The sequence below is a fragment of the Cobetia sp. 3AK genome (assembly GCF_029846335.1).
Taxonomy (GTDB): domain Bacteria; phylum Pseudomonadota; class Gammaproteobacteria; order Pseudomonadales; family Halomonadaceae; genus Cobetia; species Cobetia marina.
Genome location: NZ_JARWKR010000011.1, coordinates 1 through 57,447 on the forward strand (window position 1 = coordinate 1; position 57,447 = coordinate 57,447).

51 protein-coding genes, 2 tRNA genes and 1 riboswitch (1 of these 54 only partly in view) are annotated in these 57,447 nt (G+C 63.3%); of the genes, 21 read left to right on the top strand and 32 right to left on the bottom strand.

Annotated features, from left to right (window positions below):
* Positions 1-14: 14 nt before the first annotated feature.
* From QD228_RS14425 to QD228_RS14465, 9 genes are all read right to left on the bottom strand, one after another.
* The gene (locus tag QD228_RS14425) at positions 15-1,190 is read right to left on the bottom strand and encodes an NAD-dependent epimerase/dehydratase family protein (protein ID WP_347882135.1); all 1,176 of its coding nucleotides are present in this window, start codon (positions 1,188-1,190) and stop codon (positions 15-17) included.
* Entirely contained in the window at positions 1,187-3,142 is a 1,956-nt protein-coding gene (locus QD228_RS14430; protein WP_279875945.1) for a hypothetical protein, read from the bottom strand. Before QD228_RS14430 ends, QD228_RS14425 begins: the two co-directional genes overlap by 4 nt.
* Positions 3,139-4,932, bottom strand: a complete 1,794-nt coding sequence (locus QD228_RS14435) for a glycosyltransferase family 39 protein (RefSeq protein WP_279875946.1) — start codon at positions 4,930-4,932, stop codon at positions 3,139-3,141. The genes QD228_RS14430 and QD228_RS14435 overlap by 4 nt, the downstream gene beginning before the upstream one ends.
* Positions 4,929-5,402 carry a lipid-A-disaccharide synthase N-terminal domain-containing protein gene (locus QD228_RS14440; protein WP_279875947.1) on the bottom strand — a complete coding sequence of 158 codons (474 nt, stop codon included), beginning with the start codon at positions 5,400-5,402 and terminating at the stop codon, positions 4,929-4,931. Before QD228_RS14440 ends, QD228_RS14435 begins: the two co-directional genes overlap by 4 nt.
* The gene (locus QD228_RS14445) at positions 5,402-6,373 is read right to left on the bottom strand and encodes a glycosyltransferase family 2 protein (RefSeq protein WP_279875948.1); all 972 of its coding nucleotides are present in this window, start codon (positions 6,371-6,373) and stop codon (positions 5,402-5,404) included. The genes QD228_RS14440 and QD228_RS14445 overlap by 1 nt, the downstream gene beginning before the upstream one ends.
* Before the next feature lie 253 nt (positions 6,374-6,626).
* Positions 6,627-7,817 (bottom strand): 23S rRNA (adenine(1618)-N(6))-methyltransferase RlmF, encoded by a 1,191-nt coding sequence (gene rlmF, locus QD228_RS14450; RefSeq protein WP_279875949.1) that lies wholly within the window; start codon positions 7,815-7,817, stop codon positions 6,627-6,629.
* A 286-nt stretch (positions 7,818-8,103) separates the two neighbouring features.
* Positions 8,104-8,970, bottom strand: a complete 867-nt coding sequence (fhuF, locus tag QD228_RS14455) for a siderophore-iron reductase FhuF (protein WP_279875950.1) — start codon at positions 8,968-8,970, stop codon at positions 8,104-8,106.
* Positions 8,971-9,099: 129 nt separating this feature from the next.
* Positions 9,100-9,483 carry a DCC1-like thiol-disulfide oxidoreductase family protein gene (locus QD228_RS14460; protein WP_176493049.1) on the bottom strand — a complete coding sequence of 128 codons (384 nt, stop codon included), beginning with the start codon at positions 9,481-9,483 and terminating at the stop codon, positions 9,100-9,102.
* Positions 9,484-9,559: 76 nt separating this feature from the next.
* On the bottom strand, positions 9,560-10,189 hold the full coding sequence (locus QD228_RS14465) for a RimK/LysX family protein (RefSeq protein WP_279875951.1): 630 nt from the start codon (positions 10,187-10,189) through the stop codon (positions 9,560-9,562).
* 339 nt (positions 10,190-10,528) lie between these two features.
* On the opposite strand from QD228_RS14465, the gene QD228_RS14470 reads away from it, so the two are divergent.
* The gene (locus QD228_RS14470) at positions 10,529-11,215 is read left to right on the top strand and encodes a DUF4396 domain-containing protein (protein ID WP_279875952.1); all 687 of its coding nucleotides are present in this window, start codon (positions 10,529-10,531) and stop codon (positions 11,213-11,215) included.
* Positions 11,216-11,438: 223 nt separating this feature from the next.
* On the opposite strand, the gene QD228_RS14475 is transcribed toward QD228_RS14470, so the two are convergent.
* The 6 genes from QD228_RS14475 to QD228_RS14500 form a co-directional block, all read right to left on the bottom strand.
* Positions 11,439-12,167 carry a YebC/PmpR family DNA-binding transcriptional regulator gene (locus QD228_RS14475; protein ID WP_077372806.1) on the bottom strand — a complete coding sequence of 243 codons (729 nt, stop codon included), beginning with the start codon at positions 12,165-12,167 and terminating at the stop codon, positions 11,439-11,441.
* A gap of 210 nt (positions 12,168-12,377) precedes the next feature.
* Positions 12,378-12,731 (bottom strand): TusE/DsrC/DsvC family sulfur relay protein, encoded by a 354-nt coding sequence (locus QD228_RS14480; protein WP_077372803.1) that lies wholly within the window; start codon positions 12,729-12,731, stop codon positions 12,378-12,380.
* A gap of 78 nt (positions 12,732-12,809) precedes the next feature.
* Positions 12,810-13,100 (bottom strand): sulfurtransferase complex subunit TusB, encoded by a 291-nt coding sequence (tusB, locus tag QD228_RS14485; protein WP_084208989.1) that lies wholly within the window; start codon positions 13,098-13,100, stop codon positions 12,810-12,812.
* Positions 13,101-13,260: 160 nt separating this feature from the next.
* Positions 13,261-13,689 (bottom strand): sulfurtransferase complex subunit TusC, encoded by a 429-nt coding sequence (gene tusC, locus QD228_RS14490; RefSeq protein WP_279875953.1) that lies wholly within the window; start codon positions 13,687-13,689, stop codon positions 13,261-13,263.
* A gap of 10 nt (positions 13,690-13,699) precedes the next feature.
* Entirely contained in the window at positions 13,700-14,089 is a 390-nt protein-coding gene (gene tusD / locus QD228_RS14495) for a sulfurtransferase complex subunit TusD (RefSeq protein WP_077372797.1), read from the bottom strand.
* Positions 14,090-14,286: 197 nt separating this feature from the next.
* Entirely contained in the window at positions 14,287-14,955 is a 669-nt protein-coding gene (locus QD228_RS14500; RefSeq protein ID WP_065392578.1) for a Bax inhibitor-1/YccA family protein, read from the bottom strand.
* A 254-nt stretch (positions 14,956-15,209) separates the two neighbouring features.
* Here QD228_RS14500 and QD228_RS14505 point away from each other — a divergent pair.
* From QD228_RS14505 to QD228_RS14515, 3 genes are all read left to right on the top strand, one after another.
* Positions 15,210-15,300 (top strand) — tRNA-Ser (locus QD228_RS14505).
* Positions 15,301-15,497: 197 nt separating this feature from the next.
* Positions 15,498-15,588, top strand: a tRNA-Ser gene (locus QD228_RS14510).
* 174 nt (positions 15,589-15,762) lie between these two features.
* The gene (locus QD228_RS14515) at positions 15,763-16,974 is read left to right on the top strand and encodes a DEAD/DEAH box helicase (protein ID WP_279875954.1); all 1,212 of its coding nucleotides are present in this window, start codon (positions 15,763-15,765) and stop codon (positions 16,972-16,974) included.
* Between the two features lie 74 nt (positions 16,975-17,048).
* On the opposite strand, the gene QD228_RS14520 is transcribed toward QD228_RS14515, so the two are convergent.
* The 3 genes from QD228_RS14520 to QD228_RS14530 all read right to left on the bottom strand — a co-directional run bounded on the left by QD228_RS14520 (position 17,049) and on the right by QD228_RS14530 (position 21,168).
* Complete coding sequence (locus QD228_RS14520) at positions 17,049-18,179, bottom strand: GGDEF domain-containing protein (RefSeq protein ID WP_167593029.1); 1,131 nt, start codon at positions 18,177-18,179, stop codon at positions 17,049-17,051.
* Between the two features lie 198 nt (positions 18,180-18,377).
* A complete protein-coding gene (locus tag QD228_RS14525; RefSeq protein ID WP_271302007.1) occupies positions 18,378-20,087 on the bottom strand; it encodes a potassium/proton antiporter in 1,710 nt (569 codons plus the stop codon).
* A gap of 121 nt (positions 20,088-20,208) precedes the next feature.
* The gene (locus QD228_RS14530; protein ID WP_279875955.1) at positions 20,209-21,168 is read right to left on the bottom strand and encodes a hypothetical protein; all 960 of its coding nucleotides are present in this window, start codon (positions 21,166-21,168) and stop codon (positions 20,209-20,211) included.
* A 125-nt stretch (positions 21,169-21,293) separates the two neighbouring features.
* Positions 21,294-21,407: riboswitch (TPP riboswitch) on the top strand.
* A gap of 61 nt (positions 21,408-21,468) precedes the next feature.
* Between QD228_RS14530 and QD228_RS14535 the strand changes: the two genes are divergently transcribed.
* The 3 genes from QD228_RS14535 (at position 21,469) to QD228_RS14545 (ending at position 24,238) form a co-directional block, all read left to right on the top strand.
* On the top strand, positions 21,469-22,221 hold the full coding sequence (locus QD228_RS14535; protein WP_205700454.1) for an ABC transporter ATP-binding protein: 753 nt from the start codon (positions 21,469-21,471) through the stop codon (positions 22,219-22,221).
* Entirely contained in the window at positions 22,218-22,985 is a 768-nt protein-coding gene (locus QD228_RS14540) for an ABC transporter permease (protein ID WP_077372781.1), read from the top strand. The genes QD228_RS14535 and QD228_RS14540 overlap by 4 nt, the downstream gene beginning before the upstream one ends.
* A 65-nt stretch (positions 22,986-23,050) precedes the next feature.
* On the top strand, positions 23,051-24,238 hold the full coding sequence (locus tag QD228_RS14545; RefSeq protein ID WP_279875956.1) for an ABC transporter substrate-binding protein: 1,188 nt from the start codon (positions 23,051-23,053) through the stop codon (positions 24,236-24,238).
* 116 nt (positions 24,239-24,354) lie between these two features.
* On the opposite strand, the gene QD228_RS14550 is transcribed toward QD228_RS14545, so the two are convergent.
* The 3 genes from QD228_RS14550 to QD228_RS14560 form a co-directional block, all read right to left on the bottom strand.
* Complete coding sequence (locus QD228_RS14550) at positions 24,355-25,605, bottom strand: MFS transporter (RefSeq protein WP_176502674.1); 1,251 nt, start codon at positions 25,603-25,605, stop codon at positions 24,355-24,357.
* Positions 25,606-25,646: 41 nt separating this feature from the next.
* Entirely contained in the window at positions 25,647-26,483 is an 837-nt protein-coding gene (locus QD228_RS14555; RefSeq protein WP_279875957.1) for an alpha/beta fold hydrolase, read from the bottom strand.
* Positions 26,484-26,631: 148 nt separating this feature from the next.
* Entirely contained in the window at positions 26,632-27,540 is a 909-nt protein-coding gene (locus QD228_RS14560) for a LysR substrate-binding domain-containing protein (protein WP_077372772.1), read from the bottom strand.
* Between the two features lie 168 nt (positions 27,541-27,708).
* On the opposite strand from QD228_RS14560, the gene QD228_RS14565 reads away from it, so the two are divergent.
* The 3 genes from QD228_RS14565 to QD228_RS14575 all read left to right on the top strand — a co-directional run bounded on the left by QD228_RS14565 (position 27,709) and on the right by QD228_RS14575 (position 31,235).
* Positions 27,709-28,761, top strand: coding sequence for a YeiH family protein (locus QD228_RS14565; RefSeq protein ID WP_279875958.1), 1,053 nt, complete (start codon positions 27,709-27,711; stop codon positions 28,759-28,761).
* 178 nt (positions 28,762-28,939) lie between these two features.
* Positions 28,940-29,206, top strand: a complete 267-nt coding sequence (locus QD228_RS14570) for a GrxA family glutaredoxin (protein WP_077372769.1) — start codon at positions 28,940-28,942, stop codon at positions 29,204-29,206.
* A gap of 274 nt (positions 29,207-29,480) precedes the next feature.
* The gene (locus tag QD228_RS14575; RefSeq protein WP_077372766.1) at positions 29,481-31,235 is read left to right on the top strand and encodes a monovalent cation:proton antiporter-2 (CPA2) family protein; all 1,755 of its coding nucleotides are present in this window, start codon (positions 29,481-29,483) and stop codon (positions 31,233-31,235) included.
* Positions 31,236-31,327: 92 nt separating this feature from the next.
* Here the strand turns inward: QD228_RS14575 and QD228_RS14580 are convergent, their stop codons facing one another.
* Positions 31,328-32,227, bottom strand: a complete 900-nt coding sequence (locus tag QD228_RS14580; RefSeq protein WP_347882136.1) for a DMT family transporter — start codon at positions 32,225-32,227, stop codon at positions 31,328-31,330.
* A 116-nt stretch (positions 32,228-32,343) separates the two neighbouring features.
* On the opposite strand from QD228_RS14580, the gene QD228_RS14585 reads away from it, so the two are divergent.
* Positions 32,344-33,114: a DUF1338 family protein gene (locus QD228_RS14585; protein ID WP_077372760.1), complete on the top strand. Its 771-nt coding sequence runs from the start codon at positions 32,344-32,346 to the stop codon at positions 33,112-33,114.
* Between the two features lie 364 nt (positions 33,115-33,478).
* Here QD228_RS14585 and nhaD read toward each other — a convergent pair whose 3' ends face one another.
* Entirely contained in the window at positions 33,479-34,786 is a 1,308-nt protein-coding gene (gene nhaD / locus QD228_RS14590) for a sodium:proton antiporter NhaD (RefSeq protein ID WP_279875960.1), read from the bottom strand.
* A 274-nt stretch (positions 34,787-35,060) separates the two neighbouring features.
* Here nhaD and QD228_RS14595 point away from each other — a divergent pair, with 274 nt between their 5' ends.
* The 5 genes from QD228_RS14595 to QD228_RS14615 all read left to right on the top strand — a co-directional run bounded on the left by QD228_RS14595 (position 35,061) and on the right by QD228_RS14615 (position 39,756).
* Positions 35,061-35,963 (top strand): acyltransferase, encoded by a 903-nt coding sequence (locus tag QD228_RS14595; protein WP_176493044.1) that lies wholly within the window; start codon positions 35,061-35,063, stop codon positions 35,961-35,963.
* Positions 35,950-36,900 (top strand): LysM peptidoglycan-binding domain-containing protein, encoded by a 951-nt coding sequence (locus QD228_RS14600; protein ID WP_279875961.1) that lies wholly within the window; start codon positions 35,950-35,952, stop codon positions 36,898-36,900. Before QD228_RS14595 ends, QD228_RS14600 begins: the two co-directional genes overlap by 14 nt.
* 338 nt (positions 36,901-37,238) lie before the next feature.
* Positions 37,239-38,396, top strand: a complete 1,158-nt coding sequence (locus tag QD228_RS14605) for a glycosyltransferase family 1 protein (protein WP_084208998.1) — start codon at positions 37,239-37,241, stop codon at positions 38,394-38,396.
* Positions 38,368-38,919 (top strand): phosphatase PAP2 family protein, encoded by a 552-nt coding sequence (locus QD228_RS14610; protein WP_077372749.1) that lies wholly within the window; start codon positions 38,368-38,370, stop codon positions 38,917-38,919. The genes QD228_RS14605 and QD228_RS14610 overlap by 29 nt, the downstream gene beginning before the upstream one ends.
* A gap of 75 nt (positions 38,920-38,994) precedes the next feature.
* Positions 38,995-39,756 carry an alpha-ketoglutarate-dependent dioxygenase AlkB gene (locus QD228_RS14615; protein WP_084208999.1) on the top strand — a complete coding sequence of 254 codons (762 nt, stop codon included), beginning with the start codon at positions 38,995-38,997 and terminating at the stop codon, positions 39,754-39,756.
* Here the strand turns inward: QD228_RS14615 and QD228_RS14620 are convergent.
* The gene (locus QD228_RS14620; protein ID WP_279875962.1) at positions 39,748-40,671 is read right to left on the bottom strand and encodes a LysR family transcriptional regulator; all 924 of its coding nucleotides are present in this window, start codon (positions 40,669-40,671) and stop codon (positions 39,748-39,750) included. The genes QD228_RS14615 and QD228_RS14620 overlap by 9 nt on opposite strands.
* A 427-nt stretch (positions 40,672-41,098) precedes the next feature.
* Between QD228_RS14620 and QD228_RS14625 the strand changes: the two genes are divergently transcribed.
* From QD228_RS14625 to QD228_RS14635, 3 genes are all read left to right on the top strand, one after another.
* The gene (locus QD228_RS14625; RefSeq protein ID WP_136938129.1) at positions 41,099-41,800 is read left to right on the top strand and encodes a CoA transferase subunit A; all 702 of its coding nucleotides are present in this window, start codon (positions 41,099-41,101) and stop codon (positions 41,798-41,800) included.
* Between the two features lie 92 nt (positions 41,801-41,892).
* A complete protein-coding gene (locus QD228_RS14630) occupies positions 41,893-42,555 on the top strand; it encodes a 3-oxoacid CoA-transferase subunit B (RefSeq protein ID WP_084209001.1) in 663 nt (220 codons plus the stop codon).
* Positions 42,556-43,141: 586 nt separating this feature from the next.
* Positions 43,142-43,348 carry a cold-shock protein gene (locus tag QD228_RS14635; RefSeq protein ID WP_077372737.1) on the top strand — a complete coding sequence of 69 codons (207 nt, stop codon included), beginning with the start codon at positions 43,142-43,144 and terminating at the stop codon, positions 43,346-43,348.
* Between the two features lie 291 nt (positions 43,349-43,639).
* Here the strand turns inward: QD228_RS14635 and gcvT are convergent, their stop codons facing one another.
* Both gcvT and QD228_RS14645 read right to left on the bottom strand, forming a co-directional pair.
* On the bottom strand, positions 43,640-44,773 hold the full coding sequence (gcvT, locus tag QD228_RS14640; protein ID WP_077372734.1) for a glycine cleavage system aminomethyltransferase GcvT: 1,134 nt from the start codon (positions 44,771-44,773) through the stop codon (positions 43,640-43,642).
* A gap of 145 nt (positions 44,774-44,918) precedes the next feature.
* Entirely contained in the window at positions 44,919-46,286 is a 1,368-nt protein-coding gene (locus QD228_RS14645; protein WP_077372732.1) for a sodium:alanine symporter family protein, read from the bottom strand.
* Between the two features lie 867 nt (positions 46,287-47,153).
* Between QD228_RS14645 and gcvH the strand changes: the two genes are divergently transcribed.
* Positions 47,154-47,546: a glycine cleavage system protein GcvH gene (gcvH, locus tag QD228_RS14650; RefSeq protein WP_077372729.1), complete on the top strand. Its 393-nt coding sequence runs from the start codon at positions 47,154-47,156 to the stop codon at positions 47,544-47,546.
* Positions 47,547-47,754: 208 nt separating this feature from the next.
* Positions 47,755-50,649, top strand: a complete 2,895-nt coding sequence (gene gcvP, locus QD228_RS14655) for an aminomethyl-transferring glycine dehydrogenase (RefSeq protein WP_279875963.1) — start codon at positions 47,755-47,757, stop codon at positions 50,647-50,649.
* A gap of 156 nt (positions 50,650-50,805) precedes the next feature.
* On the opposite strand, the gene QD228_RS14660 is transcribed toward gcvP, so the two are convergent.
* The 6 genes from QD228_RS14660 to QD228_RS14685 form a co-directional block, all read right to left on the bottom strand.
* Entirely contained in the window at positions 50,806-52,458 is a 1,653-nt protein-coding gene (locus QD228_RS14660) for an ABC transporter substrate-binding protein (RefSeq protein WP_240499748.1), read from the bottom strand.
* Between the two features lie 317 nt (positions 52,459-52,775).
* Positions 52,776-54,797 (bottom strand): DUF4955 domain-containing protein, encoded by a 2,022-nt coding sequence (locus QD228_RS14665; RefSeq protein WP_279875964.1) that lies wholly within the window; start codon positions 54,795-54,797, stop codon positions 52,776-52,778.
* Positions 54,798-55,000: 203 nt separating this feature from the next.
* A complete protein-coding gene (locus QD228_RS14670; protein ID WP_043334560.1) occupies positions 55,001-55,273 on the bottom strand; it encodes a DUF2160 domain-containing protein in 273 nt (90 codons plus the stop codon).
* A 73-nt stretch (positions 55,274-55,346) separates the two neighbouring features.
* Positions 55,347-56,147 carry a carbohydrate ABC transporter permease gene (locus QD228_RS14675; RefSeq protein WP_077372718.1) on the bottom strand — a complete coding sequence of 267 codons (801 nt, stop codon included), beginning with the start codon at positions 56,145-56,147 and terminating at the stop codon, positions 55,347-55,349.
* A gap of 11 nt (positions 56,148-56,158) precedes the next feature.
* Positions 56,159-57,028, bottom strand: a complete 870-nt coding sequence (locus tag QD228_RS14680; protein ID WP_279875965.1) for a sugar ABC transporter permease — start codon at positions 57,026-57,028, stop codon at positions 56,159-56,161.
* Positions 57,028-57,447, bottom strand: partial view of an ABC transporter ATP-binding protein gene (locus QD228_RS14685; RefSeq protein WP_279875966.1) — the 3' end only. The gene runs 795 nt beyond the window's last position; 420 of the gene's 1,215 nt are visible here — the last part of the coding sequence; the start codon falls outside the window, past its right edge; it ends in the stop codon at positions 57,028-57,030. The genes QD228_RS14680 and QD228_RS14685 overlap by 1 nt, the downstream gene beginning before the upstream one ends.

Genomic DNA, 57,447 nt, shown 5'->3' on the forward strand with positions numbered 1-57,447 from the left:
GCGTTGGAAACCCGTCAAGCCTTGAAGGGCGCTTCTGCACTGAAGGCCAGCCCCGCCGATGCCGGCGGTCTGATGCTCGTCATGCCGCGCAAGGTGCTCAAGTGCTGCGCCGTCAGTCCCCTCGCGGCTTCCGACGCCTCGTGCTCTCGCTCATCCTGCGTCTCGCTCAGCAGCGACGGATAGTGCCGCGCCCACTCGGCCAGCTCCTCAAGCCCCGTGGCAAGACTGACCGTGGGCCGAAATCCGGTCAGCGCCTGGAGTGCCGAGGTGTCAGCCCAGGTGCGCTCGACATCGCCCGGCTGCATCGGCAGCAGACGTCTGCGGGCCGTGATGCACAGCGCCGCTTCCAGTCCGTTGATGAAGTCTCCCAGCGCGATGGGCTCGCCACGGCCGAGATTGAGCACCCGTGACGGTGCCGCGCTGGACACCTGAGCGGGTGGCAGCGGTATGAGACGCAAGATGCCCTCCACGATGTCACTGACATGGGTGAAGTCACGTGCCATCTGCCCCCGGTTGTAGACATCGATCACCTCACCGGCCAGCAGCTTGCGCGCGAATCGCAGCGGCGCCATGTCCGGTCGGCCGCGCGCGCCATAGACGGTGAAGAAACGCAGCCCCGTCACCGGCATGCCATAGAGGTGCGAGTAACTGTAGGCCATCAGCTCATTGGCTCGCTTGGTGGCGGCATACAGCGACAGCGGCCGCTCCCCTACCTGGGCTTCCTGCAGAGGCTGAGCGGCGTCATCCCCGTAGACGGAGCTGCTGGAGGCGTAGAGCAGATGACTCGGACGCGCGGCACGGCACGCCTCGAGAAGGTTGACGAAGCCGACCAGATTGCTGTCGACGTAATCGAAGGGCTGGCTGATGGAATGCCGCACCCCGGCCTGGGCGGCCAGGTTGACGACCACCTCGAAGCCCTCGTCCTTCATCAAGGCGAGCAACGCCTCGCGCTCGACCAGATCCAGCGGCACGAAGCGGAAACTGCCCGGCCGGCGGCCATCGCCGCACTCTCCCGCACACTGGCTGGCCAGCATCTCGAGGCGCGCCAGACGATGCCTCTTCAGCGCCAGCGGATAATAGGGATTGAGGTTGTCGAGTCCGACGACCTGCATGCCTTCCTGCAAAAGGCGCTCGCACAGCGCGGCGCCGATGAAGCCTGCGGCTCCCGTGACCAGAATCTTCATGCTCATTGTCTCTCCTGCGCGGACATGTCCCGCTTTGATGACGCGGACGGCAAGCCGCCCAACGCCGCTGCGGGAATCGTCATCACTCGATGGCGTCCCTGATGGAAGATCCGTGAGGTATCCGCCTTGCCATCCGCTGCCGCCTGACACCAGTCGCGCATGCCGGCCAGCGGGCCTTGCGTGCCTGGCAGACGCAGACACTTCTCCGCCTCGATCACCAGCCAGCCATCCGGATGCGCCGCCTGCCAGGCGCTAAGCGACCCCGCATCCCGCGTGAGCGTCTCCAGTGGCCGGGTCAGACGGCCGGTGAATTGCCAGGTCGCTTGATAGTCCCAGCCGACGACAGCCACCTGCTGGCCAGCCTGCTGTCGGCCATTGATCCATTGCGCGATGGCGGTCTGATCCAGATGCGGCCACAGCGGGCGCAATGTCAGGCTCAACAGACAGGTCACCAGCAATACGCTGCCCAGCACCAGACGGCGCTGCGCATTCAGGACGCCGTCGTGGCGGGTCTGCACACCCGACACCTGACGCGCACTGATTGCCCCAGACGTCGCGCTGGACGGCCACAGGCCTGACATCAATGCCAGCAAGCCCGCGCCAGCCAGGAAACTCGACAGGCTGGCACTGTTTGAGGCCACCAGTGCAGAGTCCGCCGACCATCGTGCAAGGCCTGTCGGCGCCAGTGACGGCATCACGATGACCGCCAGTGCCAGACTGGCAACGCCCAATCCACCGCTTGTCATCGCCAGCAACCGCAGCGCCCCATGAGCCGGTGGCTGACGAAGCGCCGCCCAGGCCAGCAACAGGCTCAGCGGCACCAGCAGCGGCATCAGGTAATGCACCTGCTTGCCGGAGATGAGCGAGAAGATCAGCAGGCCACTCAGCGCCCAGACGCGTCCCAGCCTCAGCAATGGCTGCTCGGCCGTCGGCCGCTGGGCAATCGAGGCCAGAAAGCCTTCCAGCAGCAGACGCGGGCGCAGGCTGAACGGGAAGATCAACACCACAAGCCATGGCAGATACCACCACAGTGGCCGCGCATGATCCTGCGCGGAGACTACCCGATGCGCCGTCTGCCCCCACAGCAGGTCCTCCACGTAGCTGGCCGGCCCGGTGATGACGGCGGGCAGCAACCACACGCACAGCACCACGAGCCCCAGCAGCAGACTCATTCCCCAGCCGCGCCACTCGCCGGCCCAGACCTGGTGGGCCTTCGCCTGAGTCCACCAGGGGCGCGAGCCGACCACCACAGCAAACCACAATAGCGCCACCGGCCCCTTGGCCAGCAGGGCAAGTCCCAGCCACAGCCCACTCTCCGCCACCGCCTTCCAAGGCAAGGGCTGAGCCCCCAGCGGCGAACACCAGGGCCGCAGCGCCCCCAGCAGACAGGTGGTCAGCAGTACATCGAACATCAAGGCCTGGCTGTAGAGCATCCACATCAGGCAACCGGCGAGCGTCCAGCGGGTCAGAGAGACCCACTGCTCACGCACCTGCCATTCATCGCCCTCCCCCGCGGCCACCGGCCACAGGGTGCGAGCGACACGTCCCAGCTGCCAGATCCCCAGCAGACTGACCAGCGGCATCAGCACTTTCGGCCAGACTTCATTGACCCCGAAGACCGCCCAGCCAGCGTGGATCAACCAGAACAACAGCACCGGCTTGTCCGCGTAGGGAGCGCCATTCATGCTCGAGACGAACCAGTGACCGGAATGCCACATCTCCCACGCCACCGAGACATAGCGGGTTTCATCGATGGGCAGATAGGGTCGCGCCAGCGCTCCTGCCATCAGCAAAGTCAGCCACAGTGCCCAGCACAGCCGCTCGCTGGCACACAGGTTGGCCCCTGAGCTGACGGCGCTTTCGGCCAGCGCCATCGCCTTGCGCCAGCGGCCAGCCCGGGTGGCGGGCTCCGTCTCGCTGCGCTTGATCACACGTGAGCGGGGTGTCTGACGTTTCATGGGCGGGCCTCCGTCATCACGTCATGGCGCCCGGGGAGACCGATCAACCGCGCCGCCTCCTCGGAGACCGAGGTCGGCGCCAGATACATCGGCGCGGCATCGGCATCGCCGCGACACGCCAGCGCCGCTCCTCCGGGTAGCAGGGCCCAATGTTCATCCGGTTCACTCAGCGTGATGGCCTGCGTTGCCTCCAGGCAGGCATGCCGCTTGAGCATCCTGGGAGTCATCAGGGCCCAGCGATGCTGCGGCGCCGCTTGCAGCCAGGCATACAGCCGCGAGAACTGGTCCGCCTCCGACGTCTTGTAGCCGAAGTGCCATAGCGGCTGGCGCGCCTGCAGGAGGTACTGCTCCCGGAAGTCAGGGATCGCCAGCGCCTGGTGATCACTTTGCTCGGCGACCTGAGCCATCAGTGCCGCCGGATTGCGCACCGGGTCCATCAGTCGCGCGCCCCAGGTCCCCCACAGGACCCAGAAGACCACCAGCCAGCTGCCCAGCGCGAGCAGGCCACCGCGCGGTTTCCACCCCGCGCACAGCGCCACGCCAGCCCCTCCCAGAAGCCCCCACCATCCCCAGGGCACCAGGCCTTCCTGCTCGGCAAGCCTCGTCAATGCCGGAAGTCCAGCGGCCCCCAGCAGTGCCGCGCCCAGAAAGATGCCGGCAAGTCCCGCGCACAGCGCGAAGGCCAGCCAGGCGACATGCCGCTTTCTGGACAGGCCGGGCAACAAGGGCGCCAGGCCGACCACCAGCAGCGGCAGCGCCGGCAGGAGGTAGACGCCCCGCTTGCCGGGGGACAGCGAGAAGAACACCACGATCAAGACCGCACCGCTCAACGGCAGCCAGACGCGTAGATCACGACGCCACAAGCGGGTGGCGAGTGCCTTCGGCCACCAGGGCAGCGTCAACAGCAGCGGCATCCACGCCCAGGGAATCACCTGGGTCAGGAAGTAGTGCCAGGGCTTGAGGTGGTGCCAGCTGTCGGCGTAGCGCTCGGCGGTCTGCTTGAGCAGGAGGTTGTCGCGATAGGCTGCCAGCTCCGGGTCGGCAGAGAGCAGCGACATCACCAGCATCGGCCCGACCCAGACCAGTGGTGCTGCCAGCAACCAGCAGAGCCCGATCAACAGCTCACGCCAGGACAGCTGACCGGCACGCTGGCCACCACTGCGCCAGCGCGACGCTCGGCGCATGGCCAGCAGCCAGAACGGCAACATCAGGAGCGGCAGGAAGCCGACTCCCTTGGTGATGATGCCCAGTCCCATCGCGAAACAGCCAAGATGGAAGTAGCGCACACCATCATCGAGCAGTGCATGGCGCAGCAGCCCCCAGCAGCCGAGCATGATGAAGGCGGTGACCAGCATGTCGATCTGCGCGGTACGTGCCTGCAGCACGAACTGCAGCGTGGCGATCAGCCACAGGCCGGCGATGAAGGCGACGCGCTTCCCGTGCAGGCGACGGATCAGATCCACGCTCAGCGCCAGCGTCACCACCCCGGCGACCAGCGACGGCAAGGCGAAGCCGATGCGAATGTCGCCACTCACGCCGGTGGCCAGGCCACTGAGCCACATGAAGATCGGCGGCTTGTCGGGATACAGCTCTCCCCCGCGATGCGGCAGCCACCAGTGGCCGGTGACCCACATCTCGAGACCGTTGAGCGCGAAGCGTGGCTCATCCGCCGGCCAGGGCATGCGCATGCCGAGCCCGATGGCCGACACCAGCAGATACAGCAGCGCAAGGCTCCACCAGGGGTGACGGGCGAGGCGTTGATAGAGACGGGCTTGAAGCATCGTCGTCATGCGCACGATGCCTTGTGCCGAGCACTTCGTGCCTCGAGTCGCGCCACCTCATGGGTGAGTCGGGCATTCTCCTCCGCGAGTCGAGCGTGTTCGGCCCGCAGCCGACTGTCGCCGGCCGCGAGGGGTGAGCCCTCCGGCTCGCGGGCCTTTGAGGAAGCGGTGGGCTTCTCGACGCTCGGTGCATCGTCACTGGCCGCCTGCTGGCGTGACGCGCGGTCCCGCTTGATCAGGCTCAGGTTGCGCAGATAGATGAGGAGTCCGGCCCCCTGGCCGGCGATGAACACCGGGTCCTGGCGATGGATGGCATACGCCAGCAAGGTCATGCCGCCTGCCAGCGAGAACCACCAGAAGGCGCGCGGCACGATGGAACGACGCGCCTTCTCGCTGGCCAGCCACTGGATGATGAAGCGCGCCGAGAACAGCGCCTGACCACCGAAGCCGAGGGCCACCCACCACGGATTGACATCCATCAGTGTGCTCCCCGCGCCACGCCGGCGTGAGGTGTGGCGATGCCAGAGAGATCGACCGCCCCAGTCGCCCTGCCGGTATCGATCCCCGACATGTCTCTGGCGGCATGTTCGCCGACTTCCGATACATCACGGCTTCTGCATGCGGGATGGAGCGCGTCCTCCAGCGGCGACAGCGTCTCACTGACGGCATTGCCGGAGAGATTCTGCAGCGGCGAGGGCAGGCGCGAGCGACGCACCAGCCACATCACGCCGATGATGTCGCTGATGCCGACCCACAATCGATCGAAGAAGCCGTACTTGGAAACCCCGGCGACACGCTCACGATGGCGTACCGGCAAGGACTGCACCTTGCCGCCCTGGGCCCGCACCAGCGCAGGCAGGAAACGGTGCATGTGATCGAAATACGGCAGACGCAGGAAGACGTCACGACGTATGACCTTGATGCCGCAGCCGGTATCCGGCGTATCGTCATGCAGCAGCGCCTGGCGGATGGCATTGGCCAGTCGGGAGGACACGCGCTTGACGGCGTCATCGCGGCGTTCGGTGCGATGCCCCGCCACCATGTCCAGTCCCTCGAGACTGGCCAGTGACAGCATGTCCGGCAGGTCTGCCGGGTCGTTCTGGCCATCACCATCCAGAGTCGCCAGCCATTCGCCACGCGCCAGGCGTGCGGCCTGCCACAAAGAGGTGCTCTGCCCGAAACTGGTGTCATGGTGATAGGGACGCAGCCGCGAATCTTCCAGGGCTGCCTGCGTGAGCCAGCGCCAGCTGTCATCGCTGGAGCCATCATCGACCACGATGATCTCGTAACGCCGACCGGCGAGTGCCGCATGCACCTCGGCGATCAGCTTCGGCAGGTTGTCTCGCTCATCACGCCCGGGTATCAGCACCGAAATTCCCTCGCTCGAGGAATCCTCCTGCGCTGACACATGCGGTGAGCTGGGGGTGGGCATTGCGATTGAGGACGGCATGGCACGGCTCCTGGCGAGGATGGGGCGGAGGACATGACGGCCAGTTGCCGGTGCCCCTGTTAATCTGGGCAGGCAGGCCGCGCGTTGCAGCAGAGACTGCGCGCGAACCATTAAGACAGCATTAAGTGAGGCTCAGATGACACCCGCCAATGCAGAAAGCCCCCGTCGCGCGGGGCGACGAGGGCTTCCTCAAGGGTCCATGATGCTGCCGGAGACGGTGCTGCAAAGGCCTCGGCGAGAGCCGGCGTCAAGGTCAGTCGTGATTCTGCCAGTGGTCCCGCCCCCACTGCCGGCGCTCGGCGGGCGTCAAGAATGACCAGACCACACAGCGACTGATCTTCTGTCCCTGGGACATCTCGATCACCCGCACCTCGCTGGCACCGCTTGCCGCCAATGCCTGCTTGATCCCCGGCAGACTGCTGGCATGCGCCACCAGCGAGCTGAACCACAGACAGCGCGACGCCACATCACGACTCTCGCTGACCATGCGCGTCACGAAGGCTTCCTCTCCTCCCGGGCACCAGAGTTCGGCCGCCTGACCTGCGAAATTCAGCGCGGGTGCCGACTGGGCGCTGTGTCGGCGAGACCTGTCGACCCTGGACCTGTCGTCACCAGCCCGCTCCTGGCGAGTCCTGCCCTTGCGCGAGGCATTGCCGCGCTGCTGTCGCGACTTGTCCAGCCCCCGCCATTTGCGCTGCGCCTCACGCGCCATATCAGCTTCGCTGGCATGGAATGGTGGATTGCACAGCACCAGATCGAAGCGTTCCGCCTGCCCCCAGAGCCCGGCGAAGAGGGCGCGCCGATCCCGTTGCAGACGCAGCTCGATCTGACCACGCAGCACCGCATTGGCCATCACGTTGCGGTGGGCCGATTCCAGCGCCGTGGCGCTGATGTCACTGCCGACCATCTGCCAGCCGAAGCTGCGATTGGCCAGCAACGGATAGATGACATTCGCACCGACACCGACATCCAGCGCCCTGACTCGCTCCCCCGGGGGCAACTGCCCCCGCCCGTTGGCCTCGACCAGCAGGTCCGCCAGATAGTGCAGATAGTCGGCCCGGCCGGGAATCGGCGGACACAGATAGCCCGCGGGAATGTCCCAGTCGCTCACCCCGTAGTGATGACGGAGCAAGGCGCGATTGAGGGCCTTGACGGCCAGCGGGTCCGAGAAATCGATCGAGGCGTTGCCGCCCGGTGTCGTGATGAGAAAGGCCGCCAGTTCCGGGCTGACCCGAGTCAGCGCCGACATGTCATAACGCCCCCGATGGGGATTGCGCGGGTGCAGCTCTCCCTTGCGGGCCGGCATCACCTTGACGGGCGCCGCGCTGGAGGTGGCGGGCTTCCCTCGGGAGGCCGGCTGCCGCCTGGCGGGCGAATCGTGTCGGGAAGAGGCATCGGACTTGGACGGGGAAGCACCGCGTGGGCGGCGCGAAGAGGAGGACATGACGACATACCAGGCAATGACGGGGCCCGCCATCTTACCAGAGGGCGCAGTGACAGGCGGCTACCCTCGGGCAACTTTGCCCACCGCAGACGTCCTGTGCTTGGAAAACGCCCATGGGAGGACGTTCACGGTGAGAATTCACCACCATCCGGCGGGAGCCGCGAGAGCTGCGAGAGCCACAAGTGCGATAAGCGAGGGCCCGCCAGACGAGACGCGGCTCAGCCAGGGGCTTTGCTCAACCAGGGTCACTGCTCAATCAAGGTCACGGCTCAACCAGGGTCACCGCTCAACCAAGGTCACTGCCGATCAGTGCCCCACGCGCGTTGGCACGCTGGTCGACTCGGCGCGCCTGGGCACGACGTGCCGTGGGACGCTCGATGGCCAGCGGGCAATTGCTGCAATAGCCAAGGCATTCGATACGGTAACGCACGCAGCATACCTTGCGGGGCACATGCCGTTCGCCATGGCGGTCCATCACCTCGCTGACCGGCTGATACAGCGGATTGCGCCGCCCGTCCGCCAGCACCCTGGTCGCCATCAGCTGGCGTGCCGGCGCGGCCTGCGCGACCCACCCCTGCTCCTCCAGCATGCCGACGATGTACACGAAGTAATGTGCCGCGTTGCTCCAGAAGACCTTGGGACCCAGCGGGGTATGCGGCACGAGGCGCTCAATGACGGCCTCGAGATGCGCCAGATAGCCCTGGAAGCGCACCTGCAGCCGCGCCTCCTCCTCTGCCGCCGCGATATCTGCCGTGAGGCTGACGCCCTGACCTGCCGCGTCATCGAGTATCAGCTGGGTGACCACACCATGCTCGCCAAGGCGCAGCGAGAGATGGCGCAGCTCCAGCGGCAGTTGATGGTCGAGCAGCAGATTGGCCGCCAGTGGCAGCGATACCATCGAGGACAACAGGTACTTGGACCACTGGGAAAGCAGTGCCCGCTCATCCGGTGCCTCCGCGCCCTGCTGCCCCTCGTACTGCATGCCATGTGCGGCGATGCAGGCCGAAAGCCAGCCGGGGCTGAGCACATCACGTGCCGGCACGACACGGTCCAGCGATGACTCGCCACCTGCCTGCGCCTGAGCGCTGGAAGTGATCAGGTCCCGATAGGCAACCATCGGACCGGCAAAGAGCGGGGAAAGCGCGTCGATCATCGGTAGGCTCGCAGACATGAGGAGACGGACGGTGCCTCACATACTAACGAAAACTATTAGCATTTGCATATCAAAAAAGCGTGATGGACCACAGGCGTGTCTTCCCTCTCTCGCCAAGCCTGCCGCCCGTCAGAGCCTGCCATCCCGGCATAGCCGACGCCTGACCCAGGCATCATAGAGACGGGTCAAGGTCGGCTCGACCAGCGGACGAGTGATCAACCACCCCAGCCAGGCAAGGCCGGGGAGACGGGCCAGCAGCAGACGGTACGCCGGCATGCCATCGCAGATCCGCTCATCGGCCGTCTCGACATGCAATGACAGCAGCGCGCGCTGCAGGGGAATGCCCCGCGCGGCGAGACGCTCGGCATGCTCCGTCGCATCCCACCACTCGACGCCAGCATCGTGGCGCGACAGTCGCTCATAGCGTGCACGCTCACGCCGACATACGGGACAGCGTGCATCGTAGTAGACCTTGAGGGCCGCTCGAGACGGCGGCCGGGCGGAATCCGACATGCTCTGGCTCTCCGGGGGATGAATGTCAGCGTCTGGCCATCAGGGCTGCTGATCAGAGCTGGCGCAGGGACACGGCTCAGGAAGCCGCGCCGATCCGCTCGGAATACTGCTTGTCTTCATAGCGATGCAGCGGCGCATCCTCGCCACAGTCCGGCGTGGTCTGGAAGGTCTTGCGCACGTCGAGCACGCCCAGGCTCTGGATGGTGCGACGCCCCAGCAGTACCGGGTAATTCATGCCATCACGATCCCGCAGACTGAACTGCTCCTCGTAACGTTCGCCCCCCATGCACAGGGTCATCAGGACCACCGGGCGCGTATCACGTCCGCCGGCACCGGAGACGGTCAGGTCACGATAGAGCGGGCGCTCGAAGGAATTCTCGACCATGTCGCCGCTGGCCTCATCCTCGACCTCCACGTCAAAGCGCACCCATTCCTCGTCGTCACGCGTGAACGTCTCGATATTCTCGGCGTGCATCGAGGACGTCAGCGCGCCGCTGTCCAGCTTGGCCTTGACCAGCACGCCCCAGGGCTCGATGGTCGCCTTCTCCACCCAGCCGAAGACCTTGTCCTCCTCGGCCTGAGCCGCCGTTGGCAATGCCAGCGAGGCGATCAGCCCGAGCCCGGCAGCCCCGGCAAATTGACGGGTGACGCGTGAAAGAGAGCGTGAAAGAGAACGTGAAAGAAGGGTAGTAGCGTGTCTCGACATCGTGACTCCGGATAAAGGTGGCGACATTGCCAGCGCAACGTCCAACATCTTTCACCATGGAGGTTTGCACCAAGGTTAACAAGCCATGAGAGCACCACATGACATGTCATCGCGCCGCTACGTTGCGCTTGTGCTCCCTTGATCTCGCGCGCCTTGTCCATCAGGTATCACTGAGTGCCCGGACATTGCCCCGCTGAGATCGCCTCGCTGAGGTCGCCTTGCTGAGATCGCCTTGCTGAGATCGCCTTGCTGAGATCAGCGCCATGTCATCACTGCAGGAACACCGGTGCCGGGCCATCGCGCCATCCCATCAGAATGCCCGATACGACAGGAGGTCCCATGCAATCCGCGCTACGTGATCTACTTTCCGACTGGAGCCTGTTTCTCGGCTGGTTACTGCTCATGCTGCCGTCACTGGTCTGGGTCCTGCGTGACCTGACGACCAGCAATGCCCATCTGGCGCCGATGATGAAGTGGGTCTGGGGGCTGACCACGCTGTACTCCGGAATAGTGGGCCTTCTCGTCTATCGCTTTGCCGGGCGCCGCCAGATCGCGGACAACCGTGATGCACGCAAGGGACTGAGAAGCGTCGCGCACTGCTATTCGGGCTGTGGACTCGGGGAGTTCGTGGGGGTTGTGCTGGCGGTGGGTCTGCTGGCACTGGGCAACTTCGCGACGGCGATCATCACCTTCTTCTTCGCCTACCTGTTCGGCTTCCTGCTGACCGTCGGCCCGATGCTTCAGGCCGGCAGCGATGACAAGCGCAAGGTCATCCAGGATGCGTTCAGAAGCGAGACCGCCTCGATCTTCGTCATGGAGCTGGTGGCCATCTCGGTCGACCTGTGGCTGGGAGGCAGATCAGGCATGCATGACGCCCTGTTCTGGAATTCGATGGTCATCTCGCTGAGCCTTGGCCTGCTCGCCGCCTGGCCCGTCAATGTCTGGCTGGTGAAGCGTGGCATCAAGGGAGGCATGGCCGACCCACGCGAGACGGACCCGCATGCCCAGCATCACGCGCACTGCTGAGCCAGTCGCCGTGATGGTGGCTTGGTCTGCACTGCCCTCACGCTTTCCTCGTGCTGCTCTTGCGACGATCTCGCCTCGCTTTCTTGAACGTACCGCTTCCTTGAACGTACCGCCTTCTTGAAAGAGCAGACATGAAAAGGCCCCGCCGGGGAAACCGGCGGGGCCTTGCGGGCTATCGTCTCAATGGCTCATGCCACGGGACCTGCCTTGATGCACAGCTCGATCAGACGAACTCGCCATTGTGATGGACCTGCTGCACGTCTTCGCAATCGTCCAGCATCTCGAGCATCTTGTTGAGCAGCTCGGCGTCGTCACCGCTGACCTCGGTGTGGATCTGCGGGATGAAGCTGATCTCGTCGACTTCGAAATCAAGGTCTTCCCCGAAGAGATCGGTCAGTGCGCCCTTGGCCTTGAAGTGCTCGGTGGTCGGCGTCAACACGGTGATGATGCCGTCATCCAGCTCGATGTCGCTGACATCGACGTCAGCTTCCATCAGTGCCTCGAGCACCTTCTCCTCGTCGTCTTCCGCACCCTTGAAGGACAGGATGGCGCGGTGATCGAACATGTGCGAGACCGACCCCTGGGCGCCCAGCTTGCCCTTGCCCTTGTTGAAGCAGGTACGCACTTCACCGAAGGTACGGTTGTTGTTGTCGGTCAGGCAATCGACGATGACCATGACATTGCCCGGACCGAAACCTTCATAGCGGGCCAGCGCGAAATCTTCACCGCCGGCGCCCTTGGCCTTGTCGATGGCCTTGTCGATGACGTGAGTCGGCACCTGATCCTTCTTGGCCTTCTCGATCAGACGACGCAGGCTCAGGTTACCGTTGGGGTCGACACCACCGCTCTTGGCCGAGACGTAGATCTCGCGTCCGTAGCGTGAATATACGCGCGCCTTGTTGAGTGAAGTACGCGCCATTGACTCTTTACGGTTCTGGAATGCTCTTCCCATGCAAGTCGACTCTTGTCCGCCTGAATTCAAATGCCCTTGCGATCGTGTCGCGGGACCTGATGCACCGCCGCCACCTGGCCGCGATGCATTGCTGCAGGGAATAGTAACGCAGACCGCGCTCTGCGTCGCCATCGCGCCGCCCTGCTCGGCGCGGACTTGAGGGTTGTGTGCATGTGCCCGGCGCGATTGTCGGCGCGTCAAGGCACTGCCTCACAGGCAGTTGGTCGGCTTGGGCAGTCCTGCCAGGCGCGCGCCCACCTTGGGAGGACTGTCAGGAAACAGGCGCATCAGATGCAGCGAGCGCCCCTTTTCCGGCCCGAAGCGCTGGGTCATCGCCTTGGTCAGCGGCCGCATGGCCGGGGAAAGCGAGAAACGCTGATAGAAATCCCGCAATACCTCGATGACCTCCCAGTGTTCGGGAGTCAACTCACGGCCTTCTTCCGCCGCCAGCCGCTCGGCCAGCGCAGGGCTCCAGTCCTCGAGATCCACCAGATACCCCTCGGCATCCAGACCGATCTCACGTCCGTCGAGAGAAAGCGTACGTACCGTTTCACTGCTGGCCATTGCTCATCCTGATGTTTCGTTCCACTCAAGAAATGACATGCGACATGTCTGTCCGGCTGACGTGACACATCGCGCCGCTCAGAACCAGGAGATCGTCTTGTCCGCGGCCTCGGTCAGCGCGACGAAGCCATCCACGTCCACCACGATCACGCTCGCGCTACAACGGCCCGACAGGCCACGTGACTCGAGATCCTCACGCAAGGCGAACAGACGCCCTTCCAGGCCGACGAAATAGTGCTCCGCGCCAGCCAATGCGCCGTTGACACCATCCTCGATCAGCAGCAGCTGGTCCTCGGGCCCCATGGCATTGAGCGCATCATCCAGAATGCGACTGGAAAATGGCGAGCGATTGAGAAGATGAAGATTCATGCAATTATCCAGTCAAGGGAGGCAAGAGTGCGCGGGACAGAGACGCGCCTGCGAAAGGCGTGAGCCGCACGCCCGCCAGTGCGATCTTGCGCCCGAAGCGCGAGCGCGAGGGTGATGATGGCGGAGCATACCAGCCGCACGCCCGGGCGTCAGGCAGGCCTCAGAAGCTCAAGACCCGCGAGAAGGCGCCGGTCAGCACCACGATATCGTCGTGCTCCATCAGGGTCACCGGCAACAAGGCGATATCCTCGACGCTCAGGCCCCGTGCGCGCAGGGCGGCGGCATCCACATAACAGCGCTGGACATCGTACATGTCCAGCGCTGCCAGGAGATTGTCACTGCCCTTCTGCCCCAGCGCGCCCGGTTGCTGGCCTTCCAGCAGGGCCAATACGCCATCCCCACTGAACAGCAACCCGACCTCGCGCCCGAACGCCGCCGCGACCATCGCCGCCTCCAGCCCCTCGCGCAGCCAGCTGCTGCCATGCGGCGCGTGACGCAACAGGATCAACAGATCGCCCGGCGCGAGGTCATCGCTCACCTGCCCATGGTCGGCAGCGTGCGTCGCTGGCTGTGACATCGCATCACTCATGGTGCTCTCCTCAGGCGAAGGTGATCAGGTGGTCATTCTCGAGCGTGGCTTCCACCAGCTGCCCGAGTCCGGTCAACTCGAAGGGCGCCTCGAGGGTCGCCCCCTGCTTGCCGTGTCGCGCGGCTTCACGCTCATCGAGCATGCCACGCCTGAGCCCTGCTGCCACGCACACCTGCAGACGGGTCTCGCCCTGCTCCGCCAGCGCGATCCAGCGGTCCCGCAGATGTGGCTCATCCTGAGGAGGTGCCATCATCGTCGCCGCGTTGTAGACGCCGTCGTGATAGAAGAACACCGTGCTCAGACGATGCCCGCGGGCCAGCAACGCCTCGGCGAAGCGCAGGGCCGAATGACTGGCCTGCTGACTGTAGGGACCGCCGTAGACGGCCAGAGCGTAACGCATGTGAACCTCGAGTCGGCTGCGCATTGAGGGCGACATTCTAGCGCGAGTGGTGGCATCTGTCAGAGCCCCGCATCGCCACCACCACCGCCGCGACGTACCGCCGTTCCCTGCCGCCGCGCCGTGTCCATGCCCCACAACGCAACGACCCCGCCGAGGCGGGGTCGTTGATGCAAGGCTTGCGGGGTAGCGTCTGACGATCAATCGTCGGATGCAAAGCCCAGCAGCGCCAGCAGGCTGACGAACATGTTGTAGATGGAGACGTACAGGCTGACCGTCGCCAGCAGATAGTTGGTCTGCCCGCCATGGATGATCTGGCTGGTCTCGAACAGGATCGCCGCGGAGGCGAACAGCACGAAGCCGGCCGATACTGCCAGCGCCAGACCACTGATGTTGAAGATCATCGCCGCCAGCATCGCCAGAATCAGCACGATGGCACCCGCGAACAGGAAGTTGCCAAGGAACGAGAAGTCCTTGCGCGTCACCAGTGCGACCGCGGACAGACCAGCAAAGGTGATGCCTGTCATGCCGAGTGCCGTCATCACCAGCTGAGCGCCGTTGGGCATGCTCAGGTAGGCATTGAGCACCGGGCCGAGCGTGAAGCCCATGAAGCCGGTGAAGGCGAAGGTGGCGAAGATGCCGGCGGTGGAATTCGCGGTCTTGTGGACCAGGAACATCAGACCGTAGGCACCGATCAGCAGCACGAAGATGTTCATGCGGCCCACGCCCATGCTCATCGCCACGCCAGCGGTGAGCGCAGAGAACAGCAGCGTCATCGCCAGCATCATGTAAGTGTTGCGCAGTACCCGGTGGGTACTGAGTGAGCGGCTCGCGGTATCCTGCGAGACCTGCCAGGAGCTGTTAGCCATGGTGTCTATCCTCAGGTTGCTACGATGGATGCATCGAATTGACCCCAGCATGCCCGTCGGGGTTTCCCTAATCAAGAGACAGGACGATGAAAAGCCCGTTTCATGCAACTATCCAGCGCGCAAAAGGCAACCTCATCCTCGCTCTCCCCGCACAGTGTGGCACTCGCTACCTTTCAAGCATCTGAACGGAAAGGAAATTTACCCCAAGTCCTTGACGCGGCCAGAGAAATCCGTAGTATTTCATCCCGTGAGTCGGAGGGATGGCAGAGCGGTTGAATGCACCGGTCTTGAAAACCGGCGTAGGTTAATAGCCTACCCAGGGTTCGAATCCCTGTCCCTCCACCACCTTGATTCCAAAAGCCCCGTCTACTTCAGGTAGGCGGGGCTTTTTCGTGCTCACCCTGTCGCCTGGCAGCCGGCAGCGCTCAAGAGGCGTTTGATGATCACCGCAAGTGATTGTCCGCGATGGCTTTTCCGAAGATTTTTCTTCGCTCACCTCTTGCTATTCTCATCAGTTTCGGTAGTATTTCGCTCCGTGAGTCGGAGGGATGGCAGAGCGGTTGAATGCACCGGTCTTGAAAACCGGCGTAGGTTAATAGCCTACCCAGGGTTCGAATCCCTGTCCCTCCACCACCTTGAATTCCGAAAGCCCCGTCTACTTCAGGTAGACGGGGCTTTTTCATTGCACACCTGCCTGCAGTGGCCATTCCTCATGGCATCCTCCCGGGGAGGTACAATGGATCACTCAACGCCTTGCGACACCCCGTGGTCGTACAATCCCTCCTCCCCTTGAAAAATCGAGACACCATGCCATTTTCCGCCCTTGGATTGAGCGACCCCATCGTCAAGGCTGTTACCGAGCAGGGTTATCAGACCCCGACCCCGATTCAGGCGCAGGCGATTCCCGTCGTGCTGGCCGGCGACAACCTGATTGCCGCCGCGCAGACCGGCACCGGCAAGACGGCAAGCTTCGTGCTGCCCCTGCTGCAACAACTGATAGACGCCCCCGAGGTTCGCGCCAAGCGAGTGCATGCCGTCATCCTGACGCCGACGCGTGAGCTGGCCATCCAGGTGGAAGACAACATCCGCCAATATGCCGCACATCTCACGCTCAGCTCCATGGCGATGTATGGCGGCGTGGACATCGCCCCGCAGCAACAGCGTCTGATCGAAGGCGTGGACATTCTGGTCGCGACGCCAGGGCGTCTTCTCGACATGTTGACCCGACGCGCGATCCATCTCGACGAGACACGCACCCTCGTCATCGATGAAGCTGACCGCATGCTCGACATGGGCTTCATCGCCGACATCAACAAGATCGTCGAGAAACTGCCCAGCCAACGTCAGAATCTGCTGTTCTCCGCCACCCTGTCGACCCAGGTACGCATGCTGGCCAGAACGGCGGTGACGGACGCCGTGGAGATTTCCATCGCGCCGGAAAACACCAGCGCTCCCGAGATCACCCAGCGCCTGATCACGGTCGACAAGGAATTCAAATCCGCGCTGCTCAGCCACCTGATCCAGAGTGGCGAGTGGCAGCAGGCGCTGATCTTTATCGAGACCAAGCGCGGTGCGGCCAAGCTGGTCAGCCAGCTGGAGAAGCGCGGCATTGGCGCCGAATCCTTCCACAGCGGACGCAGCCAGGCGGTCCGCGAGCAGCTGCTGGCAGACTTCAAGGCAGGCAAGGTGCCATTTCTGGTGGCGACGGGCGTCGCGGCGCGCGGCATCGACATCGATGACCTGCAGCGGGTGGTCAACTATGACCTGCCGGATGAGGCAGAGAACTATGTGCACCGTATCGGACGCACCGGACGCGCCGGGGCAAGCGGTGAAGCCATCTCACTGGTATCGCGTGATGATTTCCGCAACCTGTGCGCCATCGAGCAGCATCTGGGCAACTTCATCGAGCGTGTGGTGATCGAAGGGTTCGAGCCCGGACTCGCCGTGCCCGCCTCGACGATGGACCCGCTGCCACGCAAGCCGGCCCGCGCTCGCCGCCGACCTGCCGGCAAGCGCTGAGCCATTCGCGCACCGTACGCGACACCGCGACAGTGGAACCTCCTCCACTGTCGCTCTCACTGCTGATCACCGCCTCACGACCTGCTGCCGTGAGATTCGCTGCTGCGCGATACCGGCCCCAGCTGGTTGTCGCTGACGAAACGATTGCAGCCTTCGCGCTTGGCGCGAAACAGGTTGACGTCCGCCTTGGCGATCAGGCTTTCCAGATCCTTGTCCCCGGACTGGCGTTGGGCGACGCCGATCGAGAGACTGACATCGAGACTGTTGATGCCGTCATTGATGACGAAGGGCAATGCCGAGGCCCCCTTGCACAGACGCTCCGCCACCTGGTCGGCGCGCTCACCATGCAGCCGCGGACTCAGCAGCACGAACTCCTCCCCGCCATAGCGACCGATCAGATCCTCTCCGCGCAGGATACTGCGCATGCGCTTCACCAGCTCCTTGAGCACCTGGTCGCCCGCCGCGCGTCCCCAGGTCTCGTTGATCAGCCCCAGGTGGTCGACATCCACCATCATCACGCTGATGGGCTGTGTTCCCATCAACATCTCACGCCCCTTGTCGATCAGTTCCGCGCGACTCAGCGCCCCGGTCAACTCATCGAACCGCTCGCGTGACTCGAAACGCTGGCGCAAGCGATCCGCCGACCACCCCATCTGTACCAGCACGAGGGTGAAGAACACGGTCAGAACGCAGAGATTGATCAGTCGGAACGCGAATGCCCACCCGGGCGGCAGCGGATTGGCCACCCCCTGGAACATCAGCACGACATAGGCCAGCAGCGGCATGCTCAGGCAGATGAGACACAGCAGCAGACGTCGCGTGAAGGGCATGCGAATGCAGTAGATGCACAGCAGCGCACCGAAATAGAAATAATCGAAACCGGGGGCTGGACCGAAATAGCCCAGGGACAGACTTATCTGGGCACAGGTACCCAATGCCAGCAGGTTGGCGGCCAGTACCTCTCGGCGCGCGCGATGCAGCTGTAGACAGACAAGGTCCACCACCAGCATGCCCAGATCCAGCGCCAGAATGCCCATCTCTCCCAGCCAGAGCATCAGACCGGCATACAGCAGGTGACTCGCTATCGCGAGCACATACACCACATTGAAGGTGGCGTGGAAGGTCTTCTCGTCCTCGGTGAGGCCTGGTGGGAAATCCTCGAATCGCAACAGCCAGCGCGCAAGGTGTGGATGTGGACTGCCCATGAGACTATCTCCTTGGCTGCTGACCACCATTCGTGGCCAGCCAGACCAGGCGGGTAAAGGCCTGACGAGCCAAGGGTACGTCATCCCTCAGTCGAAAGGTGATCAGCACATTACACGCAATGCATAAACCCGCCACCAAGCGCCGAGCCAGCCTGGCGTCACGACAGGCAGAACCGGGTCACGACGGAAAGATCCGCGTCAATGCAGGCGCAGCCCCACCTTGGTGATGCGATTGCCCTCGACCTCATTCACCACCCAGTGAATGCCATGCCAGTCGACATCATCCCCGACCACCGGCACCCCGCCGACTCTGCGGGTGATGAACTCGGCGATGGTCAGGTGCTGCTCGCCCTGAGAGAGCGTCAGTCCGTAGACATCGGCGATATCCTGCATGTTGGCATCCCCTTCCAGGGTGAAGGTGCCGAAGAAGGCGCGCTGTTCATGCTGCAGACTCTCGCCATTGAACATGCGATTGAGGCTTGGCACATCACAGGAGCGCCCGACGACGCACAGCACGTCCTTCTGATGCAGACAGGTGCTGCCCTTGGGATGGATCAGCACCTTGTTGCGGAACAGTGCCCCGACCTTGGCCCCGGAGGGGAAGCGCAGCATGCGCAATGCCACGCCTTCCAGCGCCGTGTTGTCGACCCGGTAGACCAGCATCTCGTAATCGTTGACGGGCATGATGCCCAGCAGATTGCGGCGGCTGGGCTGTGCGCCCGGCGGCACCACCACCCTGAGCTTGCGCGCCATGGGAGCCAGCGACGAGCCCTGCACCAGCAGCGAGATGATCACCACGAAGAAGGCGACATTGAAGTAGACGCCGGCATTCTCGACCCCGGTGATCACCGGGAAGATCGCCAGCACGATCGGCACCGCCCCCCTCAACCCGACCCAGCTGATGAACCACAGCTCTCGCCAGCGGAAGCGGAAGAAAGGCTTGAGACACAGGATCACGGCCAGGGGGCGCACGAACAGGATCAGCGCCACGCTCAGAATGGCGGCTGGCAGCGCGAACTGCAGCATCGTGGAGGGTGAGACCAGCAGACCCAGCATCAGGAACAGCACGATCTGGGACAGGTGGGCCAGTCCGTCATGCACCGGCAGGATGTGTTCGAGGTGGCGCCCCGGATGATTGCCGATCATCAGGCCACACAGATAGATGGCCAGGAAGCCACTGCCACCGAGCTCATTGGTCGTCGCGAACAGGCTCAGGCCCAGCGCCAGCGCCAGCAGGGAATAGAGGCCGGGCGCCAGATCCAGATAGCGCATCAGACGGGCGATCAACCAGCCACCGGCGATCCCCATGCCCGCGCCGACCCCGAACTGCAGCGCGAAGCTCATGAGTCCGGCGGCGACCCCCGTCAGCTGTCCGGTCAGTATCTCGGCCAGAGTGATGGTGAGGAAGATGGCCATCGGGTCGTTGGTACCGGACTCGATCTCCAGCGTCGCCCCGACCCGCTCGTTGAGGTGCACCCCCTGCCCGCCCAGCAGCGAGAAGACCGCCGCGGCGTCGGTAGAGCCGACGATGGCCCCGACCAGCAGGCCTTCGATCAGGGTGAGGTCAAACAGCCACATGGCCAGCAGCCCCACCAGCCCGCTGGTCATGAAGACCCCGACGGTCGCCAGCACCAATGCCGGCTTGAGACCCGCGCGGAAGGTCGAGAGACGGGTGCGCAGACCGCCATCGAGCAGAATGAGTGCCAACGCCAGATTGCCGATCAGGTACGCGGTAGAGGCATCATCGAACTGGATGCCGAGCACGCCATCCTCCCCCGCCAGCATGCCGAGTCCCAGGAACAGCAACAGCAGGGGCATGCCGAGACGAGCCGAGACCCGACTTGCCAGCACGCTCAAGGCGATGAGCATGCCCGCCAGCAAGAAGTAATAGTTCAGATTCTCTACCACGTGTGCTCCCCCGCCATTCCCGGCACCAAGTCTCGAATCACGTCTGCGACGGCCCAGAGACAGTATTCCATGTCAGCGACGAGGCTGCAGAGAAATTTCTCAAATATTCATGGACTTGCGATCAACATGTCAGGCTTCTCGGCGACACCCAGGCCGGGGCTGCCGCCAGCTCGGCGTAGCGGGTCGGACCGAAGGCTTCCATCGCCCACAACAGGGCTCGGCACAGCTCACGCTGACCGTCGATATCGACCATGCGCCCATGACGCGAATAACCGGCGAGGAAGGCCTCACGCTGACTCGGCGTCTCCAGCAACAACTCGATCAGTGCCCAGTCGAACTCGATCGGAGCCCACACCAGTGCCTCCCAGTCGCTCCATACCCAGCCGGTGGCGGCGCACAGATATTGGTCCGCGCGCAGGTCCGGCAGACTCCAGACGGCGCGAGCGGGATGCGAGAAGGTACGTGATGGCAGGTCCCCCAGCTCATGGGACAGGGGATGGCGCGCGAGAAAACGCGTCACGCGGGCATTCCAATGCAGCAACGGCATGGGCTGGGCAAGGGGCTGACCAAAGCCGGACACGGTGTCCTGATGCAGCCGCCCGACCTGATCTCCCAACAACTCACAGAAGGTGTCACTGAGATCACTGGGCTGACCGCTGGACCACGGCAGATGCCAGACGGGCGCGCCATCGAGACGTCCCAGATAGGTCAGCGGCAGCGGAGGGATGGGCAAACGCGCCGGCAACGCGCCCGCCAGCCGTGTCAGGGCCTCAGGTTGCGCCCAGCGATCGGCGCCGAAGACACCGCGCATCGCTCGCCAGAAGGGGTCGTGATCCGGGCCGGTCCGCGCCAGCTTGATCAGGCCGGGGGTGCCGCCACGCTGCCGCCACAACCAATTGGCACTATCCGGCCAGGCAAGTGCCAGCGGCTCCAGCGCATGCCCCAGATAGGTGGAAAGACGGCGAGTCAGCGCATCCTCCGGCCAGCCACTGGGCACGGATGTCGCGTCTGGCATCACGGGTCGCTGCGGTGGCACGGGATAACCGCTGGAGCAGGTCGAGAGATCCGGGGTATCAGGCATGTTGATCTCCTTGAGGCTGCGATACCTCGATAGCATACCCAACACCGGGCCATGCAGCATAGCCACACGACAGCCACCCCGACGATGGCAGGGATGCAACCGGCGGGCAGGTGACGGTACACTGTCGGCCTGGATGGGGGTGCCCGAAAGTGGGCTGAGAGCCGATGCGTCACGTCGCATGGCAACCCCTGGAACCTGATCCGGTTGATACCGGCGGAGGGAATTCCGGTCACCTGCCCAAGCGTCAGGCGCCCTGCGTGCTTCCTCCCCTCGGCATGCCGCCTGACCACGGATGACACTGTGTCGCTGGGACTCTCCCTCAACAACGCCCGCATCGATTACGCCAGCCATACGCTGTTTCGTGATCTGTCGGCGCGTCTGGATGCCGGAAGCTGGACGGCCCTGCTGGGCCGCTCGGGCTGCGGCAAGAGCTCACTGCTGCGCCTGCTGGCCGGCCTCGAGATGCCCGACCATCACACGCTGGAACTCACCACCGATGATGGCAAGCCACTGGCGGGTCGCGTCGCCTGGATGGCGCAGCAGGACCTGCTGCTGCCCTGGCGCCGGGTGCTGGACAACCTGTGTCTGGGAGATGACCTCCATCGTCGCCCTCGCGATACCGAGCGGGCCCGCGAACTGCTGGCAGCGGTGGGTCTGGAGGGGCGCGAGCAGGCCTGGCCAGACGCCCTCTCCGGCGGCCAACGCCAACGCGTCGCATTGGCGCGAACGCTCTACCAGCAGGCTCCGGTGGTGATGATGGATGAGCCCTTCTCCGCAGTGGACGCCATCACGCGACTCGAACTGCATGATCTCGCCAGCCGGCTGCTGGACGGACGCACCGTGCTGATGGTCACGCATGACCCGCTCGAGGCGTTGCGCCTGGCCGACCAACTGCTGGTGCTGCGTCCGGGCCGCGACAGCCAGCAGGGGGCAGTGCTCGACCGCTTGCCGGGGCTCTCGCCGCCTCGCCCGGTGCCGCTGGACCTGCCCGCCCTGCAGCAGGCCCAGTCCGAATTGATCACACGCCTGCGCGACGGCGAGGAGACGCCATGAAACGCCTGCATGCCCTGCGTCATCTCGCCATCAGCGCCGCCGTCCTGCTGGGACTCTGGCAACTGGTGATCATCACCACGGCCGTGCCGCCCTACATCCTGCCAGCGCCACTGGCAGTCGCGGAGGTGCTGGTCCGTCAGGCTCCGATGCTGGCACACCACGCCGGCATCACCTTCGCCGAGATTCTTGGCGGGCTGGTACTGGGGGTCCTTCTCGGACTGAGCACCGCGCTGGCACTGGCGTTCATCCCCCGTCTGCGGCGCACCCTGCTGCCATTGCTGCTGATCAGCCAGGTGATCCCGCTGTTCGCGATCGCTCCACTGCTGGTGCTGTGGCTGGGCTATGACATGCTCTCCAAGGTCGTGATGGCCACGCTGATCATCTATTTCCCCGTGGCCTCCACCGGCTACGACGGCCTGCGACAGACCCCTCAGGGCTGGCTGGATCTCGCCCACACCCTGGGCGCCAGCCCGTGGCGACTGCTGCTGCATGTCCAACTGCCCGCCGCGCTGCCGGCATTGGCTTCCGGCGTGCGCATGGCAGCGACAGCCGCTCCCATCGGGGCCGTCATCGGTGAGTGGGCCGGCGCAAGTCAGGGCCTCGGCTATCTGATGCTCAATGCCAATGCCCGGATGGAAATCGACCTGATGTTCGCCGCTCTGCTGGTGCTGGTCGCCTTTTCGCTGCTGCTGTATTTCACGCTGGATGCCCTGCTGCGTCGCCTGATGCCCTGGCATCGGGATCGCCTGACCCGTTTGAACTGAGCGCTTCCGGCTGTCAGGCGATGCCCTGACGGCCTCACATTCTCGACACCACAAGGAATACCGCCATGCCATTCTCGCCATCGGCGATCCGCCGTTCCGGCAAGCTGTCCTGCCTCTTCGCGACGCTGCTGACAACCCTCAGCCTGAGCACCTTCGCCCTGTCAGCCGAGACTGGCGCCAGCGCCGAGCCCCAGGCCCCGACCGCCAGCGATAGTGCAGCGGCAGCGGTCACCAAGACCGGGCAGGACGGTGCCACCCTCGAGCCATACGCTTCTGCCAAGCAGACTGCCGAGACCGAGCAACAGACCCGCCCCGCCGCTGGCGATGTGCAGGACCCGCAAGCGGCCGCCACCGATGCCAAGCCCCTCACGCACCTCAAGGTCATGCTCGACTGGTACACCAATCCCGGCCACGGGCCGCTGGTGCTGGCTCAGGAACTGGGCCTGTTCAAGCAACATGGTCTGGACGTCGAGCTGATCGCTCCGGCAGACCCCAGCGTCCCCCCCAAGCTTGCCGCGGCGGAGCGTGTCGACATCGCCATCAGCTATCAGCCCCAGCTGCACCTGCAGGTGGATCAAGGGCTGCCGCTGGTGCGCATCGGCACGCTGGTGGCCACCCCGCTCAACGTGGTGGTGGTACGGGCTGACAGTGACATCCAGTCGATGGCCGACCTCAAGGGCAAGCGTGTCGGCTATTCCGTCGGTGGCGTGGAGGAAGTCCTGCTGTCCACCATGCTCCAGAACAGCGGCCTGACACTGGATGACATCACCCTGACCAACGTCAACTTCTCGCTGACGCCGTCACTGCTGACCCGCAAGGTCGACGCCGTCACCGGGGCATTCCGCAACTTCGAACTCGCCCAGATGGCACAGGAAGGCGTCAAGGGCCGCGCCTTCTACATCGAGGAAGAAGGCGTGCCGACGTATGACGAACTGATCTTCGTCGCCAACAGCGACAGCTATTCTCACAAGCACGAGCAGTACGCCGCCTTCCTGTCCGCCGTCGGTGAAGCCACCGCCTGGATGATCAACCACCCTGACAAGGGCTGGAAGCTGTTCCGCGAGTCCGACCCGGCACTCGATACCGCGCTCAACAAGAAAGCCTGGTATGCCACCTTGCCGCGCTTCGCCCTGCGTCCGGCCGCACTGGATGCCGGCCGCTACCGTGACTTCGAGAACTTCCTGTACGAGCGCGGCATGATCAAGCAGCGCCAGTCACTCGACCACCTGGCCATCGACGTCAACGCGCCCTGAATAGACGGACGATGACAGACACGACGACGCCCTGCCGGTTTCCCGACAGGGCGTCGTTTGCTTTCTGCCAGATGACGCGAGGATGCCCCCGCCCCTTGCCTCCCGAGACCTTCCTGTCAGCGCCTGCCATCCACCGGACTGCCGGCAGACGCCCGCCTGGCCAGACGCCGCGCCAACCACGCCATCAGCACAGGCTGGATCACCAGCGCGACCACCAGCACCGCCACGAGCAGTGGCATGCCCTCAAGGGCACCACCCGGCGAGCTGACCAGCAGCGCCGCCCCGAGATAACTGCCCGCGGCAGAACTCAGATGCTGAACGGCACTCTGGGTGCTGGTGAAGGCGGCCCGCTCGTGCTCGGCAGGAATGAAGCTGTTGAGCGTGTTCTGTGCCACCCGCCGCGCCGAGGAGAACAGCATGTAGGCACCGAACCCCACCCACACCAGCGACGGCCCCGGCGAATGAAGCAGGAAGGCCCAGCCCACCAACGCCGTCAGCAGACAGGTGATGGTGCCGGGCCAGACACTGCCGAAGCGATCACACAGCCGCCCGGTCAGCTGCATGCCCACCAGCGACAGTCCGCCTCCGATCATGTAGAGCCCGCCGAGATCCTCGCGAGGCAGATCGAGATTGAACAGCAGATAGCTGGAGAGATTGGGAATCACCAGGAAGTTGCTGAACATCGCGGTGGCGATCAGCGCCAGCCCGAGCCGGTGATTCGGCTGCGCGAGAATGGTGGCGATGGAGGTACCGGCGCGACTGCGAGGATTGTCCAGATGCCCCCGGATCGGCGGCAGCACCCAGGCCAGCAACCCGCAGACCAGCAACGCCAGCAGCGCGACGGCCCGGAATGGCGCCTGCCAGCCAAAGCCTTCGGACAACCACAGCGCGAAGGGCAGCCCCAGCACCGAGGCCACCGAGAAGGCCCCCATCACCATCCCCATGGCGCGTCCACGCCGGATTCCCGGCACGACATCGATCACGATGGCCAGTGCCGTGGCCGCCGCCGGCCCACCGAACAGCCCGCCCAGCATGCGCGCGGCCAGCAGCGTCTCGAATCCGGTGGCGAAGCTCGCGATCAGATGACACAGCGCGGCACCGAACAGAAAGCCCAGCACGGCCCAGCGACGATCGAAACGATCCGCATGCCGCGTCCACAGCAAGGTACCCACCGCCGCCGCCAGCGGATAGCTGCCGACGATGTAGCCCAGGTGGTCCAGCGGAATGTCCAGCGACTGCGCGAAATCCGGCCCCAATGCCATCACCATGGTGAAGCCCATGATGACGGCGAACTGCAGCAGCGTGACCAGCGCGATCACCAGACGCTCGTGACGCGTCACCGGTATCGTGCCGTCTTCGTCAGGCACGCGAGGCGCCGCCAACGGCGCAGGCGTATGACGTGAGCCGCTCAAGCGCGTGCGACGCGTTCAAGAAACGTCTCGACGGCTTGCTGGAACTCGCTCGCTCGCTCGGCATGCAGCCAGTGGCCGGCATCCAGCGAGGCATCTTCCAGGCGCGGGAAGCGCTCGCGCATTGCCTGGAGCCCTTCGGCTTGCACGTAATTGGAACGTTCGCCCCACAGCAGCAGGGCCGGCAGTTCCACCTCGCCGTGTGCCTGAGGCGCCTCGACGATCTGGGGGTAACCCGCCGCGATGTGATCGAGCCCGACTCGCCAGCCCATGCTGCCGTCCTCATCGCGCACCAGGTTGGTGGCGAGGAACTGACGGATAGCCGGCGTTTCCACATGGCGTGCCATCACGTTGTCAGCGTCCTTGCGCGAGGCAGGACGCGCCTCACGCACGGCCTCGAAGGCCGCGAATATCTCATCGTGCCCGTGTCCGTAGGCGATGGGCGCGATATCCGCCACCACGAGACTGCGCAGTCGTTCAGGTGCCTGCAGTGCGACCTGCATGGCCACCTTGCCCCCCATGGAGTGCCCCATGAGATCACAGGTGGGGATATCGAGCTGATCGAGCAGAGCGATCACGTCAGCGGCCTGCTCCGGGTAGCTCATGCCCGCCACATGCGGGCTGCGACCATGATTGCGCAGATCCACCGCGATGACGCGACGCGACTGCGACCAGAACTTGATATGCGAGCGCCAGTTGTCCGCGCTCCCGAACAGACCATGCAGAATCACCAGCGGCGTCGCATCCTGCTCACCCGCCTCATTGCCCTGTGCGGCTTCACGGGCATCACTCTCGTTGTAGAAAAGCTCGACCGTCGTGCTTGTCGCAGTGCTCATCATCATCTCCATGGACGCTAGACAGACCCTCAGACGCTCCCGACCCTCACGCATCGCCCGCGATGGCACGCGCCAGTGCGAAGCGGCAACCTCGTGGCCGAGTGTCAGAAAACGCTCATGTTAGCAGACTATCAAGCCGCCGCGCGGCTCACCGCGGACTGGCTTCCAGATAGACCTTGACCGCCTGCCACAGGGGGCTTCGATAGCGCTCCGGATGCCAGAGCATGGAAAAATGCCGCTTGAGGTTGAGCTGGGGCGTCTCCAGCACGACCAGCTCCCCGCGGGACAGCTCCGCATCCACAGACAGGCGTGAAAGGCAGCCCAGCCCGAGACCGGCAAACACAGCCTGCTTGATGGCCTCATGCTGACCCAGCTCCATGCGCACCTTGAGGCGCTCGATTCGCCCGTGCAGTGCACGTTCGAAGACCGCCCGCGTGCCCGACCCTCCCTCGCGCAGAATCCAGTCGGCATTGGCCAGATCCTCGTCATCGAGTGCCGTTGCACGTATCGCCAGCGGGTGGGACGGCGGCGCCACCACCACCAGTTCATCCTCGCGCCAGGTCTGGCTCATCAGGCGTGGCGCGTGACAATCCCCTTCGATCAGCCCCAGCTCGGCATCGTAGTTGAGCACCGCCTCCACCACCTGATGGGTATTGCGCAGGCGCAGGTTGAGCTCGGTCCCGGGATTTTCACGCATGAAGGCCCCTGCCAGGCCGGGCAACAGCCAGGTCCCGATGGTCGCGCTGGCGGCGATTTCCAGCTCGCCTCGCAGGAACCCCTCCTCCAGCCCGGGCTCACGGGCCTCCAGCTCCAGTGCATGGGTCTGTTCCAGCAGCTGTTCGGCACGCGCCAGCAGACGACGGCCATTAGCATTGAGGGCCAACCGGCGCCCGAGTCGCTCGAACAGCGCGACGTCAAGATGGCGTTCCAGCTCTGAGAGCGCCTGGCTCGCCGCCGATTGCGAAAGCCCTATCTCTCGGGCGGCACCACTGACCGAGCCCTGGCGAGTCACGGCGACGAAGACCTGTAATTGGCGCAGGGTGATATGGATCTGCATATCGGTTTTTCCGGTAAGTGGTAAAGGAATAATCGACTAACTGCCCAATAATATTCCTGCATAAACTATTCATCAAACCAGAAGCACTAAGCATGCAACGCTCTCACAAGCACTCAAGACCTTCACACGACAAGACCTGACCCGACACGCCCACCAAGGAGAAAGCCAATGGACGCACAGACGCTGACTGCCCCCCCTGTCACGGAACGGCTGCGCCGAATGGTGCCGGGACTCGCGCTGTGCGGCGGGCTGACACTGGCGGGGCTGGGGCTGCACGCCATTCCGACCCTCGCCGCGACCGGCGTCAGTCCGCTGGTCTTCGCGCTGCTGTGCGGCATCGTGGTCGGCAACCTGCCCGTCACCAGCTGCCATGCCCGGGCACTGGCACCAGGGCTGCATGTCGCGACCAAGAAGCTGCTGCGACTCGGCATCATCCTGTTCGGACTGTCGATCACCTTGCAGCAGATTCTCGGCCTGGGGTGGAGCGTGGTCGTGCTGGATGTCATCGTCATCGCCGCCGTGTTGAGCTGCGGCTATTTCCTGGGCACGCGCTGGCTCGGTCTGGATCGCGATACCGCCTTGCTGACCAGTGCCGGCTCTGCCATCTGCGGCGCCGCGGCCGTGCTGGCGACGGAATCCATGATCAAGGCACGCCCGGCAGCCACCGCCATGGCCGTGGCCACGGTGGTACTGTTCGGCTCGCTGGCCATGCTGGCCTACCCCTTGCTCTACCCGCTGACCGGCATGCATGAGGGGCTGTTCGGCATCTACATCGGCTCGACCATTCACGAGGTCGCGCAGGTCGTGGCGGCAGGTGAGGCGGTAGGTCCGGACGCCCTGGCCAATGCCCTGATCGTCAAGCTGATGCGCGTGATGATGCTGGTCCCCTTCCTGCTCCTGCTGCCCAAGCTGTGGGCCATGCGCAGCCGCAGCGAGGGGGATGACCGCGATGCCGGCGGCAGCATGACCATTCCTTGGTTCGCCCTCGGTTTCATCGCCATGGCCGGGATCAACAGCACCGGCGAGATTCCTGCCGCCCTGCACGCCAACCTGTCCGTGCTGGGGAGCGTCGCCCTGACCATGGCGATGGCGGGACTCGGGGTCGAGACACGCATGGATCGCCTGCGCTCACTGGGCATGAAGCCCTTCCTGCTGGCACTGATCCTGTTCGCGCTGCTCATGGTCGGCGGTTTCGGGGCCAACCTGCTGTTGATGGGGTGATACACGCCGGCAATGATTGAGTGTCGCAATCACCCAATTAGTGCCGCTCAATTGGCAAACCCGGTGAGGCTCAAGCACAATGGCATCCATCCATTGACTCACCGGTTCTGCCGGAAGCCCACGAACATCACGTCACGGTGGGCTTGACGAGTATCACGTACCCTCCAAGGAGAATCTCATGCTGGCAGTCATCTTCGGTCGTCCGGGTTGCCCGTTCTGCGTCCGCGCCAAGGAACTCGCGGAAGAACTTACCGCCAAGCGCGATGATTTCGATTTCCGTTACATCGACATCCACGCCGAGGGCATCACCAAGGCCGACATGGAAAAGACCATCGGCAAGCCGGTGGAAACCGTGCCGCAGATCTTCGTCGATCAGACCCACATCGGTGGCTTCACCGAGTTCAACCAGTACGTTCAGGACGAGGCACTGATGCCGCAGGCCTGATCATCGCCTCGACTTCTGTCTGATCCTGAAAAGCCCTCGCCCATGGCGGGGGCTTTTTTTTGCAGCCGGCATGCCAGTTGCGCTGCTGATGCCCCTGCCACGCGCGCCGTCAATCAAGGGCCAGCTTCCCACCTCTCGCCAGTGCCTTGACTCGTGCCTCCCTCAGGGCAGCCACTCACGGCAACGGGAAAGTGCGCAGCGGAGCGCTTGCGGCGCTTGCAAGCTGCGGCGACAATTCGCCTTTCTCCGCACGTAGCTGGACAAGGAAGCAAACATGAACATGTTGATGGAAGGCGCCGTGCTGCTGGGCTGCGCCGTGGTTGCCGTGCCGCTCTTTCAGCGCCTGGGGCTGGGGTCCATCCTGGGGTATCTGGCGATCGGGGTGCTGCTGGGGCCGTCATTGATCGGCTTCATCTCGGAACCGACCGAGGTGCTGCACTTCGCGGAATTCGGCGTGGTCATGCTGCTGTTCATGATCGGACTGGAACTCGAACCCAAGCGCCTGTGGGACATGCGCCTCAAGCTTGCCGGGCTTGGCAGCGCACAGATGCTGCTATGCGGAGCGCTGCTGACGCCCGTCGGGTTATGGCTGGGCCTTGAACTGCCGGCCGCCGCCTTGCTGGGCCTGATTCTGGCGCTGTCCTCTACCGCCTTTGCGCTTCAGGTACTCAGCGAGAATCAACAACTGGCGACACCCCATGGCCAGTCAACCTTCGCCATCCTGCTGTTCCAGGACCTGGCCGTGATTCCGCTGCTGGCGCTGCTGCCGCTGTTCGCCGACAACTTCGACGCTTCCACCGGCTCCGGCTGGGCCGGTGTCGCCAAGGGCATCGGCATGGTGGCGGCGGTCATCATCGTTGGCCGCTTCGTCGTTCCGCGCCTGTTGAAGATGGTGGCACGCAGCGAGATCCACGAGATCTTCACTGCCGCGGCACTGTTCGTGGTGATCAGTACCGCTCTGCTGATGGAATGGGTCGGGCTTTCCATGGCACTGGGGGCCTTCCTCGCCGGGGTGCTGCTGGCGGATACCGTCTATCGCCACGAGCTCGAAGCCAACATCGACCCCTTCAAGGGCCTGCTGCTGGGGCTGTTCTTCATGGCGGTCGGGATGTCGGTGGACGTCTCGCTGGTCATGGAACGCCCGCTGACGGTGCTGGGCCTGACACTGGCGCTGATGGTCGGCAAGGTGCTGGTCATCACGCTGGTGGGCCGCGTCGCACGCCTGAAGCTTGCCGAGGCACTGCCACTGGCCGCCGTACTGGCTCAGGGCGGAGAATTCGACTTCGTGTTGCTGACCGCCGGCATGGCCGCCGGCATCTTCGATCAGACGCTTACCAGTCTGGTCATCAGCGCCGTGACGCTGTCCATGGCCGCCACGCCCTTCCTGTATCGCTATGCGCGCAAGTTCGGTGCCGCGCGCGAAGCCAAGCGCCCCTACGATGAAGACTTCGGTCAGGAAGCCCCGCCGGTACTGATTGCCGGTTTCGGACGTTTCGGTCAGATGAGCGCGCGCATTCTCAAGACCCAGGGCATCAACTTCACCGCCCTCGACCCCAACATCACCCAGGTCGAGTTCGTGCGTCAGTTCGGCTCGCGCATCTTCTACGCCGACGCCAGCCGATCGGAGCTGCTGCGAGCGGCTGGCGCCGAGCACGCACAGATCATGCTGGTGGCGGTCGATGACGCCAGGATGACCACCCAGATCGTGCGTACCGTTCGACAGCAGTTCCCGCATCTCAAGCTGTTCGTGCGGGCCCGCAATCGCCACCATGCCTGGGAGCTGATGGAGCTGGGCGTGGAACACGTGATCCGCGAGACCTACGCCAGCAGCCTGGAAATGGGCAACGAACTGCTGGTTGCCATGGGCTATCCAAGCGCACGTGCCGCCGAAGTGGTCCGCGCCTTCCGCGAGATGGATGACACCATGCTCAAGAGCGATTTCGAGAACCGCCATGACCCCGAGGCGCTGGTCACCAGCGCCAAGAGCGCCATGGAAGAGCTCAAGCGCCTGTTCCAGACCAAGGGCTGATGTCCACTCTCGCCAACTGCTGTCGCTCCAGAACCGAAAACGCCGCCCTCTCGGGGCGGCGTTTTCGGTTCTGGCATCCACTGGCGTGCCATTCAGCTGCGAGTCACGGCTCCCCCGCGCAGGCGAGCGCGCCACTGCGGCCCGAAGAGATAGGCACACAGGCCCACGACGATGAAGAGCGCCCCCGCCAGCACGCGGCTGGAGACTATCTCGCCATTCAGGGCAGCGCCGAGACTCATGGCGAATATCGGCGTGATCAGGGTGGCCAATGCCACGGTACTGGCGGACAGGCGTGCCAGCACGAAGTAATAGCACAGATACCCGATCAACGAGCCGAAGATACCCAGGTAGACGATCGCCCCCAGCGGGCGCGGTGTCGGCCATGCCTGCGGCACACCATCGACCAGCAGGGCCGCGAGAAGATAGAGCGGAAGCGAGACGAGCAGCGCGCCCTCGGTCTGCACCAGCGGATGAAGCCCTGCTCGCTCTCGCTGGACCAATACGCCGGAAGCGGCAAAGCAGTTGACCGCCAGCAACATGGTCACCACCCCCTTCCAGCTGCCCGGCGGTAGCGCCAGCGAGTCCGAGACGGCGATGGCCAGTCCGCTCAATGCCAATGCGAAACCTAACCATTGCAGCTTGTCAAGAGGCGCACTTTTCAACCACCAGCGCGCGTAAAGTCCTGATAGCAGAGGAGCTAAGCCGAAAAGTAACGACATGATACCGCTTGGTAACCAACCGGCAGCAATATAGGCGAAGTACATCCCACCCCATATCCCCAGTGCAGCCGCCACGTAGCTGCGAATTGCCACGCGACCGAAATCCATTTTCAGCCCGAGAATGCGTAACAATGGGTAACCGATACATGCGGCAATTAACATTCTCCCCATGGCAGACCAGGCCGGCAGCCACCCGGAAGCACTCCATGAAATCGCCAGCGGTGTGGTTGACCACACCATGAGAACCACGCAATACGCCACCAGCACTGGCATTTTCACACTCCGAACAGTCGGTCAGAAAAAAAGGACAATGTCGTTGAATGGCCTTATCTGGCAGGTACCTATAATCGCTCCAGCACAGGGTGCCGATATCCCGTCAAGGAGGCTTCATGCAACGCGAGGAATTTCTACAACAACTATGGCTGGACTTCGTTCACCGCCATCCGGATATCGGAGCGCTGGACATCTGGCCGGATGGCATCAGGCCCGAATATCTGATGTTCGTGACACTGGATCAGGGGCCATTTCGCAGCGAGAAACTGCGTCCCAGCCTCTATCATCAGGGCTATCGACGCGTGAAGCAGTACGCCATGGCCGACCGTGGCCTACTGGTGGATCTGCTGCTGCCGCCGGATGGCGGCTCGGCTGTCATGCTGGCCGAACTTCAGGCCAATAGCCTGCCTCCCCTTCACCGAGACCTGCTGAAGACGCTCATCAGCCAGAGTCACCGTGACGACTGCAAGGGACAGAACCTGCTGGCGCCGTGCCGCCCATGGGACATGCCGGACTGGCCCACCTTCGAGCGTCTGCTGGAAGCCAACCCGCTGGCGGCATGGCTATCGGTGATGGGCCCGCGCCTGCATCACGTGGGCTTCAACGCCGACGAGCTGGGAGAAACGCTTGAAGCTGTCTGCGAAGGCATGCTGATGCACGGCATGTCGCCGCAGAGCGGGCGCCACCATGCCGTACTCCCCATCAACCCCAAGCTGCAATACCACTACTATCCCGCGCACGCACAACGCATGGTATTCGCCGAAGGTGATGAGCACATGGTGGTGCTGGGAGGGCTGGCCCTGCTGGCGACGGCCGACAGTGGCCAGCATCAGCGCGCCGCCGAGCAACTGCTGCCAGAGCACACGCTCTGCCAGCTGAGTGCCTGACGGACAAGATTCACGAGCCAGATTCGCAAGCAGTAGTGCCGCAACGCCCCTGACGCCTCTGGCGCCAGGGGCGTTTTCATTGGCAAGCCATGTCATGACTCACCGCCATGGGCTCCCCTCGCGAGCCACTGGCTGTCGTGCGCCATGCTCGGGTGCCCCATGAGGTCTGCTGGTGGCTCAGAGCCGTAATACGTTGGTCGCAAGCAGGTTATCAACAGAAGCTGTGGAAAAAGCTGTGAAGAATCTCTGTACATCCACTCATCGGCTTCGCGATCTGGCGACCAATGTCAGATTGATCAAAAATTCACCACTTCACCGCTGAGCGCCTGACTGTCACGAAAAAAAGCCTCCGAAACCACCTCGCCTAGCGCAGCAATGAGCCCAGTGACGTGAGCGCCACTCCCAGGTCCATCGGCGTGTCGGTGACCTGGCCCCCCAGCCAGTAGGCGCCGACGTATCCGGCGCTGTACGCCAGCAGCAGCGCCGGGAAGAAGCGCAGGTAGCTCATGAAGGTCACCTCGCGCACCTTGGAAAGCGCAATCACTCCAGCGGCCGACCCGATGATCAGCAGTGATCCGCCCACGCCAGCGGCGTAGGTCAGCGCCAACCACTCGGCATCGTTCATGCCGACATCCGCCTTGAGCACCGCAGCCGTCAACGGCACGTTGTCGACCAATGCCGACAACAGGCCGATCAGATAATTGGCCTGCATGGCAGGCATCACGTCATAGAGCTGTGCCAGCCCTTCCAGCAGGCGGGCTTCCTTGAGCGCTCCCACCATCAGCAGGATACCGAGGAAGAATAGCAGAGTGTCGAATTCAATTATCCTGATGTAATCAAGAATTCTGCGCTCTTCGCTGTCACTGCGTCGCTCGGCCACATGCCCGAGCAGGAACATGATCGACATCCCGAACAGGAAGGTCAGCAAGGGCGGGATACCGAACAGCACGTTCAGGCCCAGCGTGGAGAGGATGGTGGCGAGAAACAGCCAGGCCACGAAGCGGTCCAGACGCCGGGTGGGACGGCGTTCACGCGACAGATGGACTTCTCCCCCAAGCCCGGGCAGCAGCAGCGTCGCCAGCAGCATCACGCTGACGAAGGCCGGGATGGCCAGCAGCATCAGCTCACTGATACGCACCTTGTCGGCGAGGAAGATCATCAGTGTGGTCACATCACCGGTGATCAACGCCACCCCGCCGGAATTGACGGCAAACACCGCCAGCACCGCGAAACGCAGCGTCTTCTTCGGCGGCAATCCCAGAGACAGCACCAGCGTCAACGACACCAGCGTAGCGGTGATGTTGTCGGCCAGAGAGGAGAAGGCAAAGGCGAAGGTGCCGGTCAGATACAGCAGGCCTCGCTCACCGATGCGGCCCGGCAGCAATCGATAGATGAGATTGGCGATCAGTCCCTTGGCATTGAGAAACGCCACGAAGGTCATCGCCGCCATCAGAAACAGCCACAAGGTGGCGATTTCCAGCAGATTCTCGTTGAGCGACTCACCGACGTCATCGACTCCCAACGCACCGGGGCCGAAGATGAACAGCAGCAACCAGCTGAACGTCCCCAGCAACAAGGTCGTCTTGGCCTTGTTGAGATGAATCACGTCCTCGATGGCGATCAACACGAAGGCCCCGATCGCCAGCCCCACCAACACTCCCTGCAACCACATGTCGCTCTGCTCCCTGAAAGGGCGTCCATCTCGTGAGAGGACGTCGAGTGGCGGTGCATGCTCACGACGATGGCCGAGTGCCATGTCAGGCCTTCCCTTGCACCGGCCGACAGGAAAGTCGGCGCGCGAATGACACCACAGCTCACGAACCGCCACCATTCGACATCAGATGCGTACGGTTTGCGCAACGTCGAGTTGCTGTCCTCCACGCAAGCGGGGTGGGTTTCCTGTCACGGGTGAATTAGGATGGCGCGATCTGCTGAAGGAGTCGTTCATGTCGAGTATCAGAGGCGTCATCAGCCTGTTGTTTCTGATCATCAATACCCTGTTCTGGTCGGTACCGCTGTACCTGCTGGCATTGCTCAAGCTGCTCAGCCCGTCCCGTCGTCTGCAGCTTCATCTTCTCGAAGGGCTGAACCGTCTCGCCATGGGGTGGATCGGCACCAACAATCTGTGGATTCGCGCCTGGATACGCCCCCATTGGCAGGTCAACGTGCCGGACGCCCTGAAGGATGGCTCCGCCAGGCGACGCTGGTGGCTGGTGATCTCCAACCACCGCAGCTGGACGGATATCTTCGTGCTGCAGTATGCATTGCATCATCGCACGCCCATGCCCAAGTTCTTTCTCAAGCGCGAGTTGATCTGGGTCCCCGTCATCGGCCTGGCCTGGTGGGCGCTGGAATTCCCCTTCATGCGCCGCTACAGCCGTGAACGACTGGCCAATGACCCGCGCCTGGCGGAACGCGACCGTGCCGCGACACGCCGCATCTGTGAGCGAGCGGGCCAGTCGCCCATGTCGATCTTCAACTTCGTGGAAGGCACGCGCTTCACGTCAGGCAAGCATGATCAACAGCAAAGCCCGTACACTCATCTGCTCAGGCCGCGCGCCGGCGGCAGCGCTCAGGTGATCAGCATTCTCGGCGACCGCCTGTCAGGCATACTCGACGCCACGCTGGACTATCGTCACGCCAGCGCGAGCTTCTGGGAGTTTCTGTGTGGCAAGGGGGGAGATATCCATCTGGATATCGTGCAACGCCCGGTGGAACCCTGGATGCTGAACGGGGATTATCATGCGGACGCTGCCTACCGCGAACGGTTTCAGCAATGGCTCAATCAGGTCTGGAAGGACAAGGATGCCCGACTGTCACGTGCAGGACACGACATTGAACAACTCTGACATGCCTCACGAGCCGCTGGGCGCTGTGCGCCTGGCCGTGGGCGACATCTCGACATTTCTCCACAGGACATCTCGCGCGCCGCTGCGGCTACTGGCGTGGCTGAGCCTGGCACTGTGGCTGACAGGCTGCGCCACCGGCAGCTACTCCGGCTCACCGGCAGGCCAATGGATCACGATCCAGAAGGGCGACACCCTGGGGCAGATCGCACGCGACGCTGACATTCCCCTGTTGCGCCTCACCCGCTTCAACCCCGGCGTCAAGATCCGTGACCTCAAGGTCGGGCAGCGCATCCTGGTGCCCACCGCGCGTGAGCGTGCCCCCTCCGGTGGCCCCTATCGCTATCAGCTGCGCCCCGGGGACACCTACTCGAAGATAGGCCGTTACTTCGGAGCCAATCCTCAGCGCATCCAGACCGCCAACCCGGGGCTTCCCCCCAATGACCTGAAAGTCGGCACCCTGATCTCGGTTCCCCTCAATGGTGGCCCCAGCCGAAGCGCTTCCAATGCGCGTGCCAGCGGCGGCAGTCTCGTGGCACGCCCGGATCCGGGTCCGCTGAAGAAGCCGCGTCAATCGTGGCGCTGGCCTGCCGCCGGCGAAGTCATCAGCGAATTCGGCACCAACCGCAATGGCCAACTGGCCCCGATGCGGATTCGCACGGCCAGCAATGGGGTCGCCAGCGCGCCGGCCAGCGGTGAAGTCCGCTTTGCCGACAACATGCGGCAATTGGGCAATGTGGTCATCCTCCACCATTCAGGCAATCTGCAGAGCGTATTGGCGCAGTGTGGAGAGATACTGGTCAAGGTCGGTCAGCAGGTCACGTCGGGCACCCCGCTGTGTCGCGTGGCACGTCGCAATGACGGTCAGCCTGAACTGCTCTTCGACGTGCGCCATGGCGGCAAGCCGATCAATCCACGCGAGCTGCTCGAGAAACGCTGAAACTGGGGCTGCCGGCCTCACTGGCGAGCCCTTCAGGGGCTCGCCTTGCCAAACGAGCGTCGGGCATGCCTCGCCCACGGCGTCCTTCATGCCGCGCCTGTCGCCCCCGCGTCAGTTTCGGCCAGCGTGATTGATCTTTGAGCTGTAACCTGTGACCGCCTTGAATCCGCTGCCTCCTGGCAGCATTGCCTGCTGGAGATTGCCCGCGGGAGATTGCCCGCTGGAGTGACCGCGGCTGCAACGACACCTGCGTGGGGTGTCATCACTTCGTCACCTCGCTGTTATGCAGGCGTCACTCCCATGGCCAATACTTCGTTCAAAGGTCATCAGGAGCCGTCATGGAGCGTATCGCCTTTGTCAGTGAAACCTGGCACCCGGAAATCAATGGCGTGGCTCACACGCTGAGCCATCTGTGCGATCAACTCATCACGCGGGGCTGCGAGCTGCAGCTCGTGCGGCCCGCACCCCGCGACGGCAGTCATGAACCACGAGTCGCGCAGGAGCTACAGGTACGCGGCTTCCGTCTTCCGGGCTATGACACCGTCCAGATCGGCGCCCCTGCCCTGAGACGGCTGACGGCGCTGTGGCGCCAGCATCCGCCCTCCGTCATCTACATCGCCACCGAAGGACCGCTGGGGGTCAGTGCCCTGATGGTCGCGCGTCGCCTCGGCGTGCCCGTGGTGGCAGGCTTTCATACCAATTTCGACCAGTACAGCACCCACTATCATCTCAGGGCATTACGCCCCCTGGTACGTCAGGGGCTGAAGCACTTCCACAATGCCGCCAACCTGACACTGGTCCCGACACGCACCCAGGCCGCCACTCTCGCGCAACAGGGTTTCAAGCATGTCCGGGTCGTGGGACGCGGGCTGGATTGTCAGCGCTTCTCGCCCGTTCATCGCAGTGAAGCGCTGCGTCGCCAGTGGGGCGTCGGCCCTCAGCAGCCCGTCGCGCTGCATGTCGGCCGCCTGGCGGCGGAAAAGAACATCGAGCTGTTGATTCGCAGCTACGAGGCCATGCAGGCCGTGCAGCCGGATATCGCGCTGGTACTGGTGGGCGATGGCCCGCTGCGCGAACGCCTTGAGCAACGCCTGCCGGAGGCGATCTTCGCCGGCTTCCAGACCGGCGAGGCGCTGGCTGCCCATTACGCCAGTGCCGACCTGTTCCTGTTCCCCTCGCTGTCGGAGACCTTCGGCAACGTGGTACTGGAAGCCATGGCCAGTGGATTGGCCGTGGTGGCCTTCGACTACGCGGCCGCTGCGGAAGTGATCCGCGATGACCACCAGGGGTTGCTGGCCCCCTGCACCCAGCCGGACAGATTCATCGAACAGGCAGTGGAAGTCTGCCAGCGACCAGCGCGTATCGCACGTCTCGGAAGAGCGGCCCGTGTACGCGTCGAGCCCATGGCCTGGAGCCAGGTCGCCGAGCATTTTCTTGCCTGTCTACGCCTCGCCGAGGAGAAGCCCGATGCACGATCGCAGCCTTCCCGTCTTTGAGCGACTCGACCTGCTGGAGTGGCGGCTGTGTCGCCAGGTAGCACGTCTGGCGCTGTATCGGCCGATCCTGACCCTCTTTCGCGTGGTCTCGCGCCTCGGTGACTGGCCCGTCTGGTTGCTGCTGACACTCAGCCTGCCCTTCCATCACGTGCAAGGTGGCTGGTTGATGCTGGAATTCGGACTGGCGGCGGGGGCCGGCGCCCTTTTGTATCGCGCCCTCAAGACCCGGCTGTGCCGGGAACGCCCCTTCATCACCTTCACGACCATCCAATGCACCATGCCACCGCTGGATCGCTACAGCTTTCCAAGTGGCCATACACTGCATGCGGTGCTGTTTGCCAGCCTGACGGCTCAGCAGCTGCCGGAACTGGCCATTCTCGTCACGCCGCTTGCCATGTTGATCGCGCTTTCCCGCGTGATCCTGGGACTGCATTACGTCAGTGACGTACTGGCGGGGGCGCTGCTGGGACTCGGGCTGGCTGAAGTGGCCATTCTGAGTCTTGAGTCCCTGACAGGACTCTGAGCCCAGTGCACGCTCTGTCGGCGGCAGGCCACCTTCGACTTGCCGACAGTCAATTCGCTCTGGCAAGCTCGCCTCATGACGATATCCTCCGAGGCCGGCGACCTGTTCGCCACGCATCCTCAACACGCCCCTTCCCGCACCCCGCCAAGCGGACAGCGACCGGCCGGCCTGCCGGACGACTGGCAGACACTGGCCCATGGCTGGTATCGCCATCCGCTGCACCCGCTCTATCTCAAGCCAACCGCTCTGACTCCCCTGCAGGCCGACCAGGCACTGGTCACGCTGGATACCACGCTCGACTGGCAGCGGCCGAGCTTGAGCGTGCATGGCAAGACGCATCCCATCCCTCGCCGTCAGGTATGGATGGGGGACGCCGGGGCTCGCTATCGCTATTCCGGCAGCCTGTTCGAGCCAGCGCCATGGCGTCCGATGGCCTGGCATCTGGGGGAGCTTGCCCGTCACGCCATCAACCGCGAGCTGAGCGCGCAGCCGGGGCAGGAACGCCATATCGACCAGCACTTCAACAGCCTGCTGGCCAATCGCTACGCCGATGGCAATGACCGCATGGGCTGGCATAGTGACAATGAACCGGAGCTTGGCGACCGCCCCATCGTGCTGGCCCTGTCACTGGGACGAGAGCGGCCCCTGCGCTTCAAGGGACATCCCCGCAGCCCCTACGCACAGGACCCCGCCTTCAACCTGTGGCTGCCCCATGGCTCATTGCTGGTGATGGGGCGCGGCTGTCAGGACCGACTGCATCACGCCCTGCCGCCACGCAAGCTCGAGGGCGTGCGCATCAGCCTGACCTACCGACAGCTATTGACGGCGTCACGCTAGATCCTCATCAGGCACGGGCGGCGGCGAGACGGGATAGCGGGCCCGCAGAGTGTCCAGCATCGCCTGGACCGCGACCGACAGCTCATGACGGCCGCGGCGAATCACGCCGACACGTTGCTCGATGACCGGCCCTTCCAGCCCCAGGCACCGACATCCCAGCGCTGACATCTGATCGGCGCTCATCGCCGGTACCGCGCTGACGCCAAGTCCCTCTGCCACCATACGTCCGCAGGTCACCAGCTGATGGGTCTCGAAGGCGACGGTGAGCTTGAGTCCCGCCTCTGCCAGGCGCCGCTCCAGCATGTGTCGCACGCCCGAGGGACGTTGCAGGGTGATGAAATCCTCTTCCAGCAGCTGATCCCAATGGATGGTCTCGGGAGCGCCCTGCAACAGGGCGTGCCCCTCGGGAATGATCGCGATGTAGCGATCCTCGAAGAGTGATTCGAAGACAAGGTCCTCGCGTACCCCGGGATCAAAACAGATCCCCAGTTCCACGCGCCCATCGGTGACACGCTCCACGACTTCCTCGGCGATCACGTCATTGACCTCGATGGTGATCTCCGGGTACTGCCGTCGAAAATCCGCCAGTACTCCTGGCAGCAGATTCCCGGCGAAAGTCGGCATGGCAGCCAGTGCCACACGCCCGCGTCCGAGACTGAATCGCTGGCGCATCTCGTCCTCAGCATGCTCCCAATCCGACAGTATCCTGCGAGCCAGCGGGAAGAAGGCCCGTCCTTCCGGCGTCAGGCTGACCTGTCGAGTGGAACGCTGGAACAGACGCCCACCCAACGACTCCTCCAGATTCTTGACGGCCAGCGACAATGCCGGCTGGGAAAGATGCACCAACGTGCCCGCTTCCACGAAGGACAGGGTTCTGGCCACTGCGACAAAGGCTTTCAACTGTTTCAAGGTCATGCGGCATCCTTCCTGTGGGGTCCCTGGGGGACGCGCCTTGAGATGACATTCGGGGAAACAGGCTCAACCCGTCGCCGGGAGACCCGTCGGCCTCTACACCATTGGTCCAAGGTGACCAGAGCCGCTTGCGCAGCCTTGCACCGCGAGTCGTCCAGTCTTGTCGTGCATATCCGCCGCTGACCCGCACCACAGGCGGATCTGTGCAGGAAACCAGCGGGCAAGGCGATATCGTACTGCCCCAAGACTCTTCATGAAAACTTATCAATGGATAGAAAAAACAAACTTATCAAATATATACAGCCACCAGATTGTCGGCAATGATGCACTCAAGCCTTTGCCAGACGCCTGCCCCAGGCGCCGGCCACGGAAGATGAGCAACGACTCATCACCGTCTAAACGACTACACAAGATGCTCAAGGAGAACTTCATGGCAGGATTCAACAAGGTAGTGACCCGCTACGCCGATGCCATGGCGGGCCTGGAAGACGGCATGACGGTGATCGCCGGCGGATTCGGACTCTGCGGTATTCCCGAGAACCTGATCCAGGAGATCAAGCATCGTGGCGTGAAGGACCTGACCGTCGTCTCCAACAACTGCGGCGTGGACGGCTTCGGGTTGGGCATCTTGCTGGAAGATCGCCAGATCAAGACCATGATCGCCTCCTACGTCGGCGAGAACGCCCTGTTCGAGCGCCAGCTGCTGGACGGAGAGCTCGAGGTCATCCTGACCCCCCAGGGCACGCTGGCCGAGAAGATGCGCGCCGCCGGGGCCGGCATCCCCGCCTTCTTCACCGCGACCGGCTACGGGACGCCCATCGGAGAAGGCAAGGAAGTCCGCGAATTCGACGGTCGCCCTTATATTCTCGAGGAAGCCATCAAGGGTGACTTCGCCATCGTCAAGGCGTGGAAGGCCGACCGCTACGGCAATGTCGTCTACCGTCACACGGCACGCAACTTCAACCCGCTGGCCGCAACCGCAGGCAAGATCACCGTGGTCGAAGTCGAAGAGCTGGTGGAACCCGGCGAGCTGGACCCGGCCGAGATCCACACTCCGGGCATCTATGTCGACCGCGTCATCAAGGGCAGCTTCGAGAAGCGCATCGAGAAACGGACCGTTCGCTCGCGTTGAGCCAAGGCTCCGCCTGCATCCGTTTTCTCGCGACGACACTCCCCGACACGGCAAGGCGTCACCTCGATGGCGCTTCAGACAAGGAATACATCATGGCTTTGACACGCGAACAGATGGCCCAGCGAGTGGCACAGGAAATCCAGGACGGCTCCTACGTCAATCTGGGCATCGGCATTCCGACCCTGGTCGCCAACTACATCCCGGATGGCATCGACGTGATGCTGCAGTCCGAGAACGGCCTGCTTGGCATGGGACGCTATCCCTATGACGACGAGGTCGACGCCGACATGATCAATGCCGGCAAGGAAACCGTGACCGCCATCGATGGCGCCGCCATCTTCGATTCCGCCGAATCCTTCGCGATGATTCGCGGCGGGCACGTCGATCTGACGGTACTCGGCGCCTTCGAGGTGGACGTGAACGGCAACATCGCCAGCTGGATGATCCCCGGCAAGCTGGTGAAAGGCATGGGCGGCGCCATGGATCTGGTGGCGGGTGCCGAGAACATCATCTGCACCATGACCCACGCCTCCAAGCATGGTGAGTCCAAGCTGCTCAGCCAGTGTGAGCTGCCATTGACCGGTGCCGGCTGCATTCGCCGTGTCCTGACCGACCTGGCCTTCCTCGAGATCAAGGACGGTGCATTCCACCTGCTGGAACGCGCGCCAGGCGTCAGTGTCGAGGAGATACAGCGCCTGACCGCAGGCAAGCTCATCGTGCCCGACAACGTCCCCGAGATGCAGCTGGACGCCTGAGACGACCCAGATGCATCGCTTGACACTCCATCTCTCCGGCGATGATGGGCGCATCATCGCCGCTCTCCGAGAGTCTTGATGGTTGCAAGACCATCCACCGGCAGCGCTGCCATCGCTGCCGGTTTTTTTATCTCTTTCCCTCACCAAGCATGACGACCTGGCGGATCATTCGCGAGGAGCTGCCCACTGCCTTGAAAGCCCGCACGCACGCCCCATCCCCACGACGATGACTCACCTTGGCAACCTCTCAAGCGGGGCGATATACGGCGAGGTTCCATACCGACCAGAAACCAAGATAACGGGATAAAAGCAAGTCACTGTCAATCCTTGCGAAATCTGGAAAACTGACTGGCGCAATGCTGTCCATTCGAGAAGAATCTGCTCACGAGACACCCGACCAAAGGCGAAGTTTTTGATATTTCATTTGACCTTGGAGGCGCGGCAGCGCAGTATTGATCTCGTTGGTTAGCAAGTCGTATATCGTCAGTCGTGATCGAAACACTTCGGTACCTGGTGCATATCCTCCTTGTTTTACCCACGTATATCGGGTAACTCCCGGCAATATCATCAGTAAGGAATTACGATCATGGCAACTGGTACAGTCAAGTGGTTCAACGACACCAAAGGTTTCGGCTTCATTTCTCCGGACGACAACGGTGACGACCTGTTCGCACACTTCTCCGAAATCCAGGCTGAAGGCTTCAAGTCTCTGCAAGACGGTCAGAAGGTTTCCTTCGACGTCACCCAGGGCAAGAAAGGCCTCCAGGCCGCTAACATCAAGATCATCGACTGATCATGAGTTAGCTGAAAGAGACTAACCTCTCTTTTCACGGAAAAGCCCGCTTCGGCGGGCTTTTCTGCGTCTGGAGATTGCCTCGAAATCCGTGACTCCCCCTCCCCTGCCAGCCAGTTCCGTCATGCCTCAGCGCCACTTGCCTGCAGCGCACGACACGATCCAGTTCTCCCGGACCAGAGCCGAGCCTGCTGCCTGACGTCTGACGCCTGACGCCTGTCACAGGCAACGAAAAAGGGACCGCCGAAGCAGCCCCTTTCCCGTCCAGCCTTGCCTGTCTTCAGCCCATCATCAGCCGCGGTAATAGCGCTGCTCGACGAAGGGCATCTTCGTCACGGTCATCGGCAGTCGCTTGCCGCGTACATCCGCGAAGACCTGAGTGTCCAGCACGCTGTGCGCGATCGCCACATAGCCCATGGCGACCGGCTTGCCGTAGCTCGGGCCGAAGCTGCCCGAAGTCACGACACCGATGCGGTTGCCCTCGCCGTCGAAGAGCTCGGCACCTTCGCGAATCGGAGCACGCCCTTCAGCCACCAGACCGACTCGCTTGCGGGTGTGATCCTTGTTGGCGATCTGGGTCAGGATGACGTCCGCCCCCGGGAAGCCGCCTTCACGTGCACCGCCCTGACGACGCACCTTGCCCAGCGCCCAGATCAGGCTGGCTTCCACCGGCGACGTCGTGGTGTCCAGATCATGACCATACAGGCACAGTCCAGCCTCGAGACGCAGTGAATCCCGCGCCCCGAGACCGATGAACTCCACCTCTTCCGCCGCCAGCAGCAGACGCGCGAAGCGCTCCGCCTCAGCATCGGGGACGGAGATCTCGAAACCATCTTCACCGGTATACCCGCTGCGACTGACCCAACACTCGATGCCATCGATGGTGACATGGGCATGATGCATGAAGGTCAGCTCGCAGGCCTCGGGCGACAGACGCTGCATGACCGCGTGAGCCAGCGGCCCCTGCAGGGCGAGCAGCGCCCGATCCTCCAGCACCTCAAGCTCGATCTCCATCGGCAGCCCCACACGCAGATGCGCGACGTCCTGATCCTTGCAGGCAGCATTCACCACCACATAGAGGTGATCGCCACCATTGACGATCATCAGGTCATCGAGAATACCGCCGGTATCACTGGTAAAGAGTCCGTAACGCTGCATGCCCACCGGAAGATCGACGATGTCCGTCGGTACCAGCGTCTCCAGCGCCGCCTGCACGTTCTCTCCGCGCAGGATCAGCTGCCCCATGTGCGAGACATCGAACAGCCCCGCCTTGGCACGCGTATGCTCGTGCTCCTTCTTGACGCCCAGCGGATACTGGACGGGCATGGAATAGCCTGCAAACTCGACCATCTTCGCTCCCTGCTCGACGTGCAGGTCATGAAGCGCGGTCTGCTTGAGACCGGTGACAGCGGCGGAATCGGACATCATCATTCTCCAGAGTGGCATGCAACATCTCTCCGACAGCCAGGTGAATCTGGCCCTGTGCTGCCGGAGGCTAGTGATCGAGATAGGACAATCTGAGGGGGCTCACCCCGCCGCGCCTGCCAGCGACGGGGGGCTCCTGATGCGATCAGCGGTCTTCGCCCGCCAGCACTTCCTTGCCGTCAAAGTAGTCGCGGGTCAGCTTGAAGACCACCGGCGACAGCAGCGCCAGACCAATCAGGTTCGGAATCGCCATCAAGGCATTGAAGGTATCCGCCATCAGCCAGATGAGATCCAGCTTGGCCATCGCGCCCACCGGAATCGCGATCACGAACACGATGCGATACAGCATGATGGCGCGCGTACCGAACAGGTACTGGAAGCACTTCTCGCCATAGAAGGACCAGCCAAGGATGGTGGTGAAGGCAAACACGGCCAGCGCGATCGCGACCAGATGGTTGCCGACACCCGGCAAGGCCTGATCAAAGGACATGGAGGTCAGCGCCGCCCCCGTCTCACCGGAAGACCACAGGCCGGAGGTGATGATGGCCAGCGCGGTGATGGTGCAGATGACGATGGTATCGATGAAGGTGCCCAGCATGGCGACCAGCCCCTGACGTACCGGGTTCTTGGTCTGCGCGGCAGCGTGGGCGATGGGCGCACTGCCCAGGCCGGCTTCATTGGAGAAGATACCGCGCGCCACACCGAAACGGATGGCCGCCATCACCGCCGCACCGGCAAAGCCGCCAGTCGCCGCGACTGGATTGAAGGCGTAGGTGAAGATGAGGCCGAAGGCGTGACCGATCTGGTCAGCATTGATCACCAGAATGACGATGCCCGACAGGAAGTAGGCAATCGCCATGAACGGCACCAGCTTGCCCGCCACGCTGGAGATGCGCTTGATGCCACCCAGAATGACCGCACCTGCCAGCACCATCATCACGACACCGGAGGCCCAGTGCGGAATGGCAAACGAGGTTTCCAGGGCATCCGCCACGGAGTTGGACTGCACGGTATTGCCGATGCCAAAGGCCGCGAAGCAGCCGAAGAAGGCAAAGGCGCCCCCCAGCCAACCCCACTTGGCCCCCAGTCCGTTGCGGATGTAGTACATCGGACCACCGACGTGGTTGCCGTTGTCATCCACTTCGCGATAACGCACCGCACAGACGGCCTCGGCGTACTTGGTCGCCATGCCGACCAGCGCCGTGATCCACATCCAGAAGATCGCCCCCGGTCCACCCAGCGCGATCGCCGTCGCCACACCCGCGATGTTGCCGGTACCGATGGTAGCGGAGAGTGATGTCATGAGGGCATTGAACGGCGACATTTCACCATCGCCATCCTTGCCGGGCGCGCGCCCGCTCCACAGCAGCTTGAAGCCGGTACCCAACTTGCGGATCGGCATGCCCTTGAGGCCCGCCTGAAGATAGAAGCCGACCCCGAGCAGCAGGATCAACATCACCGGGCCCCACACCACGCCATTGATGGCGGTAAAGAGAGAACTGATCATTTCCACGCAGATTTCCTCCGCTGAATTGTTGTTATGACTCGATGCGAGGAGAGACACATCGGAAATCCCGTCTGGCCAGCCGGTCAACCGGCCAGCACGCCAAACGGACAGCTCACATTAGCGGAAGCTTCCAGTCTTCACTACCCCAACAGGGCTTTACGCTGGAATGTGAGCAAAACGTCACGCAAAAATCATGAAAATGTGTCAATCGCCTGAGGGATTCAGCCCGTTGATGGGCGTCACTCAGTGGATATCTCTTTCCCTTGTGCCGGCAACCTGAGCCTCTCCCGGGTCTTCCCCCACACCTCTCGCGGGCAGTCCCGTGACGACAGGCACGCTCCGGCGGCGCTCGGGGATACCTGCCATCAGGACACGCCTGATGATCAGAGCGTGAAGGAGCTTCCCTCAGCGAATATGGGTGTCGCTGCCTGCGACACCATTGACAGCACGCGAATCTGGACACAACATGGGAAACAAGTTTCCAATACGAAACAGGCGACACTCTACCTCGACTCAACAGGGCTCGCAAGCGCAGGAAAGTGGCATCAGATTCTCGCTGGAAACCCACCTCCCGTCAGAGGATGAGGACCTGGAGAACTGACTTCCAGCGGTGAAAAAACGGTCTGTACCCTGCACTCATGGGCCTTGTGCGCTGATACCTTCGCGCCATGGCGCAGATAGACCGGGCGTGGCAAGGCGAGACACTGGACGCCCGGAGCACGACGGACCACGATTAAGAGGGCAACTCGCTTGCCACTCGCCAAAAGTCGTAGAGGCACGCCGCGCTCAGCTACTGCCACGTGTCGAGACCTTCGTGCATAATGGCGCAACGATTCCCTGAATCAGAAAATCTTTTCACATAGGAAAACACTCATGAGCAACATTCCTGCCACGCTTAAGTACACCGAGAGTCACGAGTGGGTTCAGGACAACGGTGACGGTACCGTGACCATCGGCATCACCGACCACGCTCAGGAAGCGCTGGGCGACGTCGTCTTCGTCGAATTGCCGGAAATCGGTCGCGAACTGGCGCTGGAAGAAGAGTTCGGTGTCATCGAGTCCGTCAAGGCGGCCTCTGATCTGTACGCGCCGCTGGCCGGCGAAGTCATCGCCGTCAACGAGAGCCTCGAAGACGCGCCGGAATCCGTCAACGAAAGCCCCTATGACGATGCCTGGATTCTGAAGATGAAGGTCGCTGACAGCGCCGAGCTGGAAAAGCTGCTCGACGCGGACGCCTACACCCAGCTGGTGGAAAGCGAAGCCTGATCACGGTTGGCCTCCAGCCGCTGTCCGAGACAGCGCTGTCACATGGCTGGAGGCCGCTTGCCCGTCTCACCCGGTAGTACGCTGGCTCGGCGCCCCCAGCCGAGGCTTCACGATTCCCGACGCCCTGCCCGCCCTCCTGCGCCGGCAAGGCGATGTTCCTCCCGCGGACTGTCACTTGCAGTTCCCGTTGCAGCACAGGATTCCTTGCATGGCTCACGAGACGCTTACCCTGGCCCAGCTGGCCGGGCACGATGATTTCATTTCCCGTCACAATGGCCCGACTGCCGCCAATGTCACGCGCATGCTGGCGACACTGGGTGAAGACAGCATCGAGACGCTGATTGACCGCACCGTGCCGGCGGCCATTCGTCTGGGACGCGAGCTGGACCTCGAAGGGCCGCGCACGGAATCCGAGGCACTGGACTATCTCAAGCGCCTGGCGCGTCAGAACAAGGTATTCAAGACCTATATCGGCCAGGGTTACCACAACACCCACCTGCCGGCGGTCATCCAGCGCAACGTGCTGGAAAATCCGGGCTGGTATACCGCGTATACGCCGTATCAGCCGGAAATCGCCCAGGGTCGTCTCGAAGGGCTGCTCAACTTCCAGCAGGCGGTAATGGACCTGACCGGTATGGAGCTGGCCAACGCCAGCCTGCTGGATGAGGCCACCGCCGCTGCCGAGGCCATGGCGCTGTGTCAGCGCGGCAACAAGAAGAGCAAGAGCAAGCGCTTCTTCATCGCCGATGACGTGCTGCCGCAGACCCTGGACGTCATGCGCACCCGCGCCGACTACTTCGGCTTCGAGCTGATCATCGATGCCGCCGAGAACGTCGGCGAGCACGACATCTTCGGCGCCCTGTTCCAGTATCCGGGCAATACCGGTCAGGTACGCGATCTCGCACCGCTGCTGGACGCCGCGCGCGCCAATGGCGCGATGACCGTGGTGGCCGCCGACCTGCTGAGCCTGGTGCTGCTCAAGTCGCCGGGCAGCCTCGGCGCCGACATCGTCGTCGGTACCTCCCAGCGCTTCGGCGTGCCGATGGGCTTCGGCGGCCCGCACGCCGCCTTCTTCGCCACCACCGACAAGCTCAAGCGCTCGATTCCGGGCCGCATCATCGGGGTCTCCAAGGACTCGCGCGGCAACCCGGCACTGCGCATGGCGATGCAGACCCGCGAGCAGCACATCCGCCGCGAGAAGGCGACCTCCAACATCTGCACCGCCCAGGCGCTGCTGGCCAACATCGCCGGCTTCTACGCCGTCTATCACGGTGCCGAGGGCCTCAAGCGCATCGCCACCCGGGTGCATCGCCTGACCAGCATTCTCGCCGAGGGCGTCAGCCGTTGCGGCATGGCACTGGCCCACGACAGCTGGTTCGATGCCATCACCGTCACCGGCGTGAATGCCGGCAAGATCCATGGTCGCGAGCTGACCCACGAGATCAACCTGCGCCACCACGGCGATGGCCGCATCACCATCAACCTCGACGAGACCACCACCGCCGCCGATGTCGGCGTGCTGTTCGACGTGCTGCTCGGCGAGGAGCACGGCCTGTCCGTCGCCGCGCTGGACCAGGACCTGCTGGCCAAGGGCGCAAGCGCGATCCCGGCGGCCTGTCAGCGTGACAGCGACTTCCTGACTCACCCGACCTTCAGCCGCTATCACTCGGAAACCGAGATGCTGCGCTACCTGAAGCGCCTGGAGAACAAGGACCTGTCGCTGACCCACGCGATGATTCCGCTGGGCAGCTGCACCATGAAACTCAACGCCACCACCGAGATGATTCCGGTCACCTGGCCCGAATTCGCCAACGTCCACCCGTTTGCGCCCTCGGATCAGGTGGTCGGCTACAAGCAGATGATCGACGAGCTGTCGGCCTTCCTGGTCGAGATCACCGGCTACGACGCCATCTCCATGCAGCCGAACTCCGGCGCTCAGGGGGAATATGCGGGACTGGTCGCGATCCGTCGCTACCAGGCCTCCATCGGCGAGGGCGCGCGCGACATCTGCCTGATCCCCAGCTCCGCCCACGGCACCAATCCGGCCTCCGCCGCGATGGCCGCCATGAAGGTGGTGGTGGTCGAGTGTGATGCCAGCGGCAACATCGACATCAATGACCTGCGCGCCAAGGCCGAGCAGCACAGCGACAAGCTGTCCGCGATCATGATCACCTACCCGTCCACCCACGGCGTGTTCGAGGAAACCGTGCGCGAGGCCTGTCAGGTCGTTCACGATCACGGCGGTCAGGTTTACATCGACGGCGCCAACATGAACGCCCAGGTCGGCATCTGCCGTCCGGGTGACTTCGGCGGCGATGTCTCGCACCTCAACCTGCACAAGACCTTCTGCATTCCCCACGGTGGCGGCGGTCCGGGCATGGGGCCCATCGGCGTCAAGTCACACCTGGCACCCTTCGTCTCCAACCACGTGGTCACCCCGCTGGAAGGCGTGAAGCCGGAATGCACCGCCGTCTCCGCCGCCGCCTTCGGTTCCGCGGCGATCCTGCCGATCTCCTGGGCCTACATCAAGATGATGGGTGCGCAGGGGCTGCGTGAGGCCACCGAGCTTGCGATCCTCAACGCCAACTACATCGCCACGCGTCTCGATGGGCACTATCCGGTGCTCTATCGCGGCAAGAACGGCACCGTGGCGCATGAGTGCATCATCGATATCCGCCCGCTGAAGGCCGCTTCCGGCATCAGCGAGGAAGACATCGCCAAGCGCCTGATCGACTACGGCTTCCACGCCCCAACCATGTCGTTCCCGGTGGCGGGCACGCTGATGGTCGAGCCCACCGAGTCCGAGTCGCTCTACGAGATCGACCGTTTCTGTGAGGCGATGATCGCGATTCGCGCCGAGATCGCCCGTGTCGAGCAAGGCGAATGGACCCTGCAAGACAACCCGCTGGTGCACGCGCCGCACACCCAGGCGGACCTGATGGACGCCGAATGGAACCGTGGGTATTCCCGCGAGATCGGTGCCTTCCCCAGCGAGCACGTCAAGGCGGCCAAGCAGTGGCCGGCCGTCAACCGGGTCGACAACGTGCATGGCGATCGCCAGTTGATCTGCTCCTGCCCGAGCATCGACCTCTACCGTGATTGAGAGTCTCGATTGAGAGCCAGCAATGAGGCAGTGATGAAACGCTGTCGCTGATCGCTCTGGCAAAAAAACGCCCCTGCCGGGTAACCGGCAGGGGCGTTGTCATTGCAGCGGTCATTCAGGAGCCTGCTCAGTGGCGCAATGACGCGCCAGCCGAGATCACTCCTTCCAGCTCTTGAGCAGCTCGTCATAGGCGATGGTCTCGCCCTTGGGCTTCTCGTTGTCCAGCTTGGCCTTCGGCGCACCCGGCTGGGCGAACCAGTACTCCGCATCACGTTCCTCGTTGAGCTTCGGCCCACAGTTGTCCATCACCTTGGCGCGCTCGAGACGCTCGAGAATGCGGTCCTGCGCCTTGGCCAGGCCATCAAGCGCTTCCTGCGGCGTGGCTTCACCACTGGCGGCCTGGGAGATGTACTGCCACCACAGCTGGGCCAGTTTCGGATAATCCGGCACGTTGGTGCCGGTCGGCGACCACTGCACCCGTGCCGGGCTGCGATAGAACTCGACCAGACCGCCCAGCTTCGGCGCGGCATCGGTCATCGCCTGGGACTGGATATCCGACTCGCGGATCGGCGTCAGGCCTTCCAGGGTCTTCTTGAGCGAGACGGTCTTGGCGGTCACGAACTGCGCATACAGCCAGGCGGCGTGACGATTCTTCTCCGGCGTGGAGTCGAAGAAGGTCCAGGCACCCACGTCCTGATAGCCAAGCTTCATGCCCTCTTCCCAGTACGGGCCATGCGGTGACGGCGCCATGCGCCACTTGGGCGTGCCGTCGTCGTTGACCACCGGCAGGCCATCCCGCGTCATGTCAGCCGTGAAGGCGGTGTACCAGAAGATCTGCTGGGCGATGTTGCCCTGGGACGGCACCGGGCCGGACTCGGAGAAGGTCATGCCCTGAGCTTCCGGCGGTGCGTACTTGCCCAACCAGTCGACATACTTGGTGGTAGCATAGACGGCCGCCGGGCCATTGGCCGCGCCGCCACGCGTCACCGAGGAGCCCACCGGCTGACATTCCTCGACACGAATGCCCCACTCATCCACCGGCAGGCCGTTGGGCAAGCCCTTGTCGCCGGCACCCGCCATGGAGAACCAGGCATCAGTGAAGCGCCAGCCGAGTGACGGGTCCTTCTTGCCGTAATCCATGTGGCCATAGACCCGCTTGCCGTCGATTTCCTTGACGTCATTGGTGAAGAAGTCGGCGATGTCTTCATAGGCTGACCAGTTGACCGGTACGCCCAGCTCGTAGCCGTACTTGTCCTTGAACTGCTTCTTCAAGTCTTCACGCTCGAACCAGTCGGCGCGGAACCAGTACAGGTTGGCGAACTGCTGGTCCGGCAGCTGATAGAGCTTGTCATCCGGGCCGGTGGTGAAATCCAGCCCGATGAAGTCATCCAGATCCAGGGTCGGCGAGGTGAAGGCCTTGCCGTCGCCTTCCATCATGTCGCTGATCGGCACGACCTTGCCATAGCGGAAGTGCGTGCCGATCAGGTCGGAGTCATTGACGTAGCCATCGTAGATGTTGCGCCCGGACTGCATCTGGGTCTGCAGTTTCTCGATGACGTCGCCTTCCTGAATCAAGTCGTGGGTCAGCTTGATGCCGGTGATCTCGCTGAAGGCCTTGGCCAGCACCTTGGACTCGTATTCATGGGTGGTCAGGGTTTCCGAGGCCACCTTGATTTCCATGCCGCGCAGCGGCTCGGCGGCCTTGATGAACCACTCGAGCTCGGACATCTGCTCGTCCTTGCTCAGCGTGGAGGGTGAGAATTCCTGGTCGATCCACTTCCTTGCCGCATCCTGATACTGATCGGCCATGGCCTGACTGGAAAGACCCGCGAGCCCCGCCGCCGTGGCGAAGGCGATGGCGTAACGCAGGCGTGCGGGTCGAATGATGTGCTGACTCATGGGATGTCCCTTCATTGGCGTTATTGTTGTGTCGCGTCGTCCAACAACCACTTCCGTCAATCACGTGTCGCGCGGCGCGATATGCCGCGCGTGTCTCCTGCCGGTACTGCTTGTCCTCCTGTCGTTCCGGGTACGCTGTCTTGCCTTTGCTGCGTTGCTGCTCGGCTGGCCGGGCATCTGACTGTCAGTCCGTCTGCCAGATACCCGACGGATTCAAGCTTTCCGGGTCACGGGTGCGTCTCGCGAAGCAGCGCACGTTGAGCACGATAGAGCGAAGCTGGCTCAACGGCCTCGCCGGGGGATTCCACTCGCGCCTGCAGCTTGTCCAGCGCCTCAAGCTGCGGGTAGTCCGTCACGCCCTTGGCGTTCATCACCCGCTCGTAATCATGGCGACTGGCGATGCCCAGCGCGCGGCCGGTGGCGCCCACTACCGTCGGCATGATCACCTTGCCGAAGTGTGAGTCGGCGCGCATGAAGGGCCAGGCATCGTGCGGCTTGCCGGTATTGACCGGATTCCACAGCACCAGCCCGCGCAGATGATTGGGCTGATGGCCGACACTGGCGCCCCAGCGGTCACGTACATGGCCGCCTCGCTTGCGGTCGAAGAGATTGTCCCGCGGCTGCTGACCATGCAGTTCGATCCCACTGTCACCGCCATGCTCCAGTTCAAGGTAGACGTTATGGGTCGCGTAGCGGGCCACGCCGGGCGCATGCCAGGCATGACTTTGGTCGACCACCTGCCTTGCCAGCACCTGATTGCTGTCACTGATCGTCATCGCGATATGCCCCGGCTTGCCGGTCATCCTCACGTCCTCGAGCGTCACCTGGGAGCTGTGGCGCACCTTCACTCCCTGATTGAAACTGTCGAGCCGGACATCACGCACCCAGCCATCGGTGATGCCATCGAGATCCAGCAGGCCGAAGCCGCTGTCGTCCTCGGCGCTGCGGTGATGCTTGAAATGCCCTCGCCAGTTGCCCTTGAGCGTGATGCCTTCGACCCCGACCTCATGCGCCGGGTGGATGCGCGCGATACGCCACTGCTCACCGGGGAAGCGCTCGTGCACCACGGGCAACGACAGCGTCAGCCGATTGCCTTCTCGTGCCAGCACACGGTAGCGAGCGCGCTTGACCACCCCATCCCGCTCGATCAGCCAGCGCGACTTGCCGGTTCTGGCCTCCTTTTCCATCTGATAGGGTGCCAGAGCACGTGCTACCGCTTGCGGGCGCTTGTCGATGCTCTCCAGCAATACCTCACCCCCCGCCTTGAGCGATGACGCCTGTGCCACGCCCGCCTGTGCCACGCCCGCCAGTGTCACCGTGTCCTGCGTATCGGCAGGCTGCACGCGAGCCGTCGCGGCGATCGGCTGCCAGGCTTCCTGACTCCCGCCCTCGGCCAGCGTCCTGCCTTCCTCCAGATTGCCAAGATGCAGCAACCAGGGCGTGCTCCAGTACCAGCTGGCGTGCAACGGCAGCATCGGTCGGGTCTGCTTGAGACGGGTCCTGTCGCTTCCGTCTCCCGCCAGTGTCCAATGACTGCCGGCCAGGCTCAGCCCCTGCATCTTGAGCAATGCCTCGCGCAGCGTCTGCTGGCGCGCCTCATCCGGGACTGCCGCCTTGAGCGCGATCATCCGTGCATAGAACCAGTCGCGCTCCGCGGGGCCGAACAATACATAGTCACCGGCAGGGAAATAGAGCACCCCGTGCCGCTGAGGGCTGTCCGCATCATGCTCCCCCTGCTGCTGCCAACGACGCATCGCGGCATGGGCGCGCAGTACCGCATCTCGGTCACTCACGTCGTCCGTGCCATCAGCGCCATAACCCGTGACATCGAAGCGCCTGACGCTGCGAGACTCTGATTCCCGCTTCAGCGCCTCTTGTGCATTGGCTCCCGTCGCCAACGCCGCCGGGAGAGCCTCTCCCTGGTGATAGCCAGCTTGCGAGAAGTCCGGCAAGGGCAGTGGCTCACGCTTGTCTGCCGGCAGCGCCTGATTGGCCTGCCACACCCGCTGATACGCCTGCCACAGGGGGGATTGAGTCTCGTCCTGCGCTTGCCCCGCTGCAGGATGCTTCCCGCCAGCCCCGCCCTGCTGATCCTCTACCGACACGGGAGTCGTGACCCACCAGCCGATGGCGACGACACAGACAAGACCCAGTCCTGTCAGCCCGGCACGAATGACACGACGGCTTTTCCTGCCGGAAGAAACAGAGGCAGTGGTGGACGAATGACGCGAGGATTCGGTAGACGACATGCAGCAGGGTTCCAGAGCGATGACAGATGACACTGGCTTGGCCAGTCAGAACCGCTTGGGACTCCTGTCAGCACCTCGGGTTCCCTGTTGCCAACGGGCGACGCTGCCCGTCGTCAACGCTCACACCCATTCCCGACATCTCACTTCACTTCTCGTTTCTTCACCTCTCGTTTCTTCTCATCCCCCCTCACTTCACCCTCACCTCATCCCCACTTCATCAACACCAGCATCCAGACGACACAGACAATGCTGATCATCCACAGCACCTGATCAGTGAAGCCCAGCCACAGCAGATGCAGCCAGCCGCTGGAGAGCAGGCCGATGAACAGTCTGTCGCCACGCGTGGTCGCGATGGGCAGAAAGCCCTGACGACTCAGCGTCGGGGTCACGAACTGCCAGGCGGTCATGCCCAGCAGCAGGGTGCCGATACCGGCAAAGAAGAGTGACGTGGGCAGTGTCCAGGCCATCCATTCCATCATCATGTCCTCTTGTAGGCCGTCAGCAGCGACTCGCTGGCGGCAATGACAGCGGCGCTCGTCTGGCCGCCGCTCACACCCGACCCAGGGCGAAGCCCTTGGCGACGTGATTGCGCACGAAGTAGATCACCAGGATGCCGGGAATCAGCGTCAGGGCGCCGGCGGCGGCCAGCACGCCCCAGTCGATGCCCGAGGCCGAGACCGTTCGCGTCATTACCGCCGCGATCGGCTTCGCCTCCGTCGAGGTCAGGGTTCGTGCCAGCAACAGCTCCACCCACGAGAACATGAAGCAGAAGAAGGCGGTCACCCCGATGCCCGGGCGAATCATCGGAATGAACAGCGTCAGGAAGAAGCGCGGAAAACTGTAGCCATCGATATAGGCCGTCTCATCGATCTCCTTGGGCACGCCGGACATGAAGCCTTCCAGAATCCACACTGCCAGCGGCACGTTGAACAGACAGTGCGCGAGTGCCACCGCCAGCGGAGTATCGAACAGTCCCACCGAGGAGTAGAGCTGGAAGAACGGCAGCAGGAAGACCGCCGGCGGTGCCATGCGATTGGTCAAGAGCCAGAAGAACAGATGCTTGTCACCCAGGAAGCGATAGCGCGAGAAGGCATAGGCCGCCGGCAGTGCCACCGTCAGCGAGATGGCCATGTTGAGCACCACATAGCTCATCGAGTTCACATAGCCCATGTACCAGCTGGGGTCGGTGAAGATCACCCGGTAGTTGTCGAAGGTGAAGTTCTCGGGCCACAGGGTCAGGCCGCCGAGAATCTCCTGATTCGACTTGAACGACATGATCAGCAGCCAGTAGATCGGCACCAGCAGGAACAGCAGGTAGATCGTCATTACCAGACGCTTGCGTGTTTTCATCACTCGTCTCCTCAGGCGTCGTCACTGTCCTGATGGGTCATGGCGGTATAGAACAGCCACGAGACCAGCAGGATGATGAGGAAGTAGATCAGCGAGAAGGCAGCGGCGCGTCCGAGATCGAACTGGCCGATCGCCATCTGGGTCAAGGTCTGGGACAGGAAGGTCGTGGTGGTACCCGGCCCGCCACCGGTGAGGACGAAGGGCTCGGTGTAGATCATGAAGCTGTCCATGAAGCGCAGCATGATGCCGATCAGCAGCACGCTCTTGAGCTTGGGCAGCTGGATGTAGCGGAACACGGCCCAGGGTGAGGCACGGTCGATGCGCGCGGCCTGATAGTAGACATCGGGAATGGCGCGCAGCCCCGAGTAGCACAGCAGTGCCACCAGCGACGTCCAGTGCCAGACATCCATCACCAGCACCGTCACCCAGGCGTCGGCCGGGTTGGAGGCGTAGTTGTAATCGATGCTCAGTTGCCCCAGCGCCCAGCCATAGAGTCCTATGTCCTCACGCCCGATGATCTGCCAGATGGTGCCGACCACGTTCCAGGGAATCAGCAGCGGCAGGGCCAGCAGGATCATGCACAACGAGACCATGAAGCCCTTGCGCGGCATCGAGAGCGCCACGGCGATCCCCAGCGGAATCTCGATGGCGAGAACCGCGAAGGAATAGACGAACTGGCGAACCAGCGAGTCGTGCAGGCGCTCGTCGCGCAGGATCTCGCGATACCATTCGGTCCCCACGAAGAAGCGTGTGGAGGGATCGAAGATGTCCTGCACCGAGTAGTTGACCACCGTCATCATCGGGATGATGGCCGAGAACGCCACCACGATGACCACCGGCAGCACCAGCCACCAGGCGCGATTGTTGTGTGTGCGTTGCATCAGGCGTTTCCTCCCGGCTGCTCTCCACTTTCCCCTCTAGCAAAGCTGTCCGCCTCGCCGCTGTCGGGCGCGCCGGCCTGTGACAGGTCCAGCAGATGCTCATCGAGATAGAAGCGCTGCCAGCGGGCCGGTAGCCGCAGCCGCACACCCCCGACAGGGATAGGCGCATCTTCCTCGATACGTGCCTTGAAGATGCAGCCACCGCCGATGTCGAGATCCACTACCTTGTAGGTGCCAAGATCCTGCACCAGCGAGACCTGACCACTGAGCCAATGCTCGCGGGTGTCGGAAACCGCCGCAGCGGGTGAGCTGTCGCTGGCCTCGAGCTCGACGAATTCGGGGCGGATGCCCAGCTTCAGCTCGCCCTTGCGCTCCTCAAGCGTCGCCAGCAGCGCCCGTGGAAGGTGCAGCAAGGGCGC

Bases quoted from the DNA above. Each gene is read 5' to 3' on its own strand.
- tusD (WP_077372797.1), bottom strand. From the start codon at position 14,089: ATGCGTTACGCTCTGGCCGTCTACGGCGGTCCCTACAGTCAGCAGGCC.
- QD228_RS14435 (WP_279875946.1), bottom strand. From the start codon at position 4,932: ATGACGACGATGCTTCAAGCCCGTCTCTATCAACGCCTCGCCCGTCAC.
- QD228_RS14595 (WP_176493044.1), top strand. From the start codon at position 35,061: ATGTCGAGTATCAGAGGCGTCATCAGCCTGTTGTTTCTGATCATCAAT.
- QD228_RS14540 (WP_077372781.1), top strand. From the start codon at position 22,218: ATGAAACGCCTGCATGCCCTGCGTCATCTCGCCATCAGCGCCGCCGTC.
- QD228_RS14670 (WP_043334560.1), bottom strand. From the start codon at position 55,273: ATGGAATGGATGGCCTGGACACTGCCCACGTCACTCTTCTTTGCCGGT.
- QD228_RS14660 (WP_240499748.1), bottom strand. From the start codon at position 52,458: ATGGCCGATCAGTATCAGGATGCGGCAAGGAAGTGGATCGACCAGGAA.
- fhuF (WP_279875950.1), bottom strand. From the start codon at position 8,970: ATGATCGACGCGCTTTCCCCGCTCTTTGCCGGTCCGATGGTTGCCTAT.
- QD228_RS14605 (WP_084208998.1), top strand. From the start codon at position 37,239: ATGGAGCGTATCGCCTTTGTCAGTGAAACCTGGCACCCGGAAATCAAT.
- QD228_RS14620 (WP_279875962.1), bottom strand. From the start codon at position 40,671: ATGACCTTGAAACAGTTGAAAGCCTTTGTCGCAGTGGCCAGAACCCTG.
- QD228_RS14585 (WP_077372760.1), top strand. From the start codon at position 32,344: ATGCAACGCGAGGAATTTCTACAACAACTATGGCTGGACTTCGTTCAC.
- QD228_RS14630 (WP_084209001.1), top strand. From the start codon at position 41,893: ATGGCTTTGACACGCGAACAGATGGCCCAGCGAGTGGCACAGGAAATC.
- gcvP (WP_279875963.1), top strand. From the start codon at position 47,755: ATGGCTCACGAGACGCTTACCCTGGCCCAGCTGGCCGGGCACGATGAT.
- QD228_RS14545 (WP_279875956.1), top strand. From the start codon at position 23,051: ATGCCATTCTCGCCATCGGCGATCCGCCGTTCCGGCAAGCTGTCCTGC.
- QD228_RS14680 (WP_279875965.1), bottom strand. From the start codon at position 57,028: ATGCAACGCACACACAACAATCGCGCCTGGTGGCTGGTGCTGCCGGTG.
- QD228_RS14425 (WP_347882135.1), bottom strand. From the start codon at position 1,190: ATGAGCATGAAGATTCTGGTCACGGGAGCCGCAGGCTTCATCGGCGCC.
- QD228_RS14615 (WP_084208999.1), top strand. From the start codon at position 38,995: ATGACGATATCCTCCGAGGCCGGCGACCTGTTCGCCACGCATCCTCAA.
- QD228_RS14480 (WP_077372803.1), bottom strand. From the start codon at position 12,731: ATGGCCAGCAGTGAAACGGTACGTACGCTTTCTCTCGACGGACGTGAG.
- QD228_RS14565 (WP_279875958.1), top strand. From the start codon at position 27,709: ATGGACGCACAGACGCTGACTGCCCCCCCTGTCACGGAACGGCTGCGC.
- QD228_RS14520 (WP_167593029.1), bottom strand. From the start codon at position 18,179: ATGGGCAGTCCACATCCACACCTTGCGCGCTGGCTGTTGCGATTCGAG.
- QD228_RS14570 (WP_077372769.1), top strand. From the start codon at position 28,940: ATGCTGGCAGTCATCTTCGGTCGTCCGGGTTGCCCGTTCTGCGTCCGC.
- QD228_RS14675 (WP_077372718.1), bottom strand. From the start codon at position 56,147: ATGAAAACACGCAAGCGTCTGGTAATGACGATCTACCTGCTGTTCCTG.
- QD228_RS14475 (WP_077372806.1), bottom strand. From the start codon at position 12,167: ATGGGAAGAGCATTCCAGAACCGTAAAGAGTCAATGGCGCGTACTTCA.
- QD228_RS14500 (WP_065392578.1), bottom strand. From the start codon at position 14,955: ATGGCTAACAGCTCCTGGCAGGTCTCGCAGGATACCGCGAGCCGCTCA.
- QD228_RS14430 (WP_279875945.1), bottom strand. From the start codon at position 3,142: ATGAAACGTCAGACACCCCGCTCACGTGTGATCAAGCGCAGCGAGACG.
- QD228_RS14445 (WP_279875948.1), bottom strand. From the start codon at position 6,373: ATGCCGTCCTCAATCGCAATGCCCACCCCCAGCTCACCGCATGTGTCA.
- gcvT (WP_077372734.1), bottom strand. From the start codon at position 44,773: ATGTCCGATTCCGCCGCTGTCACCGGTCTCAAGCAGACCGCGCTTCAT.
- QD228_RS14470 (WP_279875952.1), top strand. From the start codon at position 10,529: ATGCAATCCGCGCTACGTGATCTACTTTCCGACTGGAGCCTGTTTCTC.
- QD228_RS14560 (WP_077372772.1), bottom strand. From the start codon at position 27,540: ATGCAGATCCATATCACCCTGCGCCAATTACAGGTCTTCGTCGCCGTG.
- QD228_RS14610 (WP_077372749.1), top strand. From the start codon at position 38,368: ATGCACGATCGCAGCCTTCCCGTCTTTGAGCGACTCGACCTGCTGGAG.
- QD228_RS14635 (WP_077372737.1), top strand. From the start codon at position 43,142: ATGGCAACTGGTACAGTCAAGTGGTTCAACGACACCAAAGGTTTCGGC.
- rlmF (WP_279875949.1), bottom strand. From the start codon at position 7,817: ATGTCCTCCTCTTCGCGCCGCCCACGCGGTGCTTCCCCGTCCAAGTCC.
- QD228_RS14515 (WP_279875954.1), top strand. From the start codon at position 15,763: ATGCCATTTTCCGCCCTTGGATTGAGCGACCCCATCGTCAAGGCTGTT.
- QD228_RS14465 (WP_279875951.1), bottom strand. From the start codon at position 10,189: ATGTCGAGACACGCTACTACCCTTCTTTCACGTTCTCTTTCACGCTCT.
- QD228_RS14530 (WP_279875955.1), bottom strand. From the start codon at position 21,168: ATGCCTGATACCCCGGATCTCTCGACCTGCTCCAGCGGTTATCCCGTG.
- QD228_RS14665 (WP_279875964.1), bottom strand. From the start codon at position 54,797: ATGTCGTCTACCGAATCCTCGCGTCATTCGTCCACCACTGCCTCTGTT.
- QD228_RS14555 (WP_279875957.1), bottom strand. From the start codon at position 26,483: ATGAGCACTGCGACAAGCACGACGGTCGAGCTTTTCTACAACGAGAGT.
- gcvH (WP_077372729.1), top strand. From the start codon at position 47,154: ATGAGCAACATTCCTGCCACGCTTAAGTACACCGAGAGTCACGAGTGG.
- QD228_RS14460 (WP_176493049.1), bottom strand. From the start codon at position 9,483: ATGTCGGATTCCGCCCGGCCGCCGTCTCGAGCGGCCCTCAAGGTCTAC.
- tusB (WP_084208989.1), bottom strand. From the start codon at position 13,100: ATGAATCTTCATCTTCTCAATCGCTCGCCATTTTCCAGTCGCATTCTG.
- QD228_RS14580 (WP_347882136.1), bottom strand. From the start codon at position 32,227: ATGCCAGTGCTGGTGGCGTATTGCGTGGTTCTCATGGTGTGGTCAACC.
- QD228_RS14625 (WP_136938129.1), top strand. From the start codon at position 41,099: ATGGCAGGATTCAACAAGGTAGTGACCCGCTACGCCGATGCCATGGCG.
- QD228_RS14440 (WP_279875947.1), bottom strand. From the start codon at position 5,402: ATGGATGTCAATCCGTGGTGGGTGGCCCTCGGCTTCGGTGGTCAGGCG.
- nhaD (WP_279875960.1), bottom strand. From the start codon at position 34,786: ATGTGGTTGCAGGGAGTGTTGGTGGGGCTGGCGATCGGGGCCTTCGTG.
- tusC (WP_279875953.1), bottom strand. From the start codon at position 13,689: ATGAGTGATGCGATGTCACAGCCAGCGACGCACGCTGCCGACCATGGG.
- QD228_RS14575 (WP_077372766.1), top strand. From the start codon at position 29,481: ATGAACATGTTGATGGAAGGCGCCGTGCTGCTGGGCTGCGCCGTGGTT.